Source organism: Bacillus sp. FSL E2-0195 (assembly GCF_038003645.1).
Taxonomy (GTDB): Bacteria; Bacillota; Bacilli; order Bacillales; family Bacillaceae_G; genus Bacillus_A; species Bacillus_A mycoides.
Genome location: NZ_JBBOPN010000002.1, coordinates 57,672 through 115,342 on the forward strand (window position 1 = coordinate 57,672; position 57,671 = coordinate 115,342).

At 32.1% G+C, this 57,671-nt stretch carries 55 protein-coding genes and 4 pseudogenes (2 of these 59 cut by a window edge); 45 read left to right on the forward strand and 14 right to left on the reverse strand.

Going from position 1 to position 57,671, the window contains the following annotated elements:
- Positions 1-270, reverse strand: partial view of a hypothetical protein gene (locus MHH59_RS27725; protein WP_340853194.1) — the 5' portion only. Its footprint begins 1,443 nt before the window's first position; 270 of the gene's 1,713 nt are visible here — the first part of the coding sequence; its start codon is at positions 268-270; its stop codon lies beyond the left edge, outside the window.
- Positions 271-1,545: 1,275 nt separating this feature from the next.
- Here MHH59_RS27725 and MHH59_RS27730 point away from each other — a divergent pair.
- From MHH59_RS27730 to MHH59_RS27785, 12 genes are all read left to right on the forward strand, one after another.
- Positions 1,546-3,243, forward strand: a complete 1,698-nt coding sequence (locus tag MHH59_RS27730) for a helix-turn-helix domain-containing protein (protein WP_201055033.1) — start codon at positions 1,546-1,548, stop codon at positions 3,241-3,243.
- Positions 3,244-3,429: 186 nt separating this feature from the next.
- Positions 3,430-3,906 carry a GNAT family N-acetyltransferase gene (locus tag MHH59_RS27735; RefSeq protein ID WP_113937384.1) on the forward strand — a complete coding sequence of 159 codons (477 nt, stop codon included), beginning with the start codon at positions 3,430-3,432 and terminating at the stop codon, positions 3,904-3,906.
- Positions 3,907-4,646: 740 nt separating this feature from the next.
- Entirely contained in the window at positions 4,647-5,975 is a 1,329-nt protein-coding gene (locus MHH59_RS27740; protein WP_201055034.1) for a nucleotide sugar dehydrogenase, read from the forward strand.
- A gap of 8 nt (positions 5,976-5,983) precedes the next feature.
- Positions 5,984-7,141 carry a DegT/DnrJ/EryC1/StrS family aminotransferase gene (locus MHH59_RS27745; protein ID WP_002068789.1) on the forward strand — a complete coding sequence of 386 codons (1,158 nt, stop codon included), beginning with the start codon at positions 5,984-5,986 and terminating at the stop codon, positions 7,139-7,141.
- Between the two features lie 6 nt (positions 7,142-7,147).
- Positions 7,148-8,071 (forward strand): NAD-dependent epimerase/dehydratase family protein, encoded by a 924-nt coding sequence (locus MHH59_RS27750; protein ID WP_016096897.1) that lies wholly within the window; start codon positions 7,148-7,150, stop codon positions 8,069-8,071.
- On the forward strand, positions 8,046-9,287 hold the full coding sequence (locus MHH59_RS27755) for an aminotransferase class V-fold PLP-dependent enzyme (protein WP_201055035.1): 1,242 nt from the start codon (positions 8,046-8,048) through the stop codon (positions 9,285-9,287). The genes MHH59_RS27750 and MHH59_RS27755 overlap by 26 nt, the downstream gene beginning before the upstream one ends.
- An 11-nt stretch (positions 9,288-9,298) precedes the next feature.
- On the forward strand, positions 9,299-10,180 hold the full coding sequence (locus MHH59_RS27760; RefSeq protein ID WP_201055036.1) for a GNAT family N-acetyltransferase: 882 nt from the start codon (positions 9,299-9,301) through the stop codon (positions 10,178-10,180).
- A gap of 3 nt (positions 10,181-10,183) precedes the next feature.
- Positions 10,184-10,873, forward strand: a complete 690-nt coding sequence (locus MHH59_RS27765) for a WbqC family protein (RefSeq protein WP_201055038.1) — start codon at positions 10,184-10,186, stop codon at positions 10,871-10,873.
- Positions 10,874-10,879: 6 nt separating this feature from the next.
- Entirely contained in the window at positions 10,880-11,557 is a 678-nt protein-coding gene (locus MHH59_RS27770) for a PIG-L deacetylase family protein (RefSeq protein ID WP_078205764.1), read from the forward strand.
- A gap of 11 nt (positions 11,558-11,568) precedes the next feature.
- Positions 11,569-12,504 (forward strand): endonuclease, encoded by a 936-nt coding sequence (locus MHH59_RS27775; RefSeq protein ID WP_201055276.1) that lies wholly within the window; start codon positions 11,569-11,571, stop codon positions 12,502-12,504.
- Positions 12,505-12,635: 131 nt separating this feature from the next.
- Positions 12,636-14,009: a M28 family peptidase gene (locus MHH59_RS27780; protein WP_201055041.1), complete on the forward strand. Its 1,374-nt coding sequence runs from the start codon at positions 12,636-12,638 to the stop codon at positions 14,007-14,009.
- Between the two features lie 108 nt (positions 14,010-14,117).
- On the forward strand, positions 14,118-15,392 hold the full coding sequence (locus MHH59_RS27785; RefSeq protein ID WP_002068800.1) for an MDR family MFS transporter: 1,275 nt from the start codon (positions 14,118-14,120) through the stop codon (positions 15,390-15,392).
- Positions 15,393-15,571: 179 nt separating this feature from the next.
- Here the strand turns inward: MHH59_RS27785 and MHH59_RS27790 are convergent, their stop codons facing one another.
- The 3 genes from MHH59_RS27790 to tnpA form a co-directional block, all read right to left on the reverse strand.
- On the reverse strand, positions 15,572-16,039 hold the full coding sequence (locus tag MHH59_RS27790; protein WP_002068801.1) for an RsfA family transcriptional regulator: 468 nt from the start codon (positions 16,037-16,039) through the stop codon (positions 15,572-15,574).
- A 316-nt stretch (positions 16,040-16,355) separates the two neighbouring features.
- Positions 16,356-17,468, reverse strand: a complete 1,113-nt coding sequence (locus MHH59_RS27795) for an RNA-guided endonuclease TnpB family protein (protein ID WP_201055043.1) — start codon at positions 17,466-17,468, stop codon at positions 16,356-16,358.
- Positions 17,469-17,479: 11 nt separating this feature from the next.
- Positions 17,480-17,878, reverse strand: coding sequence for an IS200/IS605 family transposase (gene tnpA / locus MHH59_RS27800; RefSeq protein WP_201055045.1), 399 nt, complete (start codon positions 17,876-17,878; stop codon positions 17,480-17,482).
- A gap of 406 nt (positions 17,879-18,284) precedes the next feature.
- Between tnpA and MHH59_RS27805 the strand changes: the two genes are divergently transcribed.
- The 6 genes and pseudogenes from MHH59_RS27805 to MHH59_RS27830 all read left to right on the forward strand — a co-directional run bounded on the left by MHH59_RS27805 (position 18,285) and on the right by MHH59_RS27830 (position 25,060).
- Positions 18,285-19,925, forward strand: coding sequence for a S8 family peptidase (locus tag MHH59_RS27805; protein ID WP_201055047.1), 1,641 nt, complete (start codon positions 18,285-18,287; stop codon positions 19,923-19,925).
- Between the two features lie 317 nt (positions 19,926-20,242).
- On the forward strand, positions 20,243-20,650 hold the full coding sequence (gene mntA / locus MHH59_RS27810) for a type VII toxin-antitoxin system MntA family adenylyltransferase antitoxin (protein WP_002204144.1): 408 nt from the start codon (positions 20,243-20,245) through the stop codon (positions 20,648-20,650).
- Positions 20,640-21,053: a type VII toxin-antitoxin system HepT family RNase toxin gene (gene hepT, locus MHH59_RS27815; RefSeq protein ID WP_201055048.1), complete on the forward strand. Its 414-nt coding sequence runs from the start codon at positions 20,640-20,642 to the stop codon at positions 21,051-21,053. The genes mntA and hepT overlap by 11 nt, the downstream gene beginning before the upstream one ends.
- 405 nt (positions 21,054-21,458) lie before the next feature.
- Positions 21,459-21,869 (forward strand): annotated as a pseudogene (locus MHH59_RS27820) (hypothetical protein).
- A gap of 1,058 nt (positions 21,870-22,927) precedes the next feature.
- A complete protein-coding gene (locus MHH59_RS27825) occupies positions 22,928-24,685 on the forward strand; it encodes a methyl-accepting chemotaxis protein (RefSeq protein ID WP_340853209.1) in 1,758 nt (585 codons plus the stop codon).
- A 159-nt stretch (positions 24,686-24,844) separates the two neighbouring features.
- On the forward strand, positions 24,845-25,060 hold the full coding sequence (locus MHH59_RS27830) for an alpha/beta-type small acid-soluble spore protein (protein WP_340853211.1): 216 nt from the start codon (positions 24,845-24,847) through the stop codon (positions 25,058-25,060).
- 75 nt (positions 25,061-25,135) lie between these two features.
- Here the strand turns inward: MHH59_RS27830 and MHH59_RS27835 are convergent, their stop codons facing one another.
- Both MHH59_RS27835 and MHH59_RS27840 read right to left on the reverse strand, forming a co-directional pair.
- Positions 25,136-25,549: a hypothetical protein gene (locus MHH59_RS27835; protein WP_340853213.1), complete on the reverse strand. Its 414-nt coding sequence runs from the start codon at positions 25,547-25,549 to the stop codon at positions 25,136-25,138.
- Between the two features lie 744 nt (positions 25,550-26,293).
- Positions 26,294-26,755, reverse strand: coding sequence for a hypothetical protein (locus MHH59_RS27840; RefSeq protein ID WP_340853215.1), 462 nt, complete (start codon positions 26,753-26,755; stop codon positions 26,294-26,296).
- A gap of 999 nt (positions 26,756-27,754) precedes the next feature.
- Between MHH59_RS27840 and MHH59_RS27845 the strand changes: the two genes are divergently transcribed.
- Positions 27,755-28,081 carry an ArsR/SmtB family transcription factor gene (locus MHH59_RS27845; RefSeq protein ID WP_340853218.1) on the forward strand — a complete coding sequence of 109 codons (327 nt, stop codon included), beginning with the start codon at positions 27,755-27,757 and terminating at the stop codon, positions 28,079-28,081.
- Positions 28,082-29,205: 1,124 nt separating this feature from the next.
- Positions 29,206-29,631, forward strand: a complete 426-nt coding sequence (locus MHH59_RS27850; RefSeq protein ID WP_002167259.1) for a DUF4879 domain-containing protein — start codon at positions 29,206-29,208, stop codon at positions 29,629-29,631.
- A gap of 100 nt (positions 29,632-29,731) precedes the next feature.
- On the opposite strand, the gene MHH59_RS27855 is transcribed toward MHH59_RS27850, so the two are convergent.
- Positions 29,732-29,845 carry a YjcZ family sporulation protein gene (locus tag MHH59_RS27855; RefSeq protein ID WP_113937363.1) on the reverse strand — a complete coding sequence of 38 codons (114 nt, stop codon included), beginning with the start codon at positions 29,843-29,845 and terminating at the stop codon, positions 29,732-29,734.
- 549 nt (positions 29,846-30,394) lie between these two features.
- Entirely contained in the window at positions 30,395-30,505 is a 111-nt protein-coding gene (locus MHH59_RS27860; protein ID WP_151304185.1) for a YjcZ family sporulation protein, read from the reverse strand.
- A 247-nt stretch (positions 30,506-30,752) separates the two neighbouring features.
- Here MHH59_RS27860 and MHH59_RS27865 point away from each other — a divergent pair, with 247 nt between their 5' ends.
- Entirely contained in the window at positions 30,753-30,887 is a 135-nt protein-coding gene (locus MHH59_RS27865) for a hypothetical protein (RefSeq protein WP_002016520.1), read from the forward strand.
- 217 nt (positions 30,888-31,104) lie between these two features.
- Here MHH59_RS27865 and MHH59_RS27870 read toward each other — a convergent pair whose 3' ends face one another.
- Together MHH59_RS27870 and MHH59_RS27875 are read right to left on the reverse strand one after the other, a co-directional pair.
- Positions 31,105-31,569, reverse strand: a complete 465-nt coding sequence (locus MHH59_RS27870; RefSeq protein ID WP_016093847.1) for a hypothetical protein — start codon at positions 31,567-31,569, stop codon at positions 31,105-31,107.
- Between the two features lie 143 nt (positions 31,570-31,712).
- Positions 31,713-32,168 carry an excalibur calcium-binding domain-containing protein gene (locus tag MHH59_RS27875; protein ID WP_340853222.1) on the reverse strand — a complete coding sequence of 152 codons (456 nt, stop codon included), beginning with the start codon at positions 32,166-32,168 and terminating at the stop codon, positions 31,713-31,715.
- Positions 32,169-32,965: 797 nt separating this feature from the next.
- Here MHH59_RS27875 and MHH59_RS27880 point away from each other — a divergent pair.
- The 4 genes and pseudogenes from MHH59_RS27880 (at position 32,966) to MHH59_RS27895 (ending at position 34,148) form a co-directional block, all read left to right on the forward strand.
- The gene (locus MHH59_RS27880; protein ID WP_286676795.1) at positions 32,966-33,100 is read left to right on the forward strand and encodes a hypothetical protein; all 135 of its coding nucleotides are present in this window, start codon (positions 32,966-32,968) and stop codon (positions 33,098-33,100) included.
- 10 nt (positions 33,101-33,110) lie between these two features.
- Positions 33,111-33,305: a hypothetical protein gene (locus MHH59_RS27885; protein ID WP_113937361.1), complete on the forward strand. Its 195-nt coding sequence runs from the start codon at positions 33,111-33,113 to the stop codon at positions 33,303-33,305.
- Positions 33,302-33,482 (forward strand): annotated as a pseudogene (locus MHH59_RS27890) (hypothetical protein); the annotation flags it as partial. The gene MHH59_RS27885 and the pseudogene MHH59_RS27890, both read left to right, overlap by 4 nt.
- Positions 33,483-33,812: 330 nt before the next feature.
- Positions 33,813-34,148, forward strand: a complete 336-nt coding sequence (locus tag MHH59_RS27895; protein ID WP_340853224.1) for a CopG family transcriptional regulator — start codon at positions 33,813-33,815, stop codon at positions 34,146-34,148.
- 152 nt (positions 34,149-34,300) lie between these two features.
- Here MHH59_RS27895 and MHH59_RS27900 read toward each other — a convergent pair whose 3' ends face one another.
- Complete coding sequence (locus MHH59_RS27900; RefSeq protein WP_002069384.1) at positions 34,301-34,516, reverse strand: spore germination protein; 216 nt, start codon at positions 34,514-34,516, stop codon at positions 34,301-34,303.
- A gap of 253 nt (positions 34,517-34,769) precedes the next feature.
- Between MHH59_RS27900 and MHH59_RS27905 the strand changes: the two genes are divergently transcribed.
- The 11 genes and pseudogenes from MHH59_RS27905 (at position 34,770) to MHH59_RS27955 (ending at position 43,452) form a co-directional block, all read left to right on the forward strand.
- On the forward strand, positions 34,770-34,892 hold the full coding sequence (locus MHH59_RS27905; protein ID WP_087943100.1) for a DUF3983 domain-containing protein: 123 nt from the start codon (positions 34,770-34,772) through the stop codon (positions 34,890-34,892).
- A gap of 113 nt (positions 34,893-35,005) precedes the next feature.
- A pseudogene (locus MHH59_RS27910) lies at positions 35,006-35,205 on the forward strand (hypothetical protein).
- Positions 35,202-35,684, forward strand: a complete 483-nt coding sequence (locus tag MHH59_RS27915; protein WP_445290624.1) for an ArpU family phage packaging/lysis transcriptional regulator — start codon at positions 35,202-35,204, stop codon at positions 35,682-35,684. Before MHH59_RS27910 ends, MHH59_RS27915 begins: the two are co-directional and overlap by 4 nt.
- Positions 35,684-35,773, forward strand: a pseudogene (locus MHH59_RS27920) (site-specific integrase); the annotation flags it as partial. The gene MHH59_RS27915 and the pseudogene MHH59_RS27920, both read left to right, overlap by 1 nt.
- Positions 35,774-35,972: 199 nt before the next feature.
- Entirely contained in the window at positions 35,973-37,094 is a 1,122-nt protein-coding gene (gene tnpB, locus MHH59_RS27925) for an IS200/IS605 family element RNA-guided endonuclease TnpB (RefSeq protein ID WP_340853225.1), read from the forward strand.
- 899 nt (positions 37,095-37,993) lie between these two features.
- Positions 37,994-38,740, forward strand: coding sequence for a zeta toxin family protein (locus tag MHH59_RS27930; RefSeq protein ID WP_340853228.1), 747 nt, complete (start codon positions 37,994-37,996; stop codon positions 38,738-38,740).
- A 566-nt stretch (positions 38,741-39,306) separates the two neighbouring features.
- A complete protein-coding gene (locus tag MHH59_RS27935) occupies positions 39,307-40,230 on the forward strand; it encodes an HNH endonuclease (protein ID WP_340853230.1) in 924 nt (307 codons plus the stop codon).
- A 57-nt stretch (positions 40,231-40,287) separates the two neighbouring features.
- Positions 40,288-40,650 (forward strand): hypothetical protein, encoded by a 363-nt coding sequence (locus MHH59_RS27940; protein WP_340853231.1) that lies wholly within the window; start codon positions 40,288-40,290, stop codon positions 40,648-40,650.
- 68 nt (positions 40,651-40,718) lie between these two features.
- Positions 40,719-41,048 (forward strand): nucleotide pyrophosphohydrolase, encoded by a 330-nt coding sequence (locus MHH59_RS27945; protein WP_016096863.1) that lies wholly within the window; start codon positions 40,719-40,721, stop codon positions 41,046-41,048.
- A gap of 145 nt (positions 41,049-41,193) precedes the next feature.
- Positions 41,194-42,876, forward strand: a complete 1,683-nt coding sequence (locus MHH59_RS27950) for a DUF2075 domain-containing protein (RefSeq protein WP_340853235.1) — start codon at positions 41,194-41,196, stop codon at positions 42,874-42,876.
- Between the two features lie 297 nt (positions 42,877-43,173).
- Complete coding sequence (locus tag MHH59_RS27955; protein WP_340853238.1) at positions 43,174-43,452, forward strand: hypothetical protein; 279 nt, start codon at positions 43,174-43,176, stop codon at positions 43,450-43,452.
- 444 nt (positions 43,453-43,896) lie between these two features.
- On the opposite strand, the gene MHH59_RS27960 is transcribed toward MHH59_RS27955, so the two are convergent.
- Positions 43,897-44,295, reverse strand: coding sequence for a DUF3221 domain-containing protein (locus MHH59_RS27960; RefSeq protein ID WP_201055072.1), 399 nt, complete (start codon positions 44,293-44,295; stop codon positions 43,897-43,899).
- Positions 44,296-45,498: 1,203 nt separating this feature from the next.
- On the opposite strand from MHH59_RS27960, the gene MHH59_RS27965 reads away from it, so the two are divergent.
- From MHH59_RS27965 to MHH59_RS27980, 4 genes are all read left to right on the forward strand, one after another.
- The gene (locus MHH59_RS27965) at positions 45,499-46,119 is read left to right on the forward strand and encodes a DsbA family protein (protein ID WP_340853241.1); all 621 of its coding nucleotides are present in this window, start codon (positions 45,499-45,501) and stop codon (positions 46,117-46,119) included.
- A 295-nt stretch (positions 46,120-46,414) separates the two neighbouring features.
- Positions 46,415-47,236 (forward strand): cytoplasmic protein, encoded by an 822-nt coding sequence (locus tag MHH59_RS27970; RefSeq protein ID WP_340853242.1) that lies wholly within the window; start codon positions 46,415-46,417, stop codon positions 47,234-47,236.
- 4 nt (positions 47,237-47,240) lie between these two features.
- Entirely contained in the window at positions 47,241-47,633 is a 393-nt protein-coding gene (locus MHH59_RS27975) for a nuclear transport factor 2 family protein (RefSeq protein ID WP_085313303.1), read from the forward strand.
- A 154-nt stretch (positions 47,634-47,787) separates the two neighbouring features.
- Positions 47,788-48,315 carry a nuclear transport factor 2 family protein gene (locus MHH59_RS27980; RefSeq protein WP_085313304.1) on the forward strand — a complete coding sequence of 176 codons (528 nt, stop codon included), beginning with the start codon at positions 47,788-47,790 and terminating at the stop codon, positions 48,313-48,315.
- Positions 48,316-49,369: 1,054 nt separating this feature from the next.
- Here the strand turns inward: MHH59_RS27980 and MHH59_RS27985 are convergent.
- Positions 49,370-49,654, reverse strand: a complete 285-nt coding sequence (locus tag MHH59_RS27985) for a hypothetical protein (RefSeq protein WP_340853243.1) — start codon at positions 49,652-49,654, stop codon at positions 49,370-49,372.
- A gap of 143 nt (positions 49,655-49,797) precedes the next feature.
- On the reverse strand, positions 49,798-50,157 hold the full coding sequence (locus MHH59_RS27990; protein WP_340853244.1) for a hypothetical protein: 360 nt from the start codon (positions 50,155-50,157) through the stop codon (positions 49,798-49,800).
- A 670-nt stretch (positions 50,158-50,827) separates the two neighbouring features.
- Between MHH59_RS27990 and MHH59_RS27995 the strand changes: the two genes are divergently transcribed.
- The 5 genes from MHH59_RS27995 to MHH59_RS28015 all read left to right on the forward strand — a co-directional run.
- A complete protein-coding gene (locus MHH59_RS27995; protein WP_340853245.1) occupies positions 50,828-51,280 on the forward strand; it encodes a hypothetical protein in 453 nt (150 codons plus the stop codon).
- Entirely contained in the window at positions 51,280-52,368 is a 1,089-nt protein-coding gene (locus MHH59_RS28000; protein WP_340853248.1) for a hypothetical protein, read from the forward strand. The genes MHH59_RS27995 and MHH59_RS28000 overlap by 1 nt, the downstream gene beginning before the upstream one ends.
- 231 nt (positions 52,369-52,599) lie before the next feature.
- Positions 52,600-53,070, forward strand: a complete 471-nt coding sequence (locus MHH59_RS28005; protein WP_098541449.1) for a DNA polymerase III subunit gamma/tau — start codon at positions 52,600-52,602, stop codon at positions 53,068-53,070.
- A 110-nt stretch (positions 53,071-53,180) separates the two neighbouring features.
- Positions 53,181-53,399 carry a hypothetical protein gene (locus MHH59_RS28010; protein WP_223266653.1) on the forward strand — a complete coding sequence of 73 codons (219 nt, stop codon included), beginning with the start codon at positions 53,181-53,183 and terminating at the stop codon, positions 53,397-53,399.
- A 72-nt stretch (positions 53,400-53,471) separates the two neighbouring features.
- Positions 53,472-57,671, forward strand: the 5' portion of a protein-coding gene (locus MHH59_RS28015; protein ID WP_340853252.1) for a phage tail tape measure protein. The gene runs 1,152 nt beyond the window's last position; 4,200 of the gene's 5,352 nt are visible here — the first part of the coding sequence; it begins with the start codon at positions 53,472-53,474; its stop codon lies off the right edge, out of view.

Here is a 57,671-nt window from a genome sequence, read left to right on the forward strand (position 1 = left end):
ATGTTTTCTTCCTGTTTTTTCTGCAAGTGCAGACATTGCTCGACGTGAAAAAGATGGTTTCGCTTGTTCGACAAAGCCTTCTACATCCGCAATACGTTCTTCGTATGTCATGTGCTGCAGAATATCTTCTAAATATGTATCTTTATAGCTGTAGTACTTCTCCTCAAATGTTGCAACAAACTTCTGCCAAGATTTTAGTGTAACTAAAACAGCATTTGTTGTTTTTCCATTTAAGCTACGCTGATTTTGAATAATAAATGATTTCCCCATCTTTTTCACCTCCGTTCTGCAAATTCAGAAATATATGTCAAAATACTATAAAATATACCAATTTTGATTATAGCAAATTGAAAATTGGCGAAAGGTGCTCCTTTAAGAAGAAAGATAGCAACTTGCAACAGCTTATAAAGCTAGGTGTATCAAGGGATATGAGAATTCTATTAATTTTTTTTGTGTTAAGGATACCGCAAACGTGTTGCAAGTTGAATTATATGTATAAGAATAAGTAAAAAGTCATCTCCCCACTTGATATATAAGGGATTAGATTGAAAATGACAAAAAAGTTAGGGTAAGGATACCGCAAACGTGTTGCAAGTTAAGAAGTACGCTTATTAATCATGAAATATAACGATTATCGTTGATGTGATAGGTTTAATTAGATTTGTATGGATTACGATAGGGTGAGGATACCGCAAACAGTGTTGCATCTTATGCGAAAAATAAGGGTAAGGATACCGCAAACGTGTTGCAAGTTGAATTATATGTATAAGAATAAGTAAAAGCACCTAATTCCTTGATATATAAGGGATTAGATTAAAAAAGACAAAAAAGTTAGGGTAAGGATACCGCAAACATGTTGCATTTTATTTGAGTAACTTGTTGTAAATATAAAAAAATCACTCAAAAATTTAAAAATAGAACGATTTTTTGTGTAATGTATTAGGTTGAGAAAAAAATATACTGTTGCAAGTTAGACGAAATAGGGTAAGGATACCGCAAACATGTTGCAAGTTGAAGAGTAAAGGAAAGAAAAGCGCAAAAGGAATGCAAGTAAAGAGGAATAGGGAAAAGAAAGAGCAAACGTGTTGCAAGTTGAAGAGTAAAGGAAAGAAAAGCGCAAAAGGAATGCAAGCAAAGAGGAATAGGGAAAAGAAAGAGCAAACGTGTTGCAAGTTGAAGAGTAAAGGAAAGAAAAGCGCAAAAGGAATCAAGCAAAGAGAAATAGGGAAAAGAAAGAGCAAACGTGTTGCAAGTTGAAGAGTAAAGGAAAGAAAAGCGCAAAAGGAATGCAAGCAAAGAGGAATAGGGAAAAGAAAGAGCAAACATGTTGCAAGTTGAATAGTAAAGGAAAGAAAAGCGCAAAAGGAATCAAGCAAAGAGGAATAGGGAAAAGAAAGAGCAAACATGTTGCAAGTTAAGGAATTAAGGAGAAGAAACCGCAAAATCTTGTAAATATCTGTTACAATAAATTAAATATAATAGTAGTAAAGATTTTTATGATGAAAACTACTTTGTTGTGATCCATGGTTTAGGGAGGAATATAAAGTGGATAACTTATTACAAATGTTCCGAGATGCATTGCTAATCTCTGAGCCAATTTATAAAACGAACGAGCTATTATGGAATAAGTGGAATGCGTACTTTAAAGATGTTGAAAACAATAATAACAAAGTACTAACCTCACACTATGCTTCTCCATCATTTACTGCATTAGTATCCTGGTTAGAGAAAAAGCAAGAATCCGGAATTACATTAGTACAAATTTATGCGAAGATTGATTCTTATAAGGAAGAAATATATAAGGAAATTGAAGAGTATATAGAAAAAGAATTTCAGAATGTAGCGCATTCAAATTCCATAATATTAGAAAATGATCAAAATATAGATAAGACAAATATAGTGAACCATGAGGATTATTACGAAGTAAATAATTCTGCTGTTTATTATAAACTAAGAGATGGAATTGCAAAGAATCAATTTGAAGAAGATGAAAAAAGTAAAGTCCTACAGTATCCCATTGAAACGAAGTCTTCTAATGGTGTAGCTCAACTTTCTTCACACAAAGACGAGGATTTAAGACTTACAAACACTGAAGAATCAGCTCGATGGAATACCCTTGTTGATGATGTAATGAGTAATATGGATGATTTAACGGCAGACTGTTTAGATGCAATTACAATACAGTGGATAAATGAGGCGAAATCTCCAGATGAATTCATTGATTTTTCATACGAGCAAGTTTTAGAGATGTGCAATATTCCAAAGACAGTCGTCAAAAATAAAGAATATTATCGAGCGGAAGATAAAATTAAAATAGCAAAGAGGATTGCGGCTTTAGCAAGTATTTTTATCTATTTAAATGATGATAATGAGGTCGTAGTACTAAACGATCGTGATGACGAAGGAGAACGAGTAGAATTAAAGCGTGAGGTTATTAAAAGGTTATTTGTTTTAGATTCGGTTGTATTGTGGAGACATAGTGTTACAAACGAATATATGGGGATTGAATCTTGTCGTATTAAGCCAGGTAGTTTTTTAACGAATTATTTATACGGATCAAATAATACAACAGCATTATTGTCTAAAAAGGCCCTTGAATACAATAGTTATAGACATAAATATCATAAAAGGTTAATTCGATACTTAACATGGCAATGGAGAATTAGACAAATGTATTCATCATTGAAAAAGCCCTATTCCATAGGAGGGGACAAGGGGCTACTAGCAGTAATGGATATTCCAAAAGATTGGAAGCCGAATCGTATTAGAGAACAGCTAGAGAATGTTTTAATGGATTTAGAAAATGAAAAAGTAATCTCTCATTGGGAGTATAGTGACCCGCTTGATGAACAACAAATTGGGAAACGTAACTGGTTTAAAAATTATTACGCTAACTTAGGGATAACTATTTTACCACCTGAGGAAATGCTACAGTCAATGGATAGTGGAATAGGAAAGAAATTTATAGAGGAACCACAAGAGCAATTACCTGTAGTGACAGTTGTTGAAGAAGTTAAAGAGACTGTAGAACCAGTCGAACAAAGAGAGAAGAAAATCCGTGATCAAATATTGAAAGTGCATAATGAAAAACATGTAAGTATTCGAGAAATAGCCGATGAAGTTAGTATTTCTCCGTCGACGCTATCTAGATTTTGTAATCACAAAACAAAACGATTGTCTAAAAAAGCATTAGAAAAGTTAACGAAATGGTGTGAGAGACAAGAAATACTAGAGAAGATGTAAAGTAGATTAAAAACTACTTTTTTATTAAGAAATAGCGAAAATGAAAATACACATACATTATGTATGTGTATTTTATTTAGCATAATAGATGATAGGAACCACCTACTGCATTTTAAAATGACTATTGATATTGTCTTGTGAGAATGAATTCATTTAATATATTAGTTAAAAGGGGGAGTATTGAAAATGAAATTAAATAATTGGGATGAAATTAGTATTGAAAAAAGTACAAGCATTGGTAAAGAAGAAATGGAGTTATTATTACTAGCTGATCCTTCATCAGAAGTAGTTAATGGATACCTTAAACAAGGGGACTGTTTTGTTTTAAAAAAGGATACTATTACTGTGGGGATTATGATTTTAATTCCTACTCGTCCTGAAACAATTGAAATTATAAACATAGCAGTTTCTGAAAAAGAACAGGGAAAAGGATATGGGAAATATTTGCTTGGTTTTGCTATAGACTATGCTAAAAAAGAGAAATATAAAACCATAGAAATAGGGACGGGAAATTCTAGCTTAATGCAATTAGGCCTTTATCAAAAATGTGGGTTTAGAATAACAAATGTGGATAGGGATTTTTTCTTACGCAATTATGAAGATGAAATATATGAAAATGGTATTCAGTGTATAGATATGATTAGGTTAACGCAATATTTATAAGAAAATTAAAAAGTAATCAGATATCAAAAATCGTAACTCTCAGTTGATTGATGAGATGTTACGATTTTTTTGAATAATGAAATCCTTCTCACATACTTCATTAAAAAATGAAGTATGTGAGAAGGCCTGAATCGAATTGTAAATTCTTTTACTGCAACGTTATTTTTTAGAAAAGGTATAACATTTATATTTTGAATTTAAAAATATTTCAAAATGTTTTTTATTATTCAGATAGATGTTTTTCTATTAATTTCAATAAAAAGTAAAAACCGTAAAAATAGTGCAGTTAATAATAATTGAATACTCTTATTAACAAATTGATGAATTATATCTTTCGAATTAAAAGAGGGAAAATTCTTTCTTTTTTTAGGAAGGGTTTAAAAAAATGCAGATATAACAAGTATCATGTTGTTTTAATTATATGAGAATATACCGTTTTGCAGATGAGTGTTTTTATAATAACAAAATTTATTCTATATTGAGAAAGTGAAAAAAAGAAAAAAATTGATTGAATCCCATAAAATAACATGTGAACATTATAGATATAAGAAAACACCTCGAAATTCTAGGGGATTTTTTTGTAGATTTAAATATGTATCTTATTAGGAGGAATGATAGTATTAAGAATTTAGTTTGTTCCATTGTTTAATAATTTACGTGCATCTATGGGCTTTCATAACGCGCAATTATCTATTACTGGTAAGAATTTTGATATTAAATTTCTGGGGAAGTGATAAGTAATGGTCACTGTATTAAATAATGAAATTAAAAAATCATTAGTTGAAAAAATTGTGAATAAAAGTGCGTGTATTGGGTATATTGGTCTGGGATATGTTGGACTACCATCGGCTCTTAAATGTTTAGAAGCAGGTTATGAGGTAAGAGGATTCGATAAAAACTCAGCTAAAATAGAAAAATTAGAATGTGGAACAAGTTATATCAGTGATATACAGGATACCGAAATCCAAGATGCTTTACATACAAATAGGTTTTTTATTAGTACAGAAATGAAATATATAAATGAATGTGATGTTGTTGTTATATGTGTTCCTACTCCTTTAGAAAAAGATAGTAAACAACCAGATTTAACATATATTCATTCAGCAGTTAATGAAATAGTCAAGTACATTAGAAAGGGTACATTAGTCATTCTAGAAAGTACTACTTATCCAGGTACAACAAGAGAAGAGATTTTATATAAATTAGAACATGAAACCAATTTTGAAATTGGTACAGATATTTTTGTAGCATATTCTCCAGAGAGGATTGACCCTGCGAATAAATCATTTTCAATCCAAGATATTATTAAAATTGTGGGTGGAGTTACACCTAATTGTACAGATTGTGCTGCAGCCTTTTACAGTAACCTAATTAATGGGATTCATAAGGTCAGTAGTCCAGAAGTGGCAGAGACAGCGAAGTTATTAGAAAACACTTACCGTTTTATAAATATTGCTTTTATTAATGAAATGACACAAATATGTAATGAATTAAACATTAATATTTGGGAAGTAATTGATGCCTCTGGGACTAAGCCGTTTGGATTTCAAAAATTCTATCCAGGTCCTGGTGTAGGAGGACATTGTATTCCAATTGATCCTATATATTTTAAGTGGATTGCAAATAATAAAGATTTGGCAACAAGAATGATTGATGTAGCACAAGAGATTAACGAAAACATGCCAAATTATATTATTAAAAGGGCATTACAGTTACTACAAGATGAAGATGGAAAGAATGTTCTTATGATTGGCGTAGCATATAAGAAAAATGTTAACGATGCTAGAGAATCGTCAGCTTTGGATATTATGAATGGTTTAATGCTAGAAGGGTATAACGTCGATTACCATGATCCATTTATTGAGGAGCTAATTGTGGACAATCATAATGTGAAAAAATCTATCGATTTAACTATGAATGCATTAAATAAATACCATTTAATTATTGTTCATACGGATCATGATTGTATTAATTTTAATTTGTTCAATGAGGCAAATTGCTTAATTTTAGATACAAGAAACATATTTAAAGATGAATCAATATATAAAAAAAATATTATATGTTTGTAGGTGATTATATGGTAGAATTTATTCCTTTTTATCGACCAGAAATAAATGATGAAGATGTTGAGGGAGTTATTCGTGCTCTTAAGTCTGGATGGCTTTCAAAGGGGCCAAAAGTGATAGAGTTTGAAGAGAATTTAAAAGAATATCTAAATACTGAACATGTAGTAAGTTGCAATTCAGGGACTGCGGCGTTACATTTAGCGTTATTGTCTTTGGGGATTGGATTAGAAGATGAAGTAATAGTTCCAAGTTTTACTTTTTGTTCAAGTGTAAACGTTATTATGCATGTAGGTGCAAAACCAGTATTTGTAGACATAGATGAAGAGGATTTATGTCTTGACCTCCATGATGTTAAAAGAAAAATCACTAAAAAAACTAAAGCCATTATTGCAGTTCATTTTGCTGGATACCCAGCCAAATTAAAAGAACTTCAAAAGATATGTAAAGAACACGGGTTATTTCTGATAGAGGATGCGGCTCATGCATTAGGAACTAAGTATGATGATACTTTGATTGGTACACATGGAGATATTATTTGTTTTAGTTTTTATGCTACTAAAAATATAACAACAGGTGAAGGTGGAGCGCTAGTCACTAAAAATGAGGAGATTGCTGAAAAAGCTAGATTATATGGTTGGCATGGCATCACCAAGAATGCATGGAATCGTTATGGCGAAAAAGGAAGTTGGCGTTATGATGTTCTATTACCTGGATTTAAGTATAACATGATGGATCTACAAGCTAGCTTAGGTATTAGTCAGTTAAAAAGAGCTGATGAAATGATTGAAAAACGAAAGAGAATAGCGGAAATATACCAGGAAGAATTAAAAGAAATCCAAGAGTATATAACATTACCTAACTATGTAAACAATCCAAGTATAAAACATGCATGGCATTTATTTGTTATAAAGATTAATCCTAATTCTCCTATCAGTAGAGATCAGATGATTCAAGAAATGAAAAAGAGAAATATTGGGCTGAGTGTTCACTTTATTCCCGTTCATATGCATCCATATTATCAAGAGAGATTTAATGTACATTTACCCAAAACAGAAGAAGTATTTGATCAAATTATTTCATTACCATTGTATAGTGCACTTACAGAAAATGAGGTTGAACATATCGTTACATCTTTAAAAAGTTTATACCAATTAAAGGTAGGGAGGTAAATATTTATGAAGATAGGAGTTATTGGTGGCGGTGGATTTATTGGTAAACATGTTACAAAGGAGTTAATAGCAAGAGGTTATGAAGTAATTATATTTGATAAATTTAAACCAAGTATTGATGTTCCTTTTGAAGAAATTGATATCTTAGATATTGCGACATTAAGAGAAAAGCTTATTAATGTGGATGGGGTCATACATTTAGCTGCATTAGTAGGTGTTGATAATTGCCGTTCAAATGAAGAAGATGTAGTCAGGGTGAATTTTGAAGGCACGAAAAATATTGTAGAAGTTTGTATAGAAAATGGAATAGATAAGTTATTATTTTCTTCTAGTTCCGAGGTGTATGGGGATGGTGTGAGTGTTCCGTTTAAAGAAAATGATGTCAAAATTCCCAAATCAGCTTATGGAAAAGCTAAATTAATGTCAGAAGATTTTTTGAAAGAATATGCTAATAATAGTTTTAAAGTCAGAGTGGTACGTTATTTTAATGTATACGGTTCACAACAAAATGATAACTTTGTGATTTCTAAGTTTTTAAAACAAACTCATAACGGCGAAAATATTACTATTTATGGGGACGGACAGCAAATTAGATGCTTTAGTTATATAAGCGATATTGTTAACGGAACTATATTAGCATTTGAATATGAAGGAGAGAATTTTGCTGATTTTAATATAGGAAATAACAAGCCTATATCTATGGAGGAATTAGCGGGAAAAATCAATGAGTTAATGGGAAACAAAAGTGAAATTGAATTTCTTAATTTAGGAGATGAGGGAGTAAGAGATTCTAACATAGAAATATTCAGAAGAATCCCTTCGATAGAAAAAGCTCAATTATTATTAAACTATCAACCAGTTATTTCATTAAATAAAGGGTTAGAGATAATAATAGAGGAGAAATATGGAAACACAGTATCTATATCCTAAAAACCCAAAAAAAATTAAGTATCCAATATATCCTTCTTTTTGGAGTATATTTGATCATATATATTTTTTGAAAAGTATATATAGATCCAATCATTCTAATCTAAAAGAGAGTTTACAAACTCTCTACCCTAATTCCGAAATTATATTAACTAATAGTGGTTCGTCGGCATTAGTAGCAGGGTTAAAGTATCTAAAGATAAAAAAAGAGGATGAAGTAATTTTATCAAATTTTAATTGTCCTAATGTAATAGAGGCTGTATTAACAGTAGGAGCAAAACCTGTATTAATTGATTTGACTACTGATTACTCACTTTCTCTTAATAAAATAAAAAAATACTCAAATGAAAATACACGAGCAATTATTCTTACACATGTGTATGGATGTCATGAAGATTTAGAGGTTATTAATTGGGCCAGAGACAATGATATTTATATAATTGATGATGCAGCACAAGCAATGTTCTCTTATCAAAACGAAAAATTAATTGGTAGTTTAGGTGACATTGGAATTTTAAGTTTTGGGGGAACTAAACCCATTCCAAGTATAGGAGGAGGAGCATTACTTCTTAATCGTACGGTAAATGACTTGTGTGATATGGATGAAGAAAAGAAAGAAGAAGTGCTTTTAGATTATAAAAACCACCTGAAAACGCAATTAGCTTTAAGAATTAAGAAGAGTAGGCTACTGAGTTTATTTACTGATTATTGGGAAAAGTCAGGGATTCTTCCCTCTTATAATGATAGCAAATTGGATTCTTTGCCAGAGGAAACGGAAGTTATATATCCAAAAACAATGTCCACATTACGCTCATTGCTAATTGATAAACACTTAAAGAGAACGAAAAAGATTTTAGAAATTAATATATGTAATGCCAGTTTGTGTTATACGATGCTGCAATCAATTGAAGAAAAGTACGGGGTAAAGATTATATTTTCAGCTCAGAATGTTTATTTGAACTATTTCACTATTATTTTCAAAGAACCCTCTGATAGGTATGAGTGTTCCGTATATTTGGCGGAAAAAGGAATACAAACTTGTTGGAATTATCTACCTCTAGGTGAAATTCCTATCTTTTCCAATTATGCCACAGAGTCAAAAAATATAGAATTTTTATGGTCTAGAGTATTATCAATACCTTTTAAATATCCTTTAAGGAAAAAAGACCTTAAGTATATATGTAGTCAAATTCTAATATATTTAGAGAAAAAGAAGTAAAAGGTGATTATATGGAAATCGAAATATGTACTGATGCCCAATATTGGGATACTTGTATGGAAGAATATAATGGTTCCGTATTCCATTGTTATGAATGGGGAAAATTAATGGAATTATTACCTGGTGTTCAATTTTTTCCAGTATTAATAAAAACAAGGGGTACAGTAGTTTTATCTCCTATATATGTACAGGATGGTAGGGTGCTGGGAAGTTTAATTGGTTATGGAGGCCCTGTAATCATTGGCCAAGATAAAATAGATTTTGCATTTTATGAATCGATAATAAATAGGAAGTTTGAGAATAAAATTCAAAAACTTTTATTACCTAGAACCATAAATCCTTTTCAAAGTTATAGTGATGAAAAGTGGGATTATAAAGAAACTTATATATTAGATCTACCAAATGATTTTGAGAATTTATGGACATCGTGTTCAGGAAAAGCTAGGACAAGTGTTAGATATGCACGTAAACAGAATGTTGAAATTCGGCCTATAGCTTTAGAAGAATTAGATGAATTTTACAATTTATATCAGGAACATAATAACAGTATAGGAGCGAGTTACTCATTTAGTAGAGAATTTTTTTATCATTTATTTGTTAATTTAAAAGAAAGAATTCTTTTCTTAGGAGCATTCTTAGAAGAAGAACTAATTAGTTCCAGCATATTTATAATGGATAAACAAGTTTTATATTACTGGATTAATATTAATAATACTAAAGGGAAAAATACACAATCTTCATATTTGCTACTAAATGATGCGTTTGAATTAGCAATTCATAATAAATTAAAGTATGCGGATTTAGGATATTCACATAATAAAGGGATTGCTAGACCTAAGATATACTGGGGAGCAGCTTTGAAAAAATGTTTTTGTTTAAAAGAGAGGATTTAAACTATGATTATTAGTGGCCACCAACCAAGTTATTTACCTTGGTATGGTTTTTTTGAAAAAATTCATAAATCGGATGTGTTTGTATTTCATGATATAGCACAATTTGAAAAGAAAGGTTTTTTAAATAGAAATCGTATTAAAACTTCCCAAGGAGTATCCTGGTTAACGGTTCCGATGCAAATGAAAAATTATAAAGAAATCCCATTGAATAAGTTAAAGATAGATAATACACAAGATTGGGAGAGAAAGCATTGGAAGACAGTAAGAATTAATTACTCTAATGCGCCCTATTTCAATGTATACAAGGATTATCTAGAGGGTTTTTATTCAGAAAAATGGGACAATCTTAACAGTCTAAATATGAATTTTATTCATTTTATTATTCGAGAATTAAATATTGATACGGAATTATATTATGCATCAGAGCTAGAGGGTATTACAGGGAAAAAAAGTGATTTTGTACTAGAGCTTTGTCAAAAGTTTAATGCCAGTACTTATTATTCTGGAAGTTTAGGTCAAGATTATTTAATAGAAAGTGATTTTGAGCATGAAAATATAGAAATCATGTACCAAAGAATAAGAGAGTATTCTTATCCACAGTTATTTGGTGAGTTTATACCGCATTTATCTATGCTAGATATTTTGTTAAATTGTGGTCCAGAGGAAACAGAAAAATTAATTAAAGGAGTTTAAAATCATATGAATGTACTAGTATTTGCTGCACACCCGGATGATGAAATTATTGGTGTTGGCGGAACAATAGCAAAACACGTGAAACAAGGTGATGATGTACATGTTGTAATCCTTGCAGAGGGGAAATCTTCGAGATCTAAAGAATACAGAGAACTAGATTTAGAGGTTAAGAGCCTGTCTTATAAAGAAACGGAGGGGGCATGTACTACACTTGGTGTAACAAGTTTTGCGAGATTAGATTTTCCTGATAATCGTCTTGATACATTGCCATTACTCGATGTTGTAAAAGAAATTGAAGAGCACATTAATAAAATAAATCCTACGATTATTTATACTCAATATGGTGGAGATATAAATATCGATCATACTGTTGTTTATAGAGCAGTGATGACAGCTACACGACCTCTACCAAATAGTAATATTAAATGGGTGTTTGCATATGAAACCTTATCTTCTACTGAGTGGAATTATAATGAGAAAGATAAGTTTCTTCCTAATTATTTCGTAAATATTGAAGAACATTTGGAGGCAAAATTAAATGCAATGAAACATTATGAATCGGAGTTAAGGGAATTTCCTCACCCACGTTCAATAGAAGCAATGAAGCACAATGCTTTTGTATGGGGAGCAAAGTCAGGATATAAAGCGGCTGAAGCATTTATGTTAGTAAGAGGAACATGGTAGGTGAAGAGAATATGCTAATACCACAGGTACCATTCTTTGGATTAGATAGCAAACAAATTGATTTAAAATGGGTTGAACAAGGTTATGGATTAGAAGCAAATATTTTTGATGGAGAATCTTTACATGATAAGTCATATACAACAAAGTTTTCAGATGTACTTTCTTTTGTTCAAACACTTAATCCATCTTTATTAACCTTGCATTTTCCAACTGATAATGCAGACTATTTAAATAGTGAATTTATAAAAAAACAGTTATATGAGTTTATTAATCTTGCTATAAAATATAACGCAGCAGGTATAACAGTTCATGCTAATCAATTTATGAACATAGCAGAATTTCAAAAGTATAATCTTATTGATAATAGAAAAAGAATTATAGAGTTCTTTAAAATGATAGATGAGGAAATAAAAGGAACCAATATATGGATAGGTGTTGAAAACTTACCCATCATTGGAAACTTAGGTGATGACTTTGATCCTATATTTGTATACCCAGAAGATTTTAATGACTTGGTAAATTTAGATTTATCTAATGTTGGAATAACGTGGGATATATGCCATTGGTCTATCACTTATCTTACACGTCTAGGTATTTCTAAATTATTAAGACAAGAGGAAATTGAGTATAAAGACTTTCATAAGTATATAAATTTAATGGATCATATCAAACATTTACATTTTAGTTCTTTTAAACATTTGACGATTCCTTATAGTGAGGTACGCTGCTTTGAGGGAGAAAGTCCGACTAATGGTTCTATTAATGAAAATTTATTACATGAAACTTTATTAAAAGTAAATAATCAAGTTTCAAGTAGAAATATAGGAATTGTATTCGAAGTACAGGAGACTGATTACACAAATAGAGTGAAATCATGGGAGACTCTTAATTGGTTCCAAAAGAATATTACTGGCATACAAGCAAACTCGAATTTTTTAAAGATATAAAAAGAGTTACTGCTTTAATATCATAACAAGTAATTTGAGTTAGAGATGATTTTAATGAACCTTTTCTTCTAAATAAGTATGTTAGGAGGGAAGGTTTTACTATTAATGTTTCCTAATAAAAGGGAGGACAAATGAAAAAATTAACTATTATCCAAAAAAACATTGTAAGTTTTGGAATTCTATTTCTTTTCTTTTTTAGTAATCCATATGGAGAACCAGTAAAAGTAAATGCTATGGTTAATAATAATCTGTATTCTCCTGTGACAGAACAAGTTCGTGCTAATCGTGCCATTGAGCATATACGTTTTCTTTCTGAAAAAATTGGTCCACGGCCAAGTGGGACTATGCAAGAACATAGAGCAGCTAAATACATTGGAGATACATTGCAGAAATTAGGATATGAGGTTGAGTATCAAGCATTCCCTGTACCTGATCAATATATTGGAAGTATTTCTTTTAGTATGTATGGGGAAAAAGATTGGCAGGTTGGGGCAGCATCTAATGCATTTATATCTACAAATCCAGTGGTTGGCTCGGTAGTTTTTATAGGAAAAGAAACCAATATTAATAGTTTATCTGAGTCGATCCATGGGAAGATAGTATTATTAGAACAAGCCGATACTATTGAAAAATATAATGAACAGGTTGAGCATGTAGCGATAAAGGGAGCAAAGGGTGTGTTGTTATATAGTACGATTGGGGATAGAGGGAACTATGGAGAAGCTTTTAATCCAGTTTTAAAAAAGAAACAATCGATACCTGTATTTGGGCTTGCCTATAATCAGGGGATTAGAATGAAAGAAAAGGTATTACATAATCACAATGTAGTCAGTTTAAAGGCAAAGCAAGAAGTAAATTTACGCTCATCAAATGTTATTGCGAAAAAAAAGCCTAAACATACGACAGGTGATGAGGAAGTAACAATAATGAGTGCTCATTATGATAGTGTTATTGGGGCACCTGGAGCAAACGATAATGCTTCTGGAGTAGGGCTTTTATTAGAGTTGGCTTACAATTTTAAGGATATAGAGACTAATAAAGAAATTCAATTTATTGCTTTTGGAGCGGAAGAAAATGAATCTTTAGGAGCTTATCATTATGTTAATCAGTTATCTGCTAAAGACAAAACACGTATTCGAGGAGTGTTTAATGCAGATATGATTGCAACAAGTTATCATCAGGCTAAGGATTTATATGCAATGACGTTAGATGGCTCTCAAAATGAAGTAACAAATACTGCTGTAGCTACTAGTAAAGAATTGAGGAAATCGGTTGTGTTAACTGGAAAGTTTGATTCTAGTGATCATGTACCATTTAATCAAGCTGGAATTCCCTCTGCTTTATTTATATGGATGGATGTAGAGAGTTGGGATCCTCTTATTTATCATGTTGAAAGGGTTTTCCATACACCTCAAGATACCGTTTTAGAGAACATCTCGGCTCAACGTATGCAAGATGCACTGGAGATTATTGGTACGAGTTTATATTATTTTATCAAAAGATAAGTATTTTTATGAATTGGTAGCTTATTTTGCTAAATTTAGATTTTGGTAAAAGTGTTATAAAGCTCTTTACGTAATAAAAAATATACAGTGAGCATAGGTGAGGTATATATGAGAAGTACATGGAAAGAGTTCAAGGGGATGGACCTTAATGTATGGATTCGCTTTATTGGAGAAGCTTTAAATGGTATTGCAATGATGATGTTAATGCCATTTTTCGCATTATATTTAAAGGATAAAGTAGATTCTTTGCTTGAGGTAGGTGTGATCATAGCTTTATCTCCAATTGCAGCAAGTATAGGCTCGTTAATTGGAGGACATATAGCAGATACTTATGGCCGGAAACCAACTATGGTACTCTCTATGGCCAGTAATGGGTTATTAATGCTGTTTTTTTTGTTCATAGATGGTTTTATAGCATATGCAATCTTATCTATCGGTTTAGGGTTATGTAACTCTTTTTTTGAACCAGCCGCATCTGCAATGGTTACGGATGTAACAGAACCAGAAAAAAGAACTGAGGCATATGGATTACTTAGAATGGCTCATAATATAGGAGCAGCGATAGGTCCTATAATTGGCGCAGCAGTTGTAGTTGTATCAAAAGATGTCATCTTTTTGATTACTTCTGGAACCATGCTGTTTTATACAATATTAATGGTACTGTTTTTAAAGGAAACAAAACCTAAAAATGTCATGATACATGAAGAAACACCTGAAAATTCAATAAGATCCACATTAAGGGTTGTTATAAGGGATAGGATATTACTTTTCTATATAGTTACAGGAATCATTATATTTATGGGATTCTCGCAATCGGAAGGTATGTTACCGCTTCATTTTAGTAATGAGAAGACAATGATTTTTGGAAATAGTAATCCATTTCCATATTTAATGACGTTAAATGGCCTATTAGTTGTTTTTTTTCAATTTCCCATTTCAAAATGGTTAACTCACAAATCGATTGGGAAATCAATGCTATATGGCGCAATTCTTTTTGGTATTGGTCTTTTGGCAATAGGATGGTTACCAAAGTGGTTTCAAGTAATAAACACAAACGATTTAGTTATTTTAGTTTCATTATTAATAGCTTATACAGTTTATACTTTAGGAGAAATGATTATGTCACCTGTCCAAATGACTTTCGTTGCTAATTTAGCTCCAGAACATTTGAGGGGTACTTATATGGGAGCCGCTAATCTGCAGTGGATTACAGGTAATATATTAGGGCCTCTTTTAGGCGGTTTATTACTGGAGCATCTTCTAGGGCATATATTATTTACAATCTTAGGTGTGGGATGTGTTATGTCTGGATTTGTTTACTTATTATTAGATAAACTTGTTGAGAATAGAAGTAAACAGATACCTATAAAACAAACATCTTAATTTTAAAAGTGTTATCAAGTTGAAAAAAATTTCTATTTTATGAATTAAGTAAAGCGCACGTTTATTAACAATAAACGTGCGCTTTGCTTATTATCATTTATAATGTATTGAAATTAATTCATACATAGTAACTTTGACAGGCTACGGTTTTAATATGATAAAAATTAATTTGATTCTTCTTAGTCGACTACAATCAGGTTTCTTGTCTTATCGATATGGTTAATTAACATACGATACTCTTCTTCGTATGTAGTTAACCGTTGGAGAAGGGATTTATTCTCTGCCGTTAAATATTCAATTTGCTGTTGTAAATCGTTCACTTCACTCACTGCTTTATAATTTTGTAGAAAGATAATAATGTCATCTAATGTAATAGATAAAGAGCTTGTTTCTTTTGTTTGTTGGATGGGGGACTTGTTATTTCCAGTTTTTTGATTTTGTTTAGCCTGTTGTATTTCTTCTTCGTATTGTTTTCGTACGCATGAGTTCCAACGAAATCCGCAAGCAGCAGGTGTCCTAGCTAATTGCTTAGCTACCTCTTTAAATGCAGCTAATTGTGTTCCACCGTCACGAATATTTTGAAGTACTATTGTTGCGAGAAGTGAATCGTTATCGTTAGTCCAGGAATCTTGTCTTGAAATTACCATTTTTCAATCCCCCTTATATGCCTTTAATTACATATATGCAATTACTTAAAATGATAGAAGCCCAACTTCTCTTAAAATGTAAAGGTTTTATACTTAAATAAGAGATTGGTTTAATATGAGGAGAATAAGACTCATATTAAAATAATTAGGAGTAAGTTGATAGAAGTATACACTCTGTGAACTACCCGCCACTTAACGTCCTAACGGCCTGTTTGAAGTGGGGGATTCTCGGTTAGTCGTTACTTTTGATAGCTAACGAATTCGTCCTAAGACAGCCGAGCTAACTCCCTTGTTCCAAAGGTTATTTTATTGCCATTTATGCTAACGCTAATAGGCGTATTGCTTCATTTTTGATATTGATAGCTGCGTTATAATCTCTATCGAGATTTACACCGCATATACAAGAATAGACTCGTTCAGACAATGTCATATTTTTTACATTCCCACAACTGCTACATGTTTTTGTGGAAGGAAACCATTTGTCTATTTTCACAAGTTGTTTTCCTTGTTCGTTTAGTTTATAAGCTAAGAAAGAAATGAATATACCCCACCCATTATCAGCGACACTTTTTCCAAAATGAAGTGCTTGCGACATTCCTTTCATGTTTAGGTCTTCAATAGCTACAACATCAAAATTAGCAGCTAAATTTTTAGACTTATGATGAAGGAAATCCTTACGTTGGTTAGCTACCTTCTCATGTAACTTAGCTACACGAATACGTTGTTTATTCCAACGCCCAGACCCTTTATTGCGTCTTGCTAATACTCGTTGTGCCTTTGCTAATCGGTCTAACATTTTACGATAGAACTTAGGATAATTGGCTTTCTCACCCTCAGAACTAACATATAATCCATCCATCGCAAAGTCTAATCCAACAACTGTTTCTACTTCTTTTTGTACAATCTCTTTTTCGTATTCAGTCAAGATGGACACATAGTATTTACCAGTAGGTGTCATAGAAATCGTACATGACTTGATCATATAATCTTGTGGTATCTCTCTATGCTGTTTGATACGTACCATTTTCAATTTTGGCAATTTGATATGACCAGTAAGTAACATAATATTTCCGTTTACTACATTCGTTGTATATGATTTTCTACCTTTTTTGCTTTTGAATGTAGGGAAGTCATTTTGACCACTAAAGAAATTCTTATAGGCAGTTTGCAAGTTGAGTTGAGCATTTGCCAAAGCTAATGAATCAACTTCTTTTAACCACTCAAATTCTGCTTTATATTTCGCAGGAGTTGGAAACTTTTGTTTCTTTAGTTGTTGCTTATCATCTTTGTATTTTTCGTACGCTTCTTTTCGTTCAGCTAACATTCTGTTATACACGAAACGTACACAACCGAAGGTTTTACGCATTAGATATGCTTGTTCTTCTGTTGGATACAAACGGAATTTATATGCTTTATTATGCTTTGTCATATCATTTCACCTCACTTTTCACCTTGGTTTTCAATATATTTCTTTACTACATCTATTGGCGAACCACCAGTAGTTAGTAAGCAAAAACTTCTTGACCAAAACATCTCTTTCGAAAGTTTCTTTTTCACTTGTGGAAAGTCTCTCTTGATTAGTCGAGAACTTGCACTCTTATAAGCATTGATGAATTTTGTCATTTCTGTATTCGGATGTGCCTTGAACAAAATATGAACATGGTCTACATCATGATTCCACTCTACCAGTGTTATGTTGTAATTCTCGGATAACCTGATAAACATGTCTTTTGCATAATCTGACATATCATCATCAAACACATTTCTTCTGTATTTTACGACCAACACAAGATGAAAATATAACAAGAACACTGAATGATTATTACTGTCTAATTTCATTGATATACCAACCTTTGTACTTTATAAGACTGATTATATCAGAGGCAAAATAAAAAGCAAAGCTTTTTGGCTACGCCAAACCGAAATTCATCTCCCACCTACCGCTGGGCTACGCCCTTCATGCGCTTGAGGAAGGAGAATTCTTTCGAGGAATTCGTTAAAATGCGAAATTGCATAAAAAATAAGGTTGACTATTTATTAAGGTTGTAACTATACTGATTACAGCTATGCGACTAAAGTAATAGATTTGATGGCATGAACTAGTTGTATTAATGATATATAAGTGAATATAAAAAAATGAATGGAGTTGAAAATATAACCCTAAATATAAGACGCTTGTATAAAAAAGAAGTTAGGTAATCTATAGTTTTTTATAATCATATATAAATTAAAAGAGGTGCACGATTTGAAAATTTTTAAGGGAATTCTAGTTTCTTCAATTGCATTAACAGCATTTAATGGGGTGGGCGGACTACTCCCAAGTGAAAAATCAGAAGTTGCCTACGCAGCTAGTTACGATTATTCAAATAAGCAATTGAATTCTATTGTACATAAGCAAGTTACTAAACAATTAATTTTGAAATTTAAAAATGAAGCAAATTTGCCATATCAGGATGGGATAGAAAAATTCATTAAAGAAGAAAAACAAGACCCTGAATTAATTGGAATTTTAGCCGAATATCCAAATGTAACTATAAATCGACTTTTTAGTTCTTTAAATCCTAAAGAAATTAAAAATCTAGGTAAAGAAATAAAAGACTCTGATCATATTTCTTCTAATTTGCTAAACTATTATATTGTAGAAACCCAAGGTGATATTGATGTACAAGCATTGCTTGTACAATTTGAGAAATCATCTCTTGTTGAAACGGCATATTTACAGGAAGAAGAAGCTCCACCTGAAGAGCGTTTATCCAATTTATCAATTAATCCATATGATGAACCTAGACTTACAAGGCAAGGTTACCTTGAACCAGCACCATTAGGAATCAATGCACCTTATGCCTGGAGTATAAAAGGTGGAGATGGAAAAGGAACAACTTTTGTAGATATGGAGTATGGCTGGTTATTTAGTCATGAAGATTTAGTGAATCAGAAGATCGAATTGATGTCCGGACAGAACAAGAGTGAACACCATGATCATGGTACCTCAGTCTTAGGAATTGTTTCTGCAGAAGATAATAACATAGGTGGAATTGGGATTGCACCAAAAGCTAAGGTAAAGGTTGTATCTCAGATTAGAGACAACGGTATGTATAATACAGCTGATGCTATATTAAGTGCGGTTAACAATATGCAAGCTGGAGATATTCTTTTATTAGAAGCTCAAGCAACTTATGAAGGATATGGAGATAAGAACTATCTTCCTGTAGAAGTAAAACCGGATATATTTGATGCAATTCGTCTGGGAACAAATAAGGGAATTATTATTATTGAAGCAGGTGCAAACGGCGGAAATGACTTGGATCAATTTAGAGACCGTAATGGTAAACAAGTTTTAAATCGTAATAGTCCTGATTTCAAAGATTCAGGGGCGATTATGGTTGGAGCAGCTTCTGCAAGGGTCCCTCATAAACGTTCATATTTCTCTAATTATGGTAGTAGGGTAGATGTATATGGATGGGGGAATGCAGTGGATACAACAGATGCTAAACCACGTGAATTTATGAAAAATCTATATACTTCTAGCTTTAGTGGAACATCTAGTGCATCACCTATCATTGCTGGTGCTGCTGCATCAATTCAAGGAATTACAAAAACTAATCTGGGAAAAGTATATACACCAAGCCAGCTTAGAGATATTTTAAGTGATCCTAGTACAGGAACGAAATCCAATGATCCAGCCTCTGATAAAATTGGTGTTTTACCTGATTTAAAAGCCATTGTATCTAAACTTGGCTTTTCACCAAACTTAAGCAATGATTCTTCCATTGTATTCCCAGAGGAACAAGAAATAAATAAAGGGAATGAAGGAACTACTATTACATTCCCGAAAGAGGATTCCGCTAATAGTGAAGGGAACTCTAACTTCATTTTCCCAGAATAATTGTAGAAATACCTTTTATTTAGTATGAAAGAATCTTATATAAGTAGTTGTTTATAATACTAGTGAGACAGGCTCTTATGTGTAATAGCATAAGAGCCTATCTGTTGTACTTTTAACTATATGAGGAAGGTACTTCTGGGGATATTTTAATTGCTTTAACAAATAAAGCGTTAAATTGAATTTATTTACAAAATATACAAGCCGTTTAAGAAGGAGGGCAATTTAATATTCTTAATGTATTATACTGCGTAGCTGAAAAGGTTATATAATGGTTATGATATAATAAAATTCAAGTACAATAAGGAGGGGGAAATTAAATGATTTTTCAAAGCATGATTACAGCTATTATAGAAAAATTACAAGAGACTGTGAATCCCTATTGGATAATTGTATTTGGATCCATAGCAGAGGACAGAGAACGAGATGATAGTGACATTGATATAGCTTATTTAAGTGACATAAAATTAGGGAATTATGAACGTTTTTTATTAGCACAGGAGTTAGCGGATATTGTTCATAGAGATGTTGATTTAGTTGATTTATCAGAAGCTTCTACAGTTTTCCAAGCTCAAATTATACATACAGGAAAGACAATATTTTGTTCGGATGAAGAGCGAAAAACAATTTTTGAAATAAAAACTTTAAAAATGTATTCAAAATTGAATGAGGAACGCAAAATCGTATTTGAGGATATAAAGAAAAGAGGTTCTATATATGAAGAATGAAGTTATTTTGAATAAAATTTCTACAATAGAGCGTTGTATAAAAAGAATTCAAGAGGTATATGGAAATAACCCTGATAATTTAGAGGATTATACAAAGCAAGATTCTATAATATTAAATATTCAAAGAGCATGCGAAGCAAGTATTGATTTAGCAATGCATATTGTTGCAGGAAAGAAGTTGGGACTACCTCAATCTAGTAGAGAGGCATTTGATTTGTTGGTTGATGCAGATCTACTTAGTACCGAACTGGCAAGTAAGTTAAAAGCAATGGTTGGGTTTCGAAATATTGCTGTTCATGATTATCAAAGTGTAAATTTAGATATTGTTCGTCAAATTATTGAAAAACATTTAACTGATTTTAAACTATTTACGAAAGAAGTAATGGGGATATTGGAATTTTAGGCGAAAGAACAAAATAATAGAGCTGAGAAAGAAAGTGATTTATACCAGCTATTGAAAAAATTACTAAATTTCGTAAAAAGAAAAGCGGTCATAAGATGAATTTGTTCATGTTGAAGTGAATCTTTGCATGAAATGTATGTAGATAATAGTAGGAGCAATATCCATATACAATTTTATCAACAAATAAGTAAATATTTTTAAAACTAATTTTTATACATATAATGTATACCAAAAACAAAAAAGTTTCCTTATGGAAACTTTTTTGTTTTTGGTAAATTTACAACAGTTAATTAATATACAGTTTTTGAGAAAAATGATGAATCATGTCAAATCATCTTCATTTACACAAACATAAACGTAGTATAAAAATGAAGCATATCCAAAATAATTAAAGGGGCTGAAAAATTGATTAAAAAACTTATTATTGGTTCTATTGCTTTAGGCGCAACAATAGGAGTGAGTATACCTACATTTGCTGCAACACTACATTCTTCATCACAGCTTAAAGAAACTCAAAATTCCCATGTACAATCTCTACATTCTCCATGGCAGTATTTAGGGCAAACTTCAAGGGAACTTCAAATTAAAAGTAACGATCCAAACGTACTAGCTTTTTAACTAGCAAAAGAAGCGCCATTTTACGAAGAAGAATTAGTAGACATATGTTCTGTAATTTTAGATGCAAATGTAGATGTTGTATATTGGACAAGCAAGGAATGGGTTAGATTTGAAGAAGGAAATTATGAGTTTAAACATGAAATTAAAATTTTTAGAGATAAAGAACGTCAGCAATTAATTACTGCACTAGAATCTTAGATCTTTTACAAAAAAGAAGCTATGCTATACTCCCCTTATAGTAGATAGGATAAAGAAAACACATTAACCTGTTTACTATGGAGGGGATTTTTCTATGAGTAAAATTAGCACCACTGATGAAGTAGAATTTAAGAAAAAAGCAGTCGATTTATATTAAAAGAAGGAATGAGATATAAATAATTGGGTCTTTTTTTGTTTAACATGTGTACGTTTATTACTGATGAAAATCGTAATGTAATTAAATCCATGGCTTATATTTTAGGAGTATGTCCTTTAGTATTTATTAATACAAAAGTTTCGTAATAAGAATTTACTGATTGTGCTATTTCATATGACTTTAAGATAATTGAAGAAATATATTGGATTAGGGTAAAAGGGTTTAGGCTAACTTTGTACAAGTGGATATTAAAACACTATAGAAAAATAAGGAAAATAGTTATAAAATAGGAAACTGAACGGAACCGTTCGGTTTGTTTTTGTTGTGCAAGATAAAGATAACCAAAGATAAGGGCTTAGGAATTCTTGTCTTTGTTTAAAACAAACACTTAACAAAAATAATCTAGAAGGTATCAGTACAAATGGAAAAGGTGAAGTAGTAGAAGGTTAACGTCTTCCTACTAATAGATTTCCAAAATCAGCTGGATATATAAAAGATGAGATTGCAAATGGGAAAACTGATATTTGTACAATAGATAAGAATTGGCTTCAAAAAATAGAAATTAAACTTTAGCATTATTATTCAAAAGTTTCATAACTATTATTTCTTTAGTGCTGCTATATAAAAGAGTGCTGAAAATTAGCTGCATTTTAATGCTAATCACAATGGTATCATGCTTTTGTATTTATATACACAAATGCTTAGATTCGTTAAATTATTGCTTTAATTATAGTGAAACTATCAGTATAAAAGGAAAGAAACTCTATCAAACAAAAAAATTGGAACGTTTGATTAAATGACTAGTATGCTATTTTCATGTTCAAGTTAATAACATAAATAGAACCTATTAATATGTTACTACTTTGTTTTTGTATTGTTGAAAATAAGAAAGGTGAAATCAATGAAAAAATATTGGCATAAGCTATCGTTGCTTCAGAAAAATGTATTACTAACGGTAGTAGTAATTCTAACGCTTGTGGGAAGTATGGGGTTGTTAAGCTTTAACATGTTTCAAAATAGTATGATGTCTATATTTGAAAGGCAGTCTTTTGAAACAGGAGATACAATAATAAATCAATTAGATCTAGAAATAGTAAGAGATGTAGCAAAAGACCCTACAGCACAAAGAGTGAAGAAAGAAAAATTGACAGAGCAATTAGATAAAGCTATAAAAAATATGAAAAGTGTCGGACAAACATATGTTACAGGGGCTAAGCTAAATGATAAAGCTGAATTACAATTAGTTGCTTTGGATACAGAATTAGCAGATACGGTTTCTGTAAAACTAGGTTCTGTAAAAACAGGTGACTATTATGAGCATCCTACTCATTGGAAGAAGACATACGACCAAGTAATGAAAACGAAACAGGCACAAATGACAGAAGTGTATGAAGATGTACTAGGTACATGGGTAACAATTTTAGAGCCAATTACTGATGAAAATAATAATATAATTGCAATTGTTGCAGCGGATTTAGACGCTTCTATTATTCCTCTTACAAAGAAAGAATTTATAGTGCACGGTTTACTATTTATAATCATTTCATTAACAATCGCAATTACAATTCAAATATTCATTTCACGAAAATCTCTATCGCCTTTAAAGGATTTACAAGAAGGGTTACGTAAAGTTGGTGAAGGGGATTTAAGTATTAAGTTGAATGAAAGGTCTGATGATATAGGGATAACTAATATCTATTTTAATAATACTATTAAAAAGTTTAATAGGATTATAGATAAAGTAAGGCAGACTGCTGAACAAGTTTCAACATCCTCACAGGAATTGTCGGTAAGTACCAAAGAGAATAGCATAGCCTTTAAAGGAATTGCAAGTGCTATTACAGGATTAAATTTAGGAGCACATTCTCATGAATATGTAGTGCAAAAATGTTTAGGAATTGTTCAAGAAATGGAAAGTAAGATGGAAGAAATTAAAAGAGCTGCAAAACAAGTTGCGACTGCTTCGGAAGATATGGAACAGCATTCTGTAGAAGGAAAAGATTTGATTAAGCAAATTGTGAATCAAATGAAAAGAAGCCGAGATTCAATTCAAAGTGTATCTTCTAGTATTTATGCATTAGAAGCACGATTTAAGGAAATTAGTGAAATCATTACTGTAATTACAAATATTTCAAATCAAACAAATTTATTAGCTTTAAATGCTTCTACTGAATCCTCATATGCTGGAGAGATGGGGAAAGGATTTTCAGTTGTTGTGGATGAGGTACGTATATTAGCGGAAAGAACTGAGGCATCTGCAAGGGATATAGCTAAATTAATTGGTGAAACCCAAGCTGAAACAGAGGAGGCTGTAAGATCCATACAGAATGGTTCAAAGGAAATAGAATCAGGAATAACACTTGTTCAAAGTAGTGATGCTTTCTTTGAAAAGATTTCAGAATCTGCACAATCTGTTACAAATCAAATTAAAGAGACTTCGAATAATTCAAGTGACATTTTAAAAGATAATCAAACTATTGTTCAGATTGTAAATGAATTATCATACATTGCAAATACATATGTGAATAGCAGTAGTAATGTAGAGATAAGTATGAAAGAGCAAGAACTGTATGTACAAGATATTGCAGAGTTGGCAAATTCTTTAAATTGGCTCTCCCAAGAGTTACAGGAGTTAATAGGGGAATTCAAAAATAAGTAGGATAGGAGAAGGTATGGGTATGACCTATACCTTTATTTATTCCCACATAAGGGATGAAAGCTTAGGTATATATGTAAAATAGCTAAAAGAATAATTTTTTTGCATATTTTGTTGGAAATAGAGCATGATATTACCAAATTCAACGGAGGTGTTTAAAAAATGCAAATTCGCGAAAATAATAATTCAAACGAAATCTTAATAGCAGCTGCAGCAAGTGCAATTGAACAAATGAAATATGAAATTGCACAGGAGTTTGGTGTTACTCTTGGGCCGGATTCAACAGCAAGAGCAAATGGTTCAGTAGGTGGAGAAATTACAAAACGTTTAGTTCGTATGGCGCAAGAGCAGTTATCTGCTCAATATAAAATTCACTAAAGTTAAAGGTATATCCCATGGAAGGGATATACCTTTTTAATTTGCCTTTAAAGAGGATAGTGAAAATTTTTACTGCTAGTTAAATTTAGACACTGCAAATTTGGCTGTGAAATTCATCTTCTTCATGTAAGAAGAATTTACTCCTGCTTGAAATTGAACCGAAATATTACCGTCTTTTTGTGCTTTGAATACGCGACCGTATGGTGAATTCGCATTGTATGTGCCAATTACTTGATCATCTGCATTAAAGACTGTATAAGAAATTGGGAACCCGGAATTTTGTACAAAGACCGTAAGTTCTTCCCCTTTATTAAGATTAAATGATTCTTTTTGAGAAACCTCATAGGAACTCATAGAGTAATATTTTGTAACTTCTTGAATTTCTAAATTTGTAGTTGCTGCACTCGCTTTAGGTGCCTCTGCTCCTGGTAAGTTCATACCTGATAGTACTGCAATTCCTAATGTCCCTGCTAAAATAACTTTTTTCATAATGCTAGTTCCTCCTTTAATATATTGTGAGATTTGAAAACGAAGTGAAAATACCACCTCTTGAAACTATTATAGTTACAACGAGAATGATTTTCAATGAGATTTAATATGTAATTCTGCATACATAAGATGTCGATATAAGGTAATCTATCCGAAGTTTAAAGTATTCTTAAAGAAGGAGAGAACAACTTTTCAAAACTATGAATGTGATGGTAGCTGGTTTTTACATACGTTGGTTCTATAAGTGAATATTTTGTTGTTTTTTTATTGTGCATTCATTGTATGTAAATAAACAATCAATTGTTTATAAAGTTTTATAATTTGGAATTATTAAACAAAATAAGGGGTTATATGTTATAATAAAGCTGCAATAAGGTTTAGCATCCTAATCTTATTGTGTATATTTAGCCTAAGTATGTCGTTTGTATTAAAAATAAGAAGTCTCTCAAAAAGAGGCTTCTTATTTTTGGTATGGAGGGGGATTACAGATGATTGATTATTATCAAATTTTTTTATTTACTATGGCAGGTATTGCCTTGTTTTTTTATATACAACATGCTAGAAAACCAACGAAAAGAAACAAATGGAAATTCTTTGTTGTAGTATTTTTATTTTTCCTTTTGAATTATTTATTTCTTAGATTTATATAGGTAAATGTAAGAGGGGATACGTTTTTAATTTTAAAATATAAAAAAAGGAAGGTGTAATCCTTCCTTTCATAATCTAGTTTGTCAATGCGAATATTTAATTAACTAATGTCATTGGCGCTGTGTAAATTGTGTCAACAGATCCGTTAGCATTCGTAATTTCAACTTTATAACGGAATGTGCCTGCATCCCCAATATCTTCGCCATTGCCTGAGAAAGTAACTATTTCTTCATTTGAACCAGCTGGTAACATAGAGTTCCAATTGAACCAAGTTTCATAATAGCCCCAGCCAGTTTCATATTGTTTTTCGATAGCAACTTTGTAATTCACACTTTCAGCTCTATTATTTGTAACTTTTGCAATGACATTTTGTCCAAATCCGTATTCCGTAGCGTGTAATTGAATCGTGAAATTGTTCACTGTTTCGCCAGGGCCACAAATGTAACGACAATATTCGCTCGCTCTATCGGCATGAGCTTTAGGTGTTTCTATATTCATTGCTGTTAAACTACCAAGAGCCAATGTTCCCATTAATAATACTTTACCAAATTTTTTCATATAAAATCCCCCCTGAGTATGTTTTCAATTTGTTTAATAGTTGTCACATTAAGTAGTTATATGACATTAAGCAAATTGAATGTTCTTTTTCCCTGAGTACATTTGCTACCATTCTTCCATCTTGTAGTAATTTAATCTGTACATAAGATTCCATGGTTTTAAATCCTAAATATGTATCTGAATGTACATTGAATAGATCCTTTAATATATCGATGATACATTTGGTTTATTTACTTGTATCATCTCTTCATTACCGTTTATTGGTAAAAAGGGAATGTTATTATACATAATATTGGAATCTACTGACAAGAGCTAATAATTTTGATTTAGCCATTAACAGGAAAGAAAAGTATTAAATTAGGACGTTGTTCAAAAAGAAGATAAAAACATTTGAAATGTGTGAGAAATGATTTGCAGAACAATTAGAGCACAAGTACTGTGGGAGTTTGTAAGTACTGTAACAGAAGAGAATATGAAGCAGAAGTTAGAGTCTACACCAGGTTTATTAGTAAATCTATTTAAAACTTGTAAAAGAAACCATTCAAAATCAAAAGAAAGCGAAATAGAAAGGATATTTAAGGAAATTTAAAAGGCCTTGTCATTTTAGACAGGGCCTTTCAAAAAGGGACACAATTGACAACTGAAGGTGACTTCATATTACCATTTTTGGTATTTTAATTCCAGGTATTCATATTGAGAAATAAAATGATTATTTTGTAGAGTGTGAGATGGGGAATACTGCCTATCAATTTTTCAGGACGGGAAGGCATAAGCAGAATTTTTTATTTGCTTTAAACAAGGGATAGAAGAAATACTTTTGCTTAGTAAAGTGAGTTAATCATAGTTCAAAGTTATGTGAAAAACTGTTTTGAGAATAGGTGTCCTTTTTGTTTTAAGAAGAGAATATATTTTCTCAACAGGACAAATGGTAAACATCTATAAGTACTATTTATAAGGATAATAAGAAAAATAGAAATTAATAATAAAGGAGAATGCGAAATGAAAACAGTAGTATCTGATAGAGATCTAGCTGAAATCCGCGAAGAAGACGTAGATGTTTTAAAGGTAATGGCACATCCGGTTCGATTACAAATTGTAAATGAATTAATGCACCATAAAATGTGTAATGTTACGCAGTTAACGGAAATATTAAGACTCCCACAATCTACTGTTTCACAGCATCTATCAAAATTAAGGAGAACCGTACTCCGTGCAGAAAGAAGAGGGTTAGAGATGCATTATTATATAGATAATGCTAAGGCTCGTCAGATTGTAGGAATTTTAGGTTTGTGGGTAAATAATAAGCAAAAAAGTTCCCTTTTATAAAGTAGGGAACTTTTTGCATGTTTATCAAAGTGTGTACCATTATAAAAGAATATGAGATTTAGAAAGGATGCCGATCTAAAATATTTTATATAGGGTGAATGGGGGAAGTGATAAGTAGCGGCTACATTACATTTTAAAATGAAACACATTTGACACTCCCACCCCTAAAGGGGCCAGCTGACTATCGTCAGTGGGATTCTAGCTAACAAAGGCGAAGTCCATTTCTGGTATCGCTGACGTGCAAGATTGCGGTGTGCCATCACCACTCCCACAACAGACCATATAGGTTCGTGGGCTACGGTACTGTGACCATACCGTACAGATTGTTGGTTCTCAAATTACAAAAACAATTAAATTGATACATTTAAGGTGCAAGTTATAAAAAATATTAAAGGGGGGATAAAGCATTATTTAAAAGGAACTGTTATAAACGGTGGACAGTTATACGGGTTATATGAACCTGAATATTGTTAAAGAAAGGACACTCATTTGAGTGTCCTTTCTCCGACTTGAACCATCTTAATTTTATTGTGTTGTTATCATATAAGAAAAGAAGACATCGATTAAGATGTCTTCTTTTCTTTGTACAATTGGTGTTAAGAAGGTATTGTATTGCTTAAAAAACATAAAAAAATATAACAATCATCGAGTAAGTTTATTATAGCATCAATAAATAGGATTTTAATATGTAACATTGCATATATATAGATTTATTTATTTTTTATCTATATAGTTTAATTGTCTGTTATTTGTTTTAATTCATTTACTTATATTATTTTTTGAGCGCTCCAGCAATGGAGCCTTTTTTTTATGCAATAAAACATTTTCTTTACATTATTTAGTCGATGTATATTAGCTTTTCCCTCTTAAAAGATACCTATATTTTACCAAAATATTGTATAGACGACCAGTCTTTTTATGAGAATTTAGTGAGTTAATAGTATTAAATTTGAAAATAGTTTTTATATCGAAAGTAGTAGATGGATTATTCTGTATGTCAATCGATATGCTAAATTGCATATCGAAAAAAGTAGAATTTGTTAACGTTTTCAAAATAAGGAATATTTTTATAAATTTCTGCTAATATCAAACTTGTACTTATTATAAAACAAGGGGATGTTTATATGTTTAAAAAAGTTACATTAGGGATATCATCATTAGCGGTGGCGGCGGTAGTTGGGTTAGGAATGGCATCGGAGGCATCAGCAGGACCAGCAGCACCTCTAACTTCTTTAAGTGTAGTAAAAGTAGAATCACAATTGGGTGGAGTTGAATACATTACTCCTAATAGTTTTAGTACAACTAAAGATCATGGGGGAAGTTACTTATATGTTTACACAAAAGAAATAGGATATGGCCAGTTTCCTTTTGCCAAAATGAATGGATTTGATGTGAAAAGTATTGGTTCACAAATAATTGGTGGTAATCCTATTGTAGGTTGGGAATATAAATGGGACGCATCAAATCATCAAGAAGGGACTTTTGAATATCAAAAGACTTCAATAAATTATCCAAGAGATACGTGGCGCACTTCATTATATATTAAATAATTAGTTTTATATATTCGTAGCATGAAAATTCCTGCACCTTGTGTGGAGATTTTCATAAAGAAAAGGCACCCTTATGTAGGTGCCTTTTCCAATAGTTTGTTTAGCAGAAGCAGCTAGCTCCAACTATGATTAATAAAATAAATAGTACAACTAATAAAGCAAAGCCTCCAGCAAAGCCGCCGCCACAACTACCGCAACTACCACCAAATCCCATTTTAATCTCTCCTTTGAGTAGGAGGGGAAAATTAAGGTCATTCATGTATTTTAACGGGTTCACTTTACCCTATGTTTTTACGGATTAATTGAGCAGGTCCTTTTGAAAATAAAAAAAGACACCCTAAGGTGCCTTCCTCCGACTTGAACCACTTTACTTTTAATAATATGTATTGGACATTAAGTAAACACATCCTATAAAACAGAATCATTTATTTTTACCAGATTGTTAGTGTACAAATACAAGAGAATCGAGATCGTTTGTTTGGCTAGATTAAAGCAACGCCACATCTATATGGTTGAGATGTGTTACGCCTTCTAATCGGAGAATCTGCTTTATAGAACGTGTCCACAATTTATATTTTACTACATGTAATATTTATTTAGTGTAATTTTTTACAAATATGTATAATTGCATAAAGTTTACGAAAAAATGAGAGTATAATTTGGTATTGTGTAATAAAGATAAAGTCCACCTACGGAAATAGGTGGGCTTTTTAATGCATAAAGAAAAGACACCCATATAAGAGTGTCTTTTCCGATAGTTTGTTTAGCAGAAGCAGCTAGCTCCAACTATTATTAATAGAATAAATAATACAACTAGTAAAGCAAATCCTCCAGCGAAGCCGCCGCCACCACCACAACTTCCACCAAAGCCCATAATAGTTCCTCCTTTAGATAAGAGGATAAAACAAGAGGTCACTCATGTATTTTAACGGATTCAATTTACTTTATGTTTTTATGCATTAATGGAGCAAGTTCTTTTGAAAAAAAGAGAAAGCCAATCTAAGGAACTTCTCCTGAATATTAATAAATCGCATATATTAATAAAAACAGACTATTTAATTATATCGATAATAAGATTATTTAATGTAATGTATTAATCCTAACAGAAGGGAGGAATAACCATGCAATTAGTTTGTTTCCAAGTAGTAAGTGGACAATACTTCTTAGTTGTAGAAGGTATCCAGATTCCTGTACCAATTCCAGCGTTTGCTGCAGCTCTATTAATTGGTTTAGGAGTAATCCCACTTTGTTCTTAATTTAAGGAATTGTAAGCAGTTTTACCTTTCAATCGATAAGCCCCTAAGTATATAAATGCTTGGGGGTTTTCTTATAAAAAAAAGACACCCTAAGGTGCCTTCCTGCGATTTGAACCAACGTAATATGGTATTGGATGCCAATCCAATTATTATTTTACCACGTTAGATAATTTTGAGTATTGAGAAATAGTAAAAGCACTCTTTCGAGTGCCGCTATTTACTTCACTACTTTATCCATAACTTCTTTATACTTATTAAACTCTTCATCTTTCATATCGCCATTCATCTGTAAAAGGAAATTCCCCTTAGCATATGTATGTGAGAAAAGCATTGGAGCTGAGTTTCCTAGCTCATCATAGTACTTCTTAGCTTTTTCTAAGTCTTCTTTCTTACTAAATTCAAACACACGGCCACCTTTATCCTCACCTAATTTAGGAATTAGGATTCGTTTACCATCTTTACGCATGTTACCGAACTCTTTTTGTGGTAGATCCGTAGCATTTTCAGCTTCTATACCAGCTTTCTTGAACTCGCTAATAAGTGAAGTTGTAGTAACCGGTTCAGGCTTTTTAGCTTCTTGTTTAGGTTTAGATTCAGTTGCAGTCTTCTCATTTGAACCACAAGCGGATAATCCCATAAGTAAGGCGCTACATGCTAATGCTGTAAGTAATCTGCGTTTCATTGTGTTACCCCCAGTATGTATTAGTTATATAAGCTGAAATGTAAGATTTCTTATCTCATGGTAGCAAACAAGTTATTTGTATTTTGTTATATTTTGTCGAATGAGAATAAAAAAAGCACTCACAAGAGTGCTTAACCATAAATCTAATGTTTTTTACTAGATTTTTTATGTCCTTTATTTCGTTCACAAGCCACGCCATCGCCATCGCGATCTAAATGTGAAGCATAAGCTGGGCTATCTGGAGTTATATCATAGTAACCGGCATTATTTGCATCTGTACAGTTTGCAAAGTGCACTTTCTCTTGTTTAGGTGCAGCTTGTTGCTGAGGTGCTGTATTAGCAGTAGCTTTTTGTTGCTCCTGTTCTTTTGCTCGAGCTGCTTCTTGTTGTTTCTTTTGTTCTTCCTGTTGTCTTTGAGCCTCTTCTTGTTTTCGTTGTTCTTCTATTTTCTTTTGTTCTTCTTCCTGTTTTTGCTCATCTTCTTTTTTAGTTTCTTGTTTTGGTTCTTCTGATGTACTTGCTTTATCACTTGAACCACAAGCAGCCAATCCCATAAGTAACACGCTGCATGCTAAAGCCATTAATAATTTCTTGTTCATAATTTAATTCCTCCAAGATATATAAAATGTAATATTTCTGGACAATCTTATCAAAATAAACATTCTTATATTGTCATATTTTGTCGATTGGAAATAAAAAAAGAGAGCTGTATCTCTCATTGGTTAATTTGGTGAATTTTTTACATAATTTCACCTCTAGAAAATGGAAGAAAGTACATTCTTCCATTTCATGATACTGGTACTAGTTATCGGAATTGCAGGATTCATCTACCTGATGCAGATAGACAAACGGATTATGAAGGATGAAAAGTGATGGATAAATAGCAGCGTGACAAAGAAGAAATAGCAAACATAATCAAAATGATACGAGATTTAAGAGCTAAAGGGGTACATAACAGCGCAGATAAGGTAGAGGAAGCACATAAATATATTACTTTAGCTAAATAAAAAAGCCTCGCAGGGGGCAAGGCTTTAAACAGGGTAAAAGAATTGTCGAGTAAATAAGAATTACTTCTTGAGAATGGCTTAATTTTAACACGATAACTCGTATGCATGTGTTACGGAATTATGAACTATTCTGATGTGCGAAGCATCATAAAGGGTGAGAAAAATGCATCCGCTAACTAAAATTAGCATAGTAAAAGGCCTGTGCAGATGCACAGGCTGGTTGATACACATATCGGTAATTAAATGTTAACAGATTTATTGAATAATCGTTATTGAGAAAATAAAAATAGTCGATTACCCCTAATTAGCTATTTCATGAAACGACACAATATTTTGTCCCTCTATTATAACATGGTCGTTTCTTCTAATTAAACAAGGAGTGAAAGCCTATGTTAGATAAAAATCAATCAAAAGTCGTCCTTCCTTCATGGGTATGGAAGGACGAAATGAAAAAGAAGCAAAAGAAAAAGCGATTGAGTACATTACTCCCAATCGCTATCCAGGATACAAAATCATTGAAATAAGAGGCGATATATCGCTTTAGAAGGATTGGACCTAGTGTTTGATGAAAGCGAAGTGATTCAATTACGAGAAGTGTGGGATGAGGATAAAGATATTCTTGAAATAGCAAAAGGGCTAGGAAGGAATCAACTAGAAATCGCCACATTAATCATGGATCAGGCAGATAAGAACAAAATTAAATCTCGTCCAATGGGGTTAGGGGCATGAAACAACTACCACGGGAGGGATATAGTCGGAATTTTTGATTATACTGCAACAAGTACAGCGGACAAATTTTTGAAGCGTAATAGCGTTATGACGTACTCATTAGAGTTTTATGACAAAGACGAAAAGTGGAAGCGTCGTTGGCTTGAGGCGAAGTCCGAGAGAGAAGCTATAGAAATCATAGGATTACCATAATAGGTAATATGTTTCCAAATGTTGGGTGTTGAGAAATCTTTTTATAAATCCTTCATTCGGCACAACAAAGCAATCAGCTTAATTAGCTAACTGCTTGTTGTACAAAAGAAAATTAGGCCCTGCAAGTTAGGATGTGTAACGTTAAGTTACAGTTATAGTGTTAGCAGGACCGGAAATGTTATACGGGGATTAATGTAATGAAAATTTCATTTTGTCGAACTCTATTTGAATAAAGTAACTAAAATTAATTGATTGTATCCAATGCAAGGGATATTTTTGAATAAAGTAACTTTAATCAAAGGGGAGATATATATAATGACTGGACAAAACAATCGTGGTGGGAAAAGAGAAGGAGCAGGACGTAAATCGATCGGTGTAACAAGAAAAGTATCGTTAACTTTACCAACTGAGTTATGGAGTGAGATTGAGTTTCTGTGTGAATACGATGGGGGGAGTCAATCTAAAGTAATTCGAAAAATGTTAGAGGCGCAGATACCGAAAACTCAAATGGTACGGGATATAAAAGAACTTCAGAATGCCAACATTGGTGCAAATATTACAAGTGATGAGGATGCCGTAGATTTTTGCGTGAAACTGGTTCACGAGATCTTTATGCAGAAGAAGCATGAAGATGAACCGGATTTAAAATAAAAGAGCAGCTAGCAAAAGCTAACTGCTCAGTCTTGAAGGAGATCTCGATTAGTACGGTTACACATAAGAGATTTCCGGCTGCTTAAAAGCCTAGCTACAGTATTGACGTGATTTTTAGTTTTATTCAGGGAGGTAGAGGGAAATGAATAAATTTATGCTGTTCCAACTTGGTTTTGGTCTGCAACATCAGCATCAAATGTGTTTGTCGCACTAACACCACTAAAGGTATTAGCAACAAAAGCAACATTGGATGAGCCTGAACCATTATAAGATTTTGTATTTTCCTTTGGAGAGACGTTATAAAAATCACCTAAGTTGAAAGAACCGTTGCTATTTTGTACAACCATGTTTCCAACAATAGATGGCATCAGTTTCACCTGCTTTCTTAGGAAGCGTTTAAATTAGAATATGGTCTATGAGTCTAGATGTTCATCTGAATCTGAAAATTTTAAAATGAGGGATGTTAGAAAACCTAATAAAATAATCCTTTTGTGGGGAAAAAGAATTTATAAAATAGGTACAATTCACGTTTAGATCATTTTTGAATGTAATAAGGTATCAAAAGGAGTAAAACGCTCCAAAATGGAAATGAGAGACGTTTGCATGAAAGGGATGAGAGGAATGGCAAATGCAAAGAAAAAGAAAATAAGAAAAGCTATCGTTCGTCGTGCGATATCCGTTGATAAATACCAAGTTAACAAAGCTTGGAGAAACATCTTTGTGCAGGCTGGTATTATTAAATAAATGAAAACAGAATACAGTCCGGCTAGAAAACTAGAGGATACCAATTTTTAGAGCAGCAATAAAGCTGTTTTAAGAAATGGTGTCCTCTTTATTTTTGAAAGGGGATGTGGGGAATGAAGGTATTAAAAGATCAATTACATGAATGGAAAAAGCAATTCAAACAAGGAAAGAAGAAAAACAAAAAAAACAAAAAGAGAAATTAAGTACTCGTGAAATTGAGGATTTAATGGGGATGCATAGACCTTGTTATGAACGTAGACGTGGAACGTTAGACAAAAGTAATTTAAAAATAAAAAGGAGTGGTCTTACATGACTAAACAATTATCTTTCTTACCAAAAATTGATAGAACAGCAACGCAAGAGAAGTTAGAGGGTGTTCTTGAAAGTGTACGCATATATAGACAGTTCGGAATGATTCGTAAGGAAATGAAAGTCACTCCTTCTTATGAAATGAGAGAACACGGTCCGACACATACCGTTGGAAAGCCTTTAGAGGATGTGGCAATCGCTAATTTGCAACAAAGTGAGCATGAAGAGTGGTTGGAGTTAATGTCATTCCGTATTAATCAGTTTTTAAGTCGCTTAGGTAATGGCTGTGCTGGGAAGATGCAGAGGGAGATTATTAATAAGCGTTATTTAGAAGAAGAAGCTGTATGCGATTATATGGTCTATAACGAAATTGCAATGGCTGAACGTACATATCGCCGTTGGAAGTCCAGAGCATTTTATAATTTAGCTTTTGCTCTTAGATTAGAAGTTTACGAAACAGAAGAAGCTGGAGGTAATGAATAATGAACTTTGTTCAGCCAATACGTGATCTAGAGCAAATACAACAAATTAAAGAGTATTTAAGGGAAAAGAGTGAACGAAATTATATTTTATCATTTTAGCCAAGAAGACTCCTTCCTCAAGGGGCGTGAAGGGTCACAGCCCAGTGAGTAGGTGGGAGATGAATTGGCTTCGAACAAGGGATGGCAGGAAGCTATCTTAATTGTTCGACATACATAAAGTGTTACTTCACTATCTGTCGAATGTATGTTTGGTGTATAATAGTCATATACCGAAATGGAGGTGAATCAAATGATGATTAATAAAGCCTATAAGTTTCGTATCTACCCAAATAAAGCACAAGCAATTCTAATCAACAAAACGATTGGTTGTTCTCGCTTTGTATTCAATCATTTCCTATCCCTATGGGATCGCGCATACAAAGAGACAGGAAAAGGTTTGGCATATGGTACATGCTCTGCCAAACTTCCTACCATGAAGAAAGAGTTTGTTTGGCTAAAAGATGTAGATAGTATTGCGATTCAGTCGTCTGTTCGCAACCTTGCGGATGCTTATACACGCTTTTTCAAAAAACAAAACAGCGCCCCGCGCTTTAAATCTAAGAAGAACAACGTACAATCTTATACTACAAAACAAACAAATGAAAATATTGCTGTTGTAGGAAACAAGATAAAGTTGCCGAAACTAGGCCTTGTTCGATTTGCCAAAAGTCGCGAAGTAAAGGGACGTATCTTAAATGCTACAGTTAGACGGAAACCTTCTGGCAGATACTTTGTGTCATTGTTAGTGGAAACAGAAGTACAAGAACTTCCGAAAACACATTCTTACATCGGAATGGATGTGGGACTAAAAGATTTCGCCATTTTGTCAGATGGAACAACCTATGAAAATCCGAAGTTTTTTCGATCATTAGAAGAGAAATTGGCGAAAGCACAGCGTGTTCTTTCTAGAAGAACGAAAGGATCTTTGCGCTGGAATAAACAGCGAGTAAAGGTAGCTAGAATTCATGAATACATGGCAAATGCTAGAAAAGATTACTTGGACAAAATCTCAACTGAAATCATCAAAAACCACGATGTTATCGGTATAGAGGATTTGCAAGTATCGAATATGTTAAAGAATCATAAGTTAGCAAAAGCAATTAGTGAGGTATCCTGGTCGCAATTTCGATCCATGTTAGAATACAAAGCAAAATGGTATGGCAAACAAGTTATTGTCGTATCAAAAACATTTGCTTCCAGCCAATTATGTTCTCGTTGTGGATACCAAAACAAAGACGTTAAAAATTTAAACCTACGTAAATGGGACTGCCCTTCTTGTCGTACACACCATGATAGGGATATTAACGCAAGTATCAATCTAAAGAATGAAGCGATAAGGCTTCTAACCGCAAGGGCTGCGGGGATAGCCTAATAAATTAGAGTTCGATAGGACTCTTTACTTAGGAATCCCCCACTTTCACTTCTAAACGAAGTGAAAGTGGGGGTAGTTCAACCAAAAGAATAATAGGCTAGTTGAAAATTCAAGTCCTTTCATCTTTTCATCTCCTGTTATAAAATATTAATAATAAAATTGCAATATTGTTATATTGACATGAATTGTAATATGTGTGTATAAGTTTATATAAAAAGAAAGAATTTTTTTGAGAGGATTTCTTATTTTTATATAATATATGTGGTGAAAAACAGTCCAAGGTTAAATAATAAAGTGGAATGTATGGGTCACTGTTAAAGAGACGCAGTTAATTAGTGGGTACATATATTAACTATACTAATAAAATATTGATTTTTCTCATAATTTATTGGAAGTAGAGCGTGATATTCCAAAAATTAATGCAAAAGTCAGTGCACATTATTCACTAGATCATCTTGATAATAATAACTAAATTATGTAATATATAGGTATATTGTTAGTTTAATTGATTCCGTTTATTCCCACACCTTATGTGTTGTGGTTGAGTTGTAGAAGCAAGTTGTGTTCTTGTTTCAATTTTGAAAGGGCTTCTTTGAGCCGATTAGTGTATATAGCTTATTTTGCTATGCACAATTAATCGACTTAAAGGAGTCCTTTTTTGTTTGTTTAAGTGGATATATAGAGTAGGTATTAAGTTAGAGAGAAATATGATTGTTTAGAAGGAATGTGTAATGATGAATTGAAAAATATAGCATCTAACTAAAAGAGCTATATGGAATCATAGTAAGAATGATCTCAAGTAGAGACGAGAAATCAAAGTTATAAGTACAGGGTTAGAGTAAGTACTCTAACTTTTGAAGGGAACCTAATAATTCATTTATAGAAGAGGAGAAGACGAATTGAGAACAACCCGAGAAAGATACGTAAACAATGGGGAGTATGTAATAGAACGTAAGGATCTACATAATGAGATTATTGAATCATTTTTAAATGAACATTCACAGCAAGAAAAAGAACCTGAAGCCATATTACTTGGTGGTGGTTCTGCTGCTGGAAAAAGCTCAATTGGAGAGTTAGTAAGTAAGGGGTATAAACGTAAGAAGAAACATATAATTTGGATAGATTCTGATAAGATCAAAGAAAAAATACCAGAATATCAACAATTAATGGAATCAGGGGACACAGAACTAATAAAACAAGCAGCCTTTTTGGTTCATGATGAAAGCAGTGATATTACCATGGAACTTTTAAAAATCTGTATGAAGAGAAAAATAAACTTTATGTATGATGGTACAATGAAAAATGTAGAGAAATATAAAAAATTGATTCAACAATTAAGACAAGCTGAATTCAGTATTAATGCAATCATTGTAGATGTTCCAATAAAGGTTGCTTTAGAACGATCAATCATGCGTTTTAAACTAACAGGAAGATTGGTTCCGGAACATATTATTGAAGAAAGCCATATGAAAGTAGCAACTACATTTTGTAAAATTAAAGATTTGATAGATTGTTATAGCTTATATGATAATACGGGTCAGCAACCAGAAATTTTTGCTTTTAAAGAATCAAAACAAGCAAAAGAAATTATTGTTGATGAATCTCGAAATAATCAATTTAACGAAAAATCAGCTCTTGTTTTTTAGGGAACATACATTTAATAAATTTTATAAAATAATAAATAGATTTAATTTCTATAATCTCCTGACAACTTATAATATTATTGATATAATAAGTATAGGAGGCGATATGAATGGAATTTAAAGAACTTATGAAGTATATAGAAGAAAACAAAGAAGAGCATTTTCATGATTTAATCGCTAAAAATGAACGGGAAATGGAAAAAAAGGAAGAAGAGAAATAAAGAATTTGAAGCAGAGGAGTTGACCTTTTAGGTCAACTCTTTTGTTTGCATAAATGAGTATTTAGTTAAAACTCTCCATTTATCACAAAAATCAATAATAGCGCATGTGCTGCTTTTGTAGATATTTGTGTGATATGTACTTTATTGTAAAACAACTATATTATTTTTACATGTTAACATCATTGTGTGTGGGATTTAATTTATGAGAAAAAAATCGTATGAAATAATAAATGTATAATTAATTATTAGTAAAAACTTAAATAGGTTATTTGCTAATCGTAGGAGAGTTTTTTAGTATTAAATTAAATAGAAATCAGTGTAGTAAATATACGCTTTAGGAGAGAATATATGAACCATTTTATTGTTATGCAGGGACATACTTATCAAGAAGAAAAGGAATTAGGAATTATTTGGTCACCAAAAAAAGATAGAGGTGGTAATGTACCACATTCATGGAAAAGAATGATGGATGTAAAAAAAGGAGATCGAATCTTTCATTATGTAAAAGGGAATATTGTGGCGGTTAGTATTGCTGAAGAAGATTGTAAGGAATCGAATAAACCATCGATTATGAAAAGTCATGATCAATGGAATGATGAAGGTTATCTGGTGTCTTTAAAATATCATGAGTTAGAAAAAACAATTAATATACGTGAGAATTTTGAAGAGATATCGCAGCTTTTACCAATTAAATACTCTCCTTTTCAATCAGATGCAAATGGAAATCAAGGTTATTTATACCCATGTAATGAAGAATTAGCTCTTAAATTAATTGAACTAATAAGTGATTCAAACATTTATGAGAAGAAAAATGAGCAATTAGAATTATCAGTTGATGAGGTAAGAAGGACTGAAAATAACACATTAATTCCTGTTATATCTGAAACGGAATCTAAGGTGAAAGCTACAATCCGTATTGGACAGCAAAAATTCAGGAAAGCATTAATGGAGCTGTGGAACGGGAAATGTGCATTATGCGGAATAAATTTACCAGAATTATTAAGAGCGAGTCATTCAAAGCCATGGAAAGATAGCACAAGTATGGAGCGTTTAAATTCTTATAATGGTGTGCTCCTTTGCTGTAATCATGATGCCCTGTATGATAAAGGGTTTATTACATTTGATGGCCAGGGGCGATTGCATATTTCTCCATTGATAGTAGAAACAGATTATTTGATATTTGGATTAACACCCAAAGCTAAGATAGAAATTCGCCCAGAAAATAAATTATACTTTAAGTGGCATAAGAGGAACATTTTTAAAACAAAATAGTATAATTTATAATTTCAAGAGTATGAAGAACATAAGAGAATTGAAGGAGATTGCTATATGTATAACTGTAATCAATGTGGTACAGAAATGATTATGCAATTGCAAGATAGATATAGAGAATATTGTCCAAAATGTCAAGATCTCAGGCCAAGTAGCTTAGTATATTATAATTTATATGAACTATTAGAATTTATGGAAGCAAATGAATACATGAGTAAGGAAAGTATGTTACATAACTTTCTAAAATGGGAGTTTGAATTAACGAAAGGAAGTATCTTTAAGTTATATTTAGAGGTAGATAGATATGATCAAATCGGTGATGAGAACCTATCAAAGCAATTAGATGCATATATGAAGGGAATCCGATTAAAATTAAATGTTAAATATGAGGACGATTATATCTGGATTAAGGTGAATTAGTTGAGATTCTATATATAATGCGTTTTATTTTGAAAAGATAGTATGAATAAGAGAGGGGATTAATAGTGATGCAAGATTTACAAAAGGCAGTAATAAAATTTCGAGATGAGAGAAATTGGGGTCAGTTTCATAATGCAAAGGATCTGGCAATTTCATTAAATTTAGAGGCAGCAGAATTACTTGAGACTTTTCAATGGAAGTCTAGTGAAGAAGCAACAGAAACTAAAATGCAGGAAATGAAAGAAGAAATAGCTGATGTAATGATTTATTTGCTTATGTTAAGTGATAAATTGAATATTGATTTAGAAGAGGCAGTACATGCTAAGTTATTAAAGAATGCAGAGAAATATCCTGTCGAAAAAGCATTTGGAAGTAATAAAAAATATGACGAACTGTAAAGCGATAATCGTTTTACAGTTTTTTGAAATGTTTTTGTGAAAGAGGATGGTTGGGATTGTGATTTGTATGTGTGGATTGTATTCAGCGAGTATACAATCCACACACTCAAATATTATTCAATTTAAAAAGTGGGGAGTTATTTAAATGATATCATTTGCAGCAAAATTATCTTCATTTGAAATAATTAAGAAGAAGCGAAAGGCGTTTGAGCAAGGCTGTACGAGAGACTTTGAAATTGATAGTGTACCAGTAGTCTATATTCAACGAGATAAGAAGAATTTATATGTAGGTAAGTCCACAGATATATATGAGCGTTTCGTTGCACATTTAAGTGATGAAAGTAAAACATTCAATGAAGTTATTGTAATAAAAAGCGAATTATTTAATGAAAGTTCGATTAAGCATATTGAAACATTGTTAATTGAATATTTATCTGCAGATGATAAATTTAACTTACTGAATAAAGTTAGGGGCCAAAAGATTCATTCTTATAACGGGATTGAAAATGTTCAGATTATGTTTAAAGAAATTTGGAATCAGTTAATTGAAGAAGGGGTAGCTAGTGAGAATTTAGGTGAGATACATAATAAATTTATTTATAAATATTCACCATTTAAAGAGCTATCGGCTAATCAAATTGAGGTTTGTAAAGACATTTTTAATACGATGCTTACCACATCAAATAGTCGACATTTGATTACAGGGGACCCGGGTACCGGTAAAACAATTGTATTAACAAATATCTTATATGCGCTTGCTTATGACAATAAAACTGGTAAAGCGAGAGAGGGATTGAATTATGAAGATATAGCACTTGTTGTTCCGCAAAATCACTCATTAAATTTATATAAGAGCTTAATGAACAAACTAGGTCTACAAGGTATTACGGTGCTGTCACCTTCACTATTTATTAAGCAGGCAAAAAGTAGGGGCTCTAAATATAAGTATGTTTTTGTGGATGAAGCACATCGTCTGAAACAATATTTTGGCAAACAAGCACGTGATTTAAAACATTTAGTCACTGATAATGGCTATACAACTGAGTTGGAGTTAATAGAAACATTCGCGTATCACTTAACTGTGGTTTATGATCCATACCAAACAATCCGACCTGCAGATATAGATACAGATGTATTCCAACAGTTGACAGTGAATTATAAGAGGCATCTCTTACATAAACAATTCCGTTTAAAATCTGGAGATCAATATTTAGCATGGCTGCGCAAATATCTACAAATAGCAAATAATGTTGGTGTTTATGAGGAAGGATTATTGCAGGGCTATGACTTTAAAGTAATGGACTCTATTACAGAATTAAATGATTCCATTAAATCTTTAAATAAAGACCATGAATTATGTCGCGTAGTCGCGGGTTATTCTTGGAAATGGGCTACACAAAAGGATAAGAATCTATATGATATAAAAGATCCTGTTACAGGTAATACATTTGTATGGAACTCAAAGGTAAAGGACTGGATTAATTTTAAGAATAGTGTAGAGGAAATAGGATGTATTCATACTACCCAAGGTGCTGATTTAAATTATATTGGTGCGATCTTAGGAGCTGAAATTGATTGTAATTATACAGGTGAAGAAAATGGAGACTATGATTTGAATAAAGCAAAGATCATCGTCAATCCAAAAGAGTATAAAGATCGAAATGGTCTTCCGATTAAGGGAACTGATTTAAATAATGAAGAGTTAACATCCTATATTAAACGTATTTATTACGTATTATTATCACGAGGGATAAATGGATGTTATGTCTATGCAGTAAATCAAAATATGCAGAGATATCTAAAGGAAATAGTAAAAGTAAGTCAATAAATAAAAAAGAGCTTTGATAGTAAAAAAGAGCTGGAAATTTAGATAAGTTATGTATAAGATGAGTAAAAATAAGGGGATGTCCTAGGGCGTCCCTTTTTGCTTAAATTTTATTATTGCAAATGTAAATTGTAAACGAAATCATTTATAAATGAGGGGCTAGGTGGTGAGTTAGGCCTAGTGAGCTTGGATCTAATGCCGAACCATGTAAATCCTTTTCTTCTGACAAACACCTCCAAAGTTATTAATCATACCTATTGGACGATACGTGGAACAACAAAAGACAAGGGGCTGAGAAAGGTGCAAATTAAATGTAGTAATTGCGGATTTGAACAATATATGAAAGATCATAGATTCAATAGAGATTATAAAGATGATTATAATAAAGCTTTATTTGTTATGTGTGGAAGAACTGCTTGCGATACTTCCCAAATTAAAATACCGAATGGTTATATCAGAGAAACAATGTGGCTTGGTTCGTGGTCAATTGTTAGAGATATAACTTTAGAAGAATACAAAGGTCTTAAAAGAGCAAAATTTCTTAGGGACTTAGCTGAAGAACAATGTACCAAATTGTAATAGTAAAAATCAAGCTACATTATCAAGAGTAGAACAGATGTTAGTGATATAACGATGTCGAATTCAGTAGGGAATAGATAAAAAGTGAGTATTAATACTGTATACACTAACACGAAATGTGATCATAAAATATCTTAGTAAAGTTAATAGTTTTCATATTGCACAAAATAGACACACAAGGATGTAGTTTGTCGCGTTTCATAGTATTATTAATAGTTGTTTTTATATAAAAATGCACATTTAACATACTTAGAAGAACTTGTTTAATAATTTATTTGTTATATCAGTAGTGAAAATACTAGATCTAAGTCAAGATTCAAATGCATATTAGTAAAGGCACATCGACTGGACGATGTGCCTTACTTTTTTCAAAAAGTCCTTTACAAAGGGTACAGATTAAACGACTCCTTTTATATGGGGCAGCTTTATTATCGGAAATATTACCTACTGAAATACTTTTTCAATGGTAGGCATAACAGCAATTGGTGGTAATGATGCAGTCCAACCAACTGCATATACGTTTAATTTTTCACCTAACTTGTATTCTTCTCCATTGGAAACTGGAACTCTTAAAATCTTATTTTGAGAAACTAGATCCCACCAATCATGTTGATAAGCAAGCGCTTCATCTTTTGTAGAAGTAGCAGCAACGACTAAATAATTGTTATCTACTGAAATGACATATCCAGTAAAGGGTTCTTGTTTTTGAATAGAATGAATAGGTGTAGTGTCTACGGACGCCTTACTAGAATCAGCAAAGGCTGGTGTTAATCCGAAAGTAAATCCACATCCAAATGTTAAAGCTGTTACGGTTGTTACTAAGATCTGTTTTTTTGTAAACATATTATATAGCCTCCTTATATTTAATCCCTACACTATCCACTTTCAAGTTATATACATATAAAGCCTTTTAATATTAAGATGTTTAACAATCTTGTCACAATAGTTCCATAAATGTTAATATTATCTATTAATAGGAATATTTTTGTGTTATAATTCACTAGGTGAACTATTATTGTTCTTTTCATTTCTTGATGAATGTATGCCCTTCCTTAATTGTAAATATATTTGATTTTATTGGTGAAGAGGGGAGAAATCCCTCTTCTTTTTTCTTTATTAATAAAGGATCCTATGTAATGAACAGAAAAAGAACCCTATAGGGTTCTTTTTCAAGGCATATTAACAGTAAAGAGAGTAATGAAATGCTAATTTCAAATCTTTAGTATGGGTAAAATTTGAAAAAGCTTATCATGTTATTATTTTTACATATATGTAATATAAAGTGAATTGATAATATTTAGACTTATTATTACTAATATTCAAACAAGATAGTTAATAATATATTTATAGTGTTAACTATCTTGTTTGATATGGGATATTTTAAAAATGGAATAATAAATTTAATATCGTTTTTTCTTTTTTGAATTTATTGTTTGTTGCACACGATCAAAAAATAGAACTAATGAATAAAGACTCTTTAGAAAATACAGGATGAAGGGAATGTATAGCTTTTTATCAACAAAATAGTATATATATTTTGAGGGGATTACTAAGGGATTTAACAAGTTCAAGAACAAGAAGCCAGTTGTTAATATTAGAATTATAAATGCGTTAGGGTAGAGATTTAATATTTTTGTTAAAAAAGAATTGACTTTCATCTTAGTTGTAACTAGAATAGTTACATGAAGTTGTAATCAAATCAGTTACAACGTGTGTCTATTTTAAGTGAAAATACGATTTGTATATTTATTTAAGGATGGTGGTTCACACGTTGCCGCTAAGGGTAGATAGTTACTGACATATTAAAAGAAATGCATATTCCGTACTGTAGTATTTTCTACTTTGGGGCAATAATATACATCGTTGTCTTTTGCTAAAAATCTTAGTTGCTCTTTCTTTGAAAGGGTTAGTTTTTGAAAAATATAGTAAGGTGCCTCAAAAAAGAACAAGATACTAAAAAAGATGTACTTTTACAAACCAAAAAGTTGGCTGAGAATTTTAAGTGATAGCTGAACTGGTAAATAAAAATAAAGGTAGGAGATTTAAATGGAAACGAAACAAGATAACTTTATATATGTATGGGACGCATATTGTGGATGGTGCTATGGCTTTTCAGAAAGTATTAAAGGATTTTACCAAAAACACACTGAAGTGCCGTTAACGGTTTTATGTGGAGGGTTATTTTTAGATGAGTTACCAATAAAAAATTTCTCATATATAGAAGAGGGAAATAAAAGAATTAATCAACTTACAGGTGCAGAGTTTGGTCCTTCATATCAAAAATTGGTGGAAGAAGGTACTTTTAAAATGAATTCGAAAGATGCTGCAATTGGCTTTTCCGCTTTACGTTCATTAGCGCCACACCGTTTGTTAGAATTCACTTCGGCTATGCAAAAAGCGTTTTATTATGAGGGGAAAAGTCTAAGTGACCCTGAAACATATCGTAAGATTGCAATTGAGCATGGTTTGGATCCTGAACAAGTAATAGAGCGTTTAAATGCTCAAGAAACAATTGTAGATGTACAAAATGATTTCAATAAGGTTCGACAGCTTGGTGTTAATAGTTATCCTTCATTACTTTTACAAAAGGATAATCAAATTATCCCTATTGGTGGCGGGGTAATGACGCCAGATAAAATTGAAGCACGTTTTAAAAATTTATATTAAAGAATTTTAAGTTAAAGTATATAACAATTAACATTTTAAAAAAGGCACCAAGTGGATGGCCTTAAATCTTTCTTATAAAAATTATATTTTCATTTTGTTTTTAACGAAGGTCCGGTTCTGATTTTACTATAGGCCATAGTAGCAAACATGTTAGCTTACGCCAACCGACATACATCTCCTATCTATTTGCTGGTGCGATTAACTATGCAGGGGAATTGAGGAGGGGCCTTCTGTCGGAACAAGATAAAAATGTGTTATCTATTCAATAACTTTAAGAAAAGGAGAATAACATTCTATGTTTAAAACAATCGATACAAATCTAAATGATGTAAAATTGACGGTGTTTAGTTCGGATGAAAAAAGTTTTATGGTAACTGCAACCTTAGTTGAGAGAGAGGGACATGCATTTTTAATAAACTCAAAATTTACTCAATCAGATTCGAAAGAAATTGTAGATTATCTGAAAAACAATAACTTATCCTTAGATAAAATCTTTATTATTCATGGGGATCCTGATTACTATTTTGGGTTAGAAAGTATTAAAGCTGCTTACCCAGGAGCCATAGCGTATGCAAAAGAGTCTACTGTTGAACATATTGTTCATTCTGTATTAGGGAAATTAAAAGTTTGGAAAGATGTACTAGGAGAAAATGCACCAAACAATGTGGTATTACCTCAAGTTATTAAAGAGAAAACAATTGATTTTCAAGGTTTAGCATTTGAACTTGTAGGCTTAGATGATTACAGAACTAGCTTATTTAATAAAGAGCTAAAATTATTGATTGGAGGCATTGATGTATTTAACGAAATCCATGTGTTCTTAGCAGATACTAGCTCAAAAGCAGCAATGGAGGCATGGATTGAGAACTTGAAAGTATTACAAGCGTTACATGCTGACATTATTGTACCAAGCCATGGATCAATCGAAAAATCCTTAGATAATCAAGCGATTATTGCAACTATAGATTATCTAAGAACTGCAATTCAAGCTTCTGAAGAAAGTAAGACTTCAAAAGATTTTGTGGCAAAACTTGAAACAGCATATCCCGACTATGCAAATAAAGGGGTATTAGAATTAAGTGCAAAAGTTGTAACAAAAGAAATGCCTTGGGGTTAATGCTATGAATAAATATCAAAAACTATTACATGAAACGTATGTATTGACTGGTGAAGGGAAAATGGATGCTTTCAAAGCGTATTTAAATGAGAATGTATCTTGGACAGAAGCCGCTGGATTTCCATATGCAGGGACTTATATAGGTCCAGATGAAGTAGTGAAAAACGTACATGAACGTCTTGGGACAGAATGGAATGACTATAGTGCAAAGGATGAAATCTATGCATTTAATGATAAAACTGTAATCGTTTATGGAAAATATAGTGGGACATATAAAGCAACAGGAAAATCATTTGTAGCAGATTTTTGTCATCTTTATGAGTTTGATGAGAACGATAAAGTTAAAAAGTTTATTCAAATTGTGGACAGTGCAACTGTTAATGAGGTGTTGAGCTAGAGTTAATCGTTTTTAACATACCTTGTATAAGGAGTAGTGCAAGGATAAACAGATTTTACTAACATTACCCCTTATATCACATTTTGAGGATGGTTTCTCCTTCTTCAAGTATGTTATGGAATATAATTTATATGATTAGAAGAGGTAAGGATATATGAAATTAGAGAAAAATTTAATAATAATTATTATTGCTGTGTTTATTTTAGGAATTGTATCGACTTTGATATTTCAAGCTTCCACTGGTAATAACAAAGGTAACTCAATAAAGAACGAGAATGTTGCCTCAGTATCAAAAAGTGATGTGACAGAAAAAGAAAAGAATAAAAAAATGGTAGTCGATTTCTATAATGAGGTTTTTAATAAACATAATATCGATATTATTCCTAAATATGTAAGTGAAGATTATCAGCAACATAATCCTTTTGTTGCTGATGGACGAAAAGCCTTCATGGATTTCTTTAAGGAGGATTTTGTTAAAAATCCTAATTCCTTTGCAGAGATTAAACGAGTAGTAGTAGAAGGAGATACAGTTGCTCTTCATGTACATTCTCGTACTAATTCTCAAGATAAGGGAGTTGCTATAGTGGATATATTTCGTATAAAGGATGGAAAGATTGTCGAACACTGGGATGTAATTCAAGAGATTCCAAATGAGGCAGCTAATGATAATACTATGTTTTAGGTAGAAGATATATTTAATGATTGTTAAAATTTTTTTTCGTAAAAATGTAAGATTGCGTTAGTAAAAACATCCTTAGAGTGATTCTTTCTTACTAACGCAATTAGTTTATTAAGTCTGTAATTTTACTTGAAATTCCTGCGATACTTAATACTAGATTTTCTGTTTAGGTCATAGAGATAGTATCTCTATGATTAGGATTTTTAACGAATTTGCCGAAAGAATTTTCCTTCCTCAAGCGTGTAAAGGGCGATAACCCAACGATAGGTGGGAGATGAATTCCGGTTTGGCATAGCCAAAAACTTTTGATAAACTAGCTATATGAAGTTCTTTGATAATTTGATATATGAGGTTGCAGGAAGAAAATAGAGTGCGAAAACCAAGCCATTCGGTTCCTGCGTAAAATATCAACCGTACCAAAAGAGCATCCAAGCGTTGGACATCTAGGGGTGGAACACCCCGAAGTAACGCTCAGGGAGACGAAAGGTTACTTTCGTCGTGGAACTGAGAAGCTCCCACTTCGAGCTTAGCTAAGTGGCGAGTAGTTCACTTTATTGAATGGTAGCATGAATTTAAAGTTGCCTCTATTAGTTTGTTAAAACCGTTCGTAAAATGATTGAATCCTCCTTTTATTTCCTCCATTTTAGATATGTCTTTTTAGGATTTCTAACCTTACCTTTTTATCAAATTTATCTGCAATGTATATAACGGATCCGGCAAGATACTTTAGTCCATAAGCTACTGGTGTCATCCAAAGTTTATTTAGGAAAGAAAGTTTCCTAATTCGGTGGTTACTTGAAAAGAAAATCATACTGTTCACTCCATTTCCCAAGGTAAATGATACTTTAATAGTCGTCTCATTTATTGTTTTAGTTGCGTAAACAAGGTACTGTACAAAATGTACTTTGCTATTTTGAACAATTTCTTAGTTTGGGAATTTGTATAGAGGTGGAAATAATATGCATAGTGAATAAAACCCTACTAAAGTTTAGTAGGGTTAAGTAGATAAAAAGGTAGAATGAATAAATTAAGAAATAAACGACATAAATTGTGCTACTTAATTTTTTTGTGTAAGACTCTTAATAAATAATGTTAAATAGTATGAGGAAGAACCAACTAAAATAGCAAATGGTATTAGAATAATATCAATACCATTTACAATTACATAACCAAAAAAACCTGTCCAAAAGCCATTACAAAAAGAACAGTCTAAAAAAATTTCAAATAGTTCATGAATACTGCGTAATTTTTCACGTGTGTACTGAAATTTTATTTCAAATAAAAATGCACGTACCCCTAAGGATATAAATAGCAACAGGCTTATACTTAAATCTAGATTCATTTTCTCACCTCCAATTTCTATTTAAAAGTCGTAATAAGATGTTAGAAAGTTGAGGGTTACAAGGTAATTAATATTCAGCTGTGATATTTAAAAAATCATATGAAGGATATTTATCCCAATAAAAGTCATCTTAATGAAATGAATTAAAGTATATTTTTTTCTATAGATATGGCCCAATGTATAAAATCTAATCTATTAACCTTAGTCTTTCTAGCTCTATATACCATATGATGGAGTCCCTCTAAATCTACTAAAATATAGCGTTGGGGGTTAATATCCTTATTAAAAGTAATTACAGCACTGCATTTAGAGCGTTTGTCCATATTCTCGATTAAGCTATAAGGATTTTTTATTCCGATTGCATTTTTACCTATATCATATCCCACAAATAAGATTTGATTCCTCGTAGTAAGAATGGCCCTTATCTGTCTATCATTGTATAAAAATGAAAAATATTTTTTTATATCAGTAACATTTAAATTTCTATCTTTATGTAAATTCAAGATATCACCTCATTATAGTTATCGGGATCTAAGTAACTATAGTTGCAATTGAATTTTAAAGAGACTTATTAGTTTAAAGGTTGTTGCTGAATCACAAAATATGAATTGTAGCATTTAATTTAAAGGTAATAGCTGAATTAATAATATTAGAGCTAAATAATATTATTAATAAATTATTACTTATTACCTAATAATAATTATTTGATATAAAAAATAGATTCAATACTATCTTATTTGAGAAACTAAAATTATTTAAAACCATTATTTTTATATTTAACTCCATTAATTTCATCTGTAAAAAATATTTATTGAGTTAATTTCATAATGGATTTCATTATTTTTTGTAATTTATAAACAAATTATGTTTATATAAAAAATTGCAGAGAAATAGGTTGTTTACAAGTTTTATGGTAAATGACAAAGCCACCTTTTAATACAATTGTGAATTTTTCAATTGAAGTATAAATAAGAAAATCTTTGATCATGTCAATTCAATAGTTAAGAATGTACGTGGAAGTTTAATAGAATCTAAGTGTATAAAAAATTAATTTAGTTATGAATAATTAAAGATAAAGATAGAGTTTTATTAAATTTATTCTAAGTGATGTTAAATTTTCATTGTGATTTTCTTATATTGGTACTGCAAATACTTACAAGAGGGTGTGATGAGTTGTTCTTTCCACGTATCACTGATGTTTATACTTGCATACATAAGACATTGAGAGAAGATAGTGTAATACGTAAATGTATGGGTCTTAATAATATTCCAACAGATATGGAAAATGATATGCACATACAAAAGCGTATGTCTCCTAAAGAGGCACTAAGTAAACAATTGCCTTTAATTGCATTTTACAAGTCATTTGTTAAAAAGGAACGAAACCATAACACTCATGTGGTAACCTTTGACTTTGATATTTACACAAATGATGATGTGGAATTGGCGTTAGACCTTGCAGATCGAATAAATCATTTATTTGATAATCAATCTATGCAGTTATTAAAAGGAATATTTTCCAAAGGTCAGTATGTAGGTTCTGCAGAGGTCGCAAGTGAAATAGAACACTCTTATAAGTATTTCACTAGATTTGAATTTATTTTCGAAATTGAGGGGTGTAGTTAATGTCACAATTTGACAAGTTTAACAGTAAGAATAAGAAAATGATTATTAAAGGTGCAGGTAAATTTATGGCTAAAATTCCAGGGTGTGATGAATTAATTACTCTGGGTCACATGGCGAATATGCGTCTTGATGTGCAGTTGGATATGGTTGATATTGAAGGGGGAGACTCTTCAGCACCTATTGATACACTACTGCGTAAAAAGGTAATCGATATTACAGCAGAGGATGCAAAATTTGATTTAAACATGGTACGTCTTGTGTTAGGGGCAAAACTTCGAGAAGGAGTTAGCGGATTAGCTTATGAATTGAAAAATGAAACAGTAACAATTACTGGTGATACAGAACCTGTTTCTATTAAATTATCTAATTCGGTATTAACAGGTAGCGGTGCACCTAAAGTACAAATTTTCAACCAAGTTGCAGGTTCATTTGTACCAGAATCAGCAATTACAGTAACTGGATCAGCAGTGACACTAAAAGGTGGGGCGGTTGAAGGTGATACTGTAGTAGTTTATTATCCTGTAGCATCATCTTCTATCGATCCTGATGGTTTCGTATGGGTATTAGAAGAACGTCATGATGTTAAAGGTGGACTAGTAACTCTTAAGAATCCTCTATTTGGTGGATCTTTAGGTTCAGCTTCTTCTAAGACAGAGCATGTATCTGTCAGATTAGTAAAAGAGAATAAATTACTTAAAAAAGTAACAACTAATCCTGCAAAAGGTGAGTATACAATTGACCCTTCTACAGGGGAGATTAAGTTTAATGATTATCTTGAAGGAGAGCAAATTTATGTGAACTACAAACGCCCAGAGGTTGTAGATGTAATGGCAATTGGTTCTCGTGATTTTCCTCTTACAGTATCTGTTGTTCATGATGGACATTTTGAACAAATGGATGGTAGCATTCAAGGTTTCCAAGTTGAACTGTATTCTTGCCGAGTGAAATCTAATTTTACATTAGACACAGCACGACAAACAGCAGCGACTCACAGTATTACACTTACAGTTATTGATGGGGAACGTACAGACAGTCGTTTAGGTTCTATTAAGCGTTATCAAATCGAAAAAAGTGGCGATGTTTGTTAATTAGAGAAGAGGATACTTATGTATCCTCTTTTTTATTAATTCATTTTTAAACATTTTAGATAAGGGTGAGAATGGATTATAAAAATATCTATCACTTAAACCTTTTTCGTAAGGTTGTTACATTTAACACATAAATTCTTATATTAGTTACGAGGTCGTTTAGGTGATCCCCTTCCTTGCGTCCTCTTTAAATTTAATAAGGGGTAATAGAGTAATATAGGGGGAGATTAAATGAGTGAACGTAATTTAGCAATTCCAAGTAGAGAAGAAGCTATTGAGGAACCTACTCTTGTAGAGGAAGCAGAGGAGAAGGTTGAACAGCAAGAACCTAATAAACAAGAGGAAGTAAAGTTAACTAAGCAGGAATCAGAGTTTATTGAAAAAGTATTCTTTGAAGAGGATGAAAAGGTAACATTACGTGATGGAAAAACCTATGCTATCCCTCCTTTAGGATTAAAAGATGCTAAAAACCTAATGAAAAAGTTGAATACAATTGATACAGGTGTCATTATTGCTAATTTAATTGCAGATGAAACAGGTAATGATAGTTATGATGAACTATTAGAGGTCCTATTGATGGGCTTTAAACCGTATTATAAAGAAATTTCAGCTCAGTATTTAGGGGATTATATTGATATTGTAACAGCTAAAGAAATTATAGATATTATGATTGGACTTAATGGCTTAAAAAAGTCTTTATAGACTCTGAGGAAGAAGAAAAAGAATATGACGAAAATGCCTACGTTGATTGGGCAGAGATTTTCTTTAACTTAGGTCACTACCTGGGGATGAAAAAACAGGATATATGGGATTTGACATTACCTCAGTTAAACTATTACTTAAAGAAATGCCATAAGCATATAGAGTTTACAGTTAAGGTACATTCAATGTCCTTCACTGGGTTATTTGGGGGCGGTTCAGCCCAAGCTACCGAACAGGATAATCTAAAAAATAGTGATGGAAAAGAAGTAATTGACGGATATGAGGTTGCAAATGCTGATGACATGGAGTGGTTAGCAGGTATTCTCTAATAAATAATCCTGCCCTTCCTTTTTATTTGAGGATAGGGCGGGATTTTATTATGTAAAAGGAAGGTGAAATAAGTGACAGTCAATAATCAAAATATTGGTGCTACTATTGCACTAGAGTTTGATAAGTCAATAAAAAATATGAAAGAGTTTGGAGTACAGTTGGAACAGCTAGATTATCGTTTTGGTAGTATAGAAAAACGTATAGATGCTATGAAAAACTCTTTATCTTCGTTATCGGCTCAGACATCTAAGGCAGCGGGAAGTAACCTTAGAGCAAAACTTGAGCAAGAATTAAATAATATCGTCCAGGCAAATGGTATTACTTTATCTTCAGTTGGGACAGCACCTTTAAGTATTAAACAAGAAACAGTTCAACAATTGATGTCTAAAGTAGATAAAGAGTTAAATAAAACGATTGTAAAGATGATCAAAAATATAAACATTAATATGGATTCTGCCATAAATAATAGCGTAGTACCAGTTGGAAAAGATGAATTTAATAAAATTAATAAAGAAATTTCTAAGTTAATTAGTAATCAAATTAAACAATTAGTAAATTCCATTCGCGAAAATGGGGGAAATTTAGTAAATGCAGATAACTTGAGTGGACTTAAATTAGATATTTCTAAGGGAACGGTTAAGCAAATTTTAGTAAGTATTAAAAATCAATTAAAACCTATTTTACTGAACCCTGAGGTTGCTATTGAAGGACAGACATTAACAATTTCATCGAAAGATTTATCTGAATTAACGAAAAAAGTAAGAGGGAAAATAAAAGATTCTATAAAATTTGATTTCGAGGGTGTTATTAGCGAAGAGAATAGCATTGGTAGCGAGATTATAAAAACAGCCAAACGTATTGATAGTTTAATAGAAAATTATATAAAAGGCATACGAGGAGGGTTACAAAAGATTGACCTCAAATCTGTAGAAGTACCTATGAAAAATATATCTAAACAACTTCAAAGGTATATTGCAAATGATTTAGGTGTTTCCCCAGCCGAGTTAGCTCATACTTTTCATTCTGTGGATAGAGGATCTCTAAGAGGATATGCCTTAAAAAGGCAGTTTGAAGGTATGGAAAATACAATTAATAAAAAGTTAACTGCAGGAACAAATAAAATAATGATGTCAATGAAACAATCAGTAAGAGCTGTGGATTTTGAACCGCATTCTAATATTTCGCAATATTTAACTAGTGAAATTAACAAGCTGAATAAGCAAATTATTAAAAAAATTAAGGAATCCGTTGATAAGCAGTTTGCACATATAAGAAATGAAATTTTAGAAATTAATACTAACCCTCAAAAGGCGAATAGTAATAGACAGTTAAGCTTTATTGCAGGAAATAGTGCTAATACTTTAAATAATTCAAGTGGATCAAACCATAGTAATACAAATAAAAATGAGAGTGATTCTAGTACAAGTAAATCTACAAAGCAAGACAATCCTTTTGATGGGTTTGGAATGGCTGGCGCAGTTACTAAAAAAGTTAGGAGCCTTGCTTCAGGCTCAATGCTAGATCCAATGGCTGCAATATCTAAAGCAATGGAAACCTTTAAAGTTGCTCAGTTAGAACAGTTAAAGATTACACAAAACTTCTCTTTAAAACCAGAATATAAAAATAAAAACGGAAGTACAGATTGGCTTAAATTAGATAATGATACTGGAAATTTAATGAATAATGTACGTGATTTATCCACTCTTTACGGTATTGATTATGAAAGAATGTCTAAGGTAGCTGGTATAGCATCAGGTGTAACAGGAGATAAACAATCTGCACGACAATTTGTTGATCAAGCTTCTAAGGTTTATCGCTTAGATAACAAATCAGACTTGGTTGAAACAATTGCTCCAGGATTACAGACAATTATGGCACAGTTCAAATTATCTGTCTGGGAGTTGGATGGAGTAGTTAACTCTTTTGCTGTTGCTACGAGTCAAACTAAAGCGACTACTGAAGATATTATGAAGGCTATGTCAAAATCGGGTACAGCACTCCATTCAGTGGGAGTGAATGCGGATGATGCTGTGGCTTTAAATGCATTAGCTATTCAAACTTCAGGAGAAACAGGGGAGAATGCAGGTGCAGCCTTAAAAACGATTGCAGAACGTATTACTTTACCATCTGTTTCTAAGCAATTAGAAAGTTATGGTGTAAAGGTATTTGAAAAAAATGAAAGTGGTATGAAAGTGCGTCGGAACTTCATTGATATCTTAGCAGACACTGCGAAAGCAAGCAAAAATAAATATATTGGAGAAGATAAAGTAAAATCCATTCTATATGGAGAAGGTGGGGTAAATCAACCGCCAAAACTAATGTCCTTTTTAGAGACCATGCATAAAGCGGGTATAAATAACAGTAAGGATTTATCGTATTGGAAAATTAAGCAAGAGATTAATGAATTTAAAAAGGATCCTGCACGCCTTCAAGAAATGATTGCGGTAACGATGAAATCACCTTCTGTGACAATGGAACGAGCTGGGGTATCTGTTAATAACGCATTAGTGTCAGTATTAGATGCGTTAAATCCGGAAATTCAAACTTTAGCAAAAATTATCACAAACTTGGCTCAAGGTATGGAGAAGCATGCAGGGCTATTTGCACAGTTAATTACGATTTTAGGTAATGCCTTGGTGGGCTTTGGTGCTATTCATGGAGTAAAACGATTAGGTCAATTGAGTAATTATGAAGAGCATTACAAGAAAGCTACTATGGAAAACAAATTCTTTGGTGGTACATCTTTAACAAATCGTAAAGTGGACGGAGCGGTAGGGTTTTTAAATGATCATGTTTTGGGGGAGAGCCAAGATTTACGCAATCAAGTAAATAACAAAAAGTTCTATCGTGCGGCTATGAAAAATGATACGTTAAAAAGTTATTTTGAAGAATTAGCGAATTTAAAAGAGGATAGAAAGAATGAGATAAAAGAATATGTAAAAGATCATGGCGGAAAAGCTGAAAATATGGCCGATTTTCTTAGCATCATGGATGAATCTAAAGGCTATTATAAGGGTGAAAAGAAAGAATTAACAGCTGATGAATTACATACTCGTTCAGCCTATAATGCTCGCAACCTTACCCAAAGTAAATTATTAACAGATGTTTTTACCACAAATTTCTCAGAGCATTTAGTCAATACCTTATCAAATAGAACTAACTTTGACAGTATGAATGAGAATCAAAAATCAACAGCTGGTCGTTTGGCTCAAATGGATGATCAAAAACGTATTGGATTTGAGACCTATCTAGATCAAAATTATCAAAGTGTAGGCAAATCAATAAATAATATGGATGGACTTAATAAGGCACTCGATGAATATGAGGCTAATAACCGTAAGGCTACTATACAAACAAGACAAAGTACCACTGCGTATAGAGATTTATCGAGTGCTGTAAAAAAAGTAGCTGATGAAGCTGAAGGTGCATCAAAAAATAGAATGAAGGGTTTTCTTGATTTTCTTGATACTATCCCACAGCGAACAAGAGGAGCTGGTGGGGCTATTATGGGACTTGCACGTAGCGTAGGAAAATTTGCTAAACAATTAGCTATTGCAACCGCTGTTGGTGATGTTTTAACGAATTCTGCTGAGAGCTTTGGTTTAACGACCAAGCAAGAAAAAATACGAGATTATCATAATCAAACCGCAGGTGCCGCTGAAGCATATGTTAAATATGAAGAAGATGAAGGTAAGGGGAGTAGATTTCTAAGACAATCCGGATTGGTGTGGAATAAAATTACAAATACTTTTTCGCCAGGACACCCCGACGTAGATAGTTTTGATGTGGGGTTAGGTCAAGAATTATTAGGCGGAAAAGGGGGATTTAAAGGGAATTTTGAGAATTGGATAAAGAGAGAATATGGAACGTCGAATTGGAAAGAAGCTTTAGAAAAAGAGAATGAAAAAAGGGCAAAAGATGCAAAATCTAAAGGTCAAGATGGGAATTATTCAAAAGCATCTTTAACAGATTTAACACAATCGTATTTAAATCAATCTGGAATGTATGCTAAGAAGCAGCAATTGGAAAAAGAAGAGTTTATAGATCAATATAGGAAATCGGCCATCTCTGAATCAGAGCAGAATATGCGAAGGGATGAAGCAGAAAAAGCTCGTAAAGCATGGGAGAATAAAATGATAGATGAGGGTCAATATGATTACTTTTCTTATGATGATTTAAAATCTCGTATTCAAGAGAGCCAGAAAGTTGCCAGTAATAAGGGAGAACTTAACTTAATTACCGCCCTTTTAGATGGTGTGAAAGCTGACTCA

Excerpts from the sequence above, each read along its gene's own strand:
- MHH59_RS27735 (WP_113937384.1), top strand. The coding sequence starts at position 3,430 with ATGAAATTAAATAATTGGGATGAAATTAGTATTGAAAAAAGTACAAGC.
- MHH59_RS27740 (WP_201055034.1), top strand. The coding sequence starts at position 4,647 with ATGGTCACTGTATTAAATAATGAAATTAAAAAATCATTAGTTGAAAAA.
- MHH59_RS27745 (WP_002068789.1), top strand. The coding sequence starts at position 5,984 with ATGGTAGAATTTATTCCTTTTTATCGACCAGAAATAAATGATGAAGAT.
- MHH59_RS27750 (WP_016096897.1), top strand. The coding sequence starts at position 7,148 with ATGAAGATAGGAGTTATTGGTGGCGGTGGATTTATTGGTAAACATGTT.
- MHH59_RS27755 (WP_201055035.1), top strand. The coding sequence starts at position 8,046 with ATGGAAACACAGTATCTATATCCTAAAAACCCAAAAAAAATTAAGTAT.
- MHH59_RS27760 (WP_201055036.1), top strand. The coding sequence starts at position 9,299 with ATGGAAATCGAAATATGTACTGATGCCCAATATTGGGATACTTGTATG.
- MHH59_RS27765 (WP_201055038.1), top strand. The coding sequence starts at position 10,184 with ATGATTATTAGTGGCCACCAACCAAGTTATTTACCTTGGTATGGTTTT.
- MHH59_RS27770 (WP_078205764.1), top strand. The coding sequence starts at position 10,880 with ATGAATGTACTAGTATTTGCTGCACACCCGGATGATGAAATTATTGGT.
- MHH59_RS27775 (WP_201055276.1), top strand. The coding sequence starts at position 11,569 with ATGCTAATACCACAGGTACCATTCTTTGGATTAGATAGCAAACAAATT.
- MHH59_RS27780 (WP_201055041.1), top strand. The coding sequence starts at position 12,636 with ATGAAAAAATTAACTATTATCCAAAAAAACATTGTAAGTTTTGGAATT.
- MHH59_RS27785 (WP_002068800.1), top strand. The coding sequence starts at position 14,118 with ATGAGAAGTACATGGAAAGAGTTCAAGGGGATGGACCTTAATGTATGG.
- MHH59_RS27790 (WP_002068801.1), bottom strand. The coding sequence starts at position 16,039 with ATGGTAATTTCAAGACAAGATTCCTGGACTAACGATAACGATTCACTT.
- MHH59_RS27795 (WP_201055043.1), bottom strand. The coding sequence starts at position 17,468 with ATGACAAAGCATAATAAAGCATATAAATTCCGTTTGTATCCAACAGAA.
- tnpA (WP_201055045.1), bottom strand. The coding sequence starts at position 17,878 with ATGAAATTAGACAGTAATAATCATTCAGTGTTCTTGTTATATTTTCAT.
- mntA (WP_002204144.1), top strand. The coding sequence starts at position 20,243 with ATGATTTTTCAAAGCATGATTACAGCTATTATAGAAAAATTACAAGAG.
- hepT (WP_201055048.1), top strand. The coding sequence starts at position 20,640 with ATGAAGAATGAAGTTATTTTGAATAAAATTTCTACAATAGAGCGTTGT.
- MHH59_RS27825 (WP_340853209.1), top strand. The coding sequence starts at position 22,928 with ATGAAAAAATATTGGCATAAGCTATCGTTGCTTCAGAAAAATGTATTA.
- MHH59_RS27830 (WP_340853211.1), top strand. The coding sequence starts at position 24,845 with ATGCAAATTCGCGAAAATAATAATTCAAACGAAATCTTAATAGCAGCT.
- MHH59_RS27835 (WP_340853213.1), bottom strand. The coding sequence starts at position 25,549 with ATGAAAAAAGTTATTTTAGCAGGGACATTAGGAATTGCAGTACTATCA.
- MHH59_RS27840 (WP_340853215.1), bottom strand. The coding sequence starts at position 26,755 with ATGAAAAAATTTGGTAAAGTATTATTAATGGGAACATTGGCTCTTGGT.
- MHH59_RS27845 (WP_340853218.1), top strand. The coding sequence starts at position 27,755 with ATGAAAACAGTAGTATCTGATAGAGATCTAGCTGAAATCCGCGAAGAA.
- MHH59_RS27850 (WP_002167259.1), top strand. The coding sequence starts at position 29,206 with ATGTTTAAAAAAGTTACATTAGGGATATCATCATTAGCGGTGGCGGCG.
- MHH59_RS27855 (WP_113937363.1), bottom strand. The coding sequence starts at position 29,845 with ATGGGATTTGGTGGTAGTTGCGGTAGTTGTGGCGGCGGCTTTGCTGGA.
- MHH59_RS27860 (WP_151304185.1), bottom strand. The coding sequence starts at position 30,505 with ATGGGCTTTGGTGGAAGTTGTGGTGGTGGCGGCGGCTTCGCTGGAGGA.
- MHH59_RS27865 (WP_002016520.1), top strand. The coding sequence starts at position 30,753 with ATGCAATTAGTTTGTTTCCAAGTAGTAAGTGGACAATACTTCTTAGTT.
- MHH59_RS27870 (WP_016093847.1), bottom strand. The coding sequence starts at position 31,569 with ATGAAACGCAGATTACTTACAGCATTAGCATGTAGCGCCTTACTTATG.
- MHH59_RS27875 (WP_340853222.1), bottom strand. The coding sequence starts at position 32,168 with ATGAACAAGAAATTATTAATGGCTTTAGCATGCAGCGTGTTACTTATG.
- MHH59_RS27880 (WP_286676795.1), top strand. The coding sequence starts at position 32,966 with ATGTTAGATAAAAATCAATCAAAAGTCGTCCTTCCTTCATGGGTATGG.
- MHH59_RS27895 (WP_340853224.1), top strand. The coding sequence starts at position 33,813 with ATGACTGGACAAAACAATCGTGGTGGGAAAAGAGAAGGAGCAGGACGT.
- MHH59_RS27900 (WP_002069384.1), bottom strand. The coding sequence starts at position 34,516 with ATGCCATCTATTGTTGGAAACATGGTTGTACAAAATAGCAACGGTTCT.
- MHH59_RS27905 (WP_087943100.1), top strand. The coding sequence starts at position 34,770 with ATGGCAAATGCAAAGAAAAAGAAAATAAGAAAAGCTATCGTTCGTCGT.
- MHH59_RS27915 (WP_445290624.1), top strand. The coding sequence starts at position 35,202 with ATGACTAAACAATTATCTTTCTTACCAAAAATTGATAGAACAGCAACG.
- tnpB (WP_340853225.1), top strand. The coding sequence starts at position 35,973 with ATGATGATTAATAAAGCCTATAAGTTTCGTATCTACCCAAATAAAGCA.
- MHH59_RS27935 (WP_340853230.1), top strand. The coding sequence starts at position 39,307 with ATGAACCATTTTATTGTTATGCAGGGACATACTTATCAAGAAGAAAAG.
- MHH59_RS27940 (WP_340853231.1), top strand. The coding sequence starts at position 40,288 with ATGTATAACTGTAATCAATGTGGTACAGAAATGATTATGCAATTGCAA.
- MHH59_RS27945 (WP_016096863.1), top strand. The coding sequence starts at position 40,719 with ATGCAAGATTTACAAAAGGCAGTAATAAAATTTCGAGATGAGAGAAAT.
- MHH59_RS27950 (WP_340853235.1), top strand. The coding sequence starts at position 41,194 with ATGATATCATTTGCAGCAAAATTATCTTCATTTGAAATAATTAAGAAG.
- MHH59_RS27960 (WP_201055072.1), bottom strand. The coding sequence starts at position 44,295 with ATGTTTACAAAAAAACAGATCTTAGTAACAACCGTAACAGCTTTAACA.
- MHH59_RS27965 (WP_340853241.1), top strand. The coding sequence starts at position 45,499 with ATGGAAACGAAACAAGATAACTTTATATATGTATGGGACGCATATTGT.
- MHH59_RS27970 (WP_340853242.1), top strand. The coding sequence starts at position 46,415 with ATGTTTAAAACAATCGATACAAATCTAAATGATGTAAAATTGACGGTG.
- MHH59_RS27975 (WP_085313303.1), top strand. The coding sequence starts at position 47,241 with ATGAATAAATATCAAAAACTATTACATGAAACGTATGTATTGACTGGT.
- MHH59_RS27980 (WP_085313304.1), top strand. The coding sequence starts at position 47,788 with ATGAAATTAGAGAAAAATTTAATAATAATTATTATTGCTGTGTTTATT.
- MHH59_RS27985 (WP_340853243.1), bottom strand. The coding sequence starts at position 49,654 with ATGAATCTAGATTTAAGTATAAGCCTGTTGCTATTTATATCCTTAGGG.
- MHH59_RS28000 (WP_340853248.1), top strand. The coding sequence starts at position 51,280 with ATGTCACAATTTGACAAGTTTAACAGTAAGAATAAGAAAATGATTATT.
- MHH59_RS28005 (WP_098541449.1), top strand. The coding sequence starts at position 52,600 with ATGAGTGAACGTAATTTAGCAATTCCAAGTAGAGAAGAAGCTATTGAG.